We start from the raw sequence: 57,671 nt of genomic DNA on the forward strand, positions 1-57,671 counted from the left end.
TGCATGTAATTCATCTATATGACCGTATTCGTCGCGGTGATACGCAAGGGCTTGTTCCGCGTTGTGTATTACTCGGCGGTAAAGCTGCGCCAGGCTATTATATGGCTAAAAAAATTATTAAGCTAATCAACAATGTGGCTGAGGTTATTAATAAAGATCCATTAGCAGCACCGTATTTACGCGTAGCATTTTTACCAAATTATAACGTAACAGCAATGGAAGTTATTTGCCCTGCAACCGATTTGTCAGAGCAAGTGTCTACCGCAGGTAAAGAAGCATCAGGTACAGGTAACATGAAGTTCATGATGAATGGTGCATTGACGATAGGTACACTTGATGGCGCAAATATTGAAATTAGAGATGCCGTGGGTGCTGATAATTTCTTTTTGTTTGGTGCTCAAGCACATCAAATTGATGATATTAAATCACGTTATAATCCAGAGCATTTAATTTCACAAAATAGTGACTTGGCAAACGTAATGCAGCTTTTAGAAAGTGGCCATTTTAATTTATTCGAACCATGCTTATTTGATGACGTGATCAATGCGATTAAGAGCCCGAACGATCCTTGGTTGGTCGCGCATGATTTTGAAAGCTATGTTGATGCTCAAAAACAAGTAGATAAGACCTACATTGATCAAGCCTACTGGACACAAATGAGTATTTTAAATACAGCAGCCAGTGGCATGTTTTCAAGTGATAGAACCATAAGCCAATACAGTGACGACATTTGGCATTTAGAACCCCTCAACATTAGTGCAACAGACTTAACGACAACTAAAAGTCATACCACTAACAGCAAAGACTAAATGGAGAGAGTATTATGCCCAACTACGAAAATCGTTATATAAGCAGCCTAACCAGAGAAACTTACGCACTAATACTGGCTGGAGGTCGCGGTTCACGCCTGCATGAACTGACTGACTGGCGAGCAAAGCCTGCGGTTTACTTTGGTGGTAAACATCGAATAATCGACTTTCCGTTATCTAACTGTATTAACTCAGGCGTTAGGCGCGTTGGTATTGCTACACAATATAAGTCTCATTCACTTATTAGGCACGTTAACCGTGCTTGGGGGCATTTTAAAAAGGAATTGGGAGAGTCGGTTGAAATTCTACCCGCATCGCAGCGTCAAGGCGATGATTGGTATTGTGGAACCGCCGATGCTGTTTTTCAAAATATAGATATTATTCGTCATGAATTACCAAAATATGTGATGATTTTATCGGGCGATCATGTGTACCGTATGGATTACGGTGCTCTTTTAGCTAAGCACGTAGAAAATGGCGCCGACATGACTGTTTGTTGCATCGAAGTACCCGTAGAAGAAGCCGCCGATACCTTTGGTGTAATGACCGTTAATGAGGAAAATCGTGTTTGCCGTTTTGACGAAAAGCCTGCAATGCCAAGTTCAGTACCTGGTAAGCCAGGTACGTGTTTAGCTTCAATGGGCAATTACGTATTTAACACCGAATTTTTGTTCGAACAGCTCAAAAAAGATGCTGAAAATGAAGGCTCTGGTCGCGATTTTGGCCACGATATTATTCCAGCGATAATAGAAGAGCATAACGTATTTGCCTTCCCATTTAGAGATCCAAACCAAGAAGGGCAACCTTATTGGCGTGATGTAGGTACGCTAGATTCATTCTGGGAAGCTAATATGGAACTGGTAATGCCTGAGCCGCAACTTGATTTATACGATCCGACGTGGCCAATTTGGACCTATCAGGAACAACTACCGCCCGCTAAGTTTATTTTTGATGACGATGATAGGCGCGGAATGGCCTTAGACTCAACAGTTTCTGGTGGTTGTATTATTTCGGGCTCTGCTGTTAGAAAGTCTTTATTGTTTTCAAATGTACATATTCGTTCATTTTGCGAGATAGAGCAGTCAGTTATATTGCCTGGTGCAATTATAAATAGAGGCTGCAAAATTAAGCGGGCGATAATAGATAGAAGCTGTGAGATACCAGCAGGACTAGAAATTGGTTTTGATCGTAAGACAGATGAAGACAATGGCTTTAGAGTGTCTAAAAAAGGCATCGTACTCGTGACCCGTGATATGCTCACTGAGCTTGCAAAAAAGCTTGCGCGCCAAGCAAATGAAAATAAAAAGTTAGCTTAAATAAACTAGCTAACTAATTTTAAGCATGACAACAAGGCTTGCTCTTTATTGAGCAGGCTCATTAGGTTAAAGGAAGTAGTAAATTAATGCATGTATTAATGGTTGCAGCAGAGAACGACGCGTTACCAGGCGCTAAAGTAGGTGGAGTAGCTGATGTAGTGCGTGATGCACCAAAGGCGTTGGCAGAGCAAGGTGTAACTGTAGATGTTGTTATTCCTGATTACGGCTTTGCGTTTATTGAGCGTATTTATCTCGGTGAAGTAACGGTTGCTTTTAATGCACAGCCACATGTTTTAACACTTTTTAAAGTACGACAAACGCAAAGTAATGTCAGCCAAATTGTTATTAGCCACCCATTGTTTAGTGAATCAGGCACTGTTTACTGCAACGATGCACCCGGTAGGCCATTTGCCACGGATGCAACCAAGTTTGCTTTATTTAATGCCGCAGTTTGTGAGGCATTATTACAAGGGGTACTTACACGCCCTAATGCATTACATTTGCATGATTGGCACAGCGCGTGTGTCGCCGTTTTAATTAAATTTGAGCCACGTTATAGCGCACTAAATAACATACATATAGCCTACACTGTACATAACATAGCGCTGCAGGGAATAAGGCCTTTTAAGCACGATGACTCGAGTCTAGAAGCATGGTTTCCTTCGCTTAGTTATAACGGTCAACATTTATGTGATCCACGTTATCCGCATTGTTTTAACCCAATGCGCAGTGCCATTAACCTATGCGATAAAGTACATGTTGTATCACCAACCTATAGCCAAGAAGTACTTAAACCAAGTAATTATGAACATGGTTTTTTTGGCGGCGAAGGGCTTGAGCAAGATCTGCAAAATGCGGCAGAACAAGGCAAGCTGGTTGGTATTTTAAATGGCTGTGAGTATCCTAAGTTAACAAATGAAAATGCAGACCTAAATACTTTATATAAAAAAATAGAGAACACTTTATTTAGCTGGATGAGTAACCATAAGCAGCTTCAAAGTGGTTATTATATTGCGCACCAGCGACTACAGCAATTTAAAGCAGCAGCAAATAATGGCCCATTAGTAACAAGTGTAGGGCGACTTACAGAGCAAAAAGTTTTGTTGTTGTGCCAGCAGGTGAACGGTACTTTAGCGATTGATAACGTTTGCCAACTAGTTAATAAATACGGTGGTCGATTCATTGTTTTAGGTTCGGGTGACAAAGAACTTGAAAGTCTTTTTACTAAAGCAATGGCACGCAATTCTAACCTTTTATTTTTGCAAGGTTATGGTCAAGATGTTGGTGATTTAATGTATCAACTAGGTGATTTGTTCTTAATGCCAAGTTCGTTTGAGCCATGTGGTATAAGTCAAATGCTTGCAATGCGAGCGGGACAGCCTTGCTTGGTGCATAGTGTTGGCGGATTAAAAGACACCGTTCAGCATAATGAAAATGGTTTTAGTTTTAGTGGCGACACATTAGCCATGCAAACTAGTAATTTAATCACCTGTTTAGACGAAACACTCTCAATTAAAAAGCAAGAACCTCAAAAGTGGCATAAAGTAAAAAAGGGTGCTGAGCAAGCCCGTTTTTCATGGACGCAAATCGCAACTGCTTATATAACAACCTTATATAGGTAAATTATTACGTGCTTTGCAAAGTTCAGTGACAATTGTATCGCTTTAATGTTTAATGACTTAGTCTGAAATAAAAAACAAGAAGTAGGTAATGTGTCTGTATTTGTTGCAAGGCAAGCAATATTTAATCGTCGTCAAAATGTAGTAGCTTACGAGCTACTTTTTCGTGATAGCCCTAAAAATTATTTTCCTGATATTGCAGAAGGCCAAGCGACCGCTCGTCTTATTATGGAGAATCAACTTAACTTAGGTACTCGCCATATTACATCAGGTAAAAAAGCACTCATTAATATTGGTCCTGAATCATTGAAGCTCGACTTATGCGCTTTTTTGCCTTGCCAAGATGTTGTAATCGAACTACTTGAAACCATTGAGCCAAACGATGATAACTACGAACTATGCCGAGGTTTATTTCATAGTAATTATAAACTCGCACTCGATGATTTTGTGTATAAACCACAGTGGGATCGTTTTTTAAAGCTCGTCAAATTAATAAAATTTGATATAAGAATGACACCGCTTAACGAAATACAACCCATCGTTAAAAAGCTGCAAGCACATAAACAAATAAAAATATTAGCCGAAAAAATAGAAACACAAGACGACTATAAATTAGCCTTTGATATGGGGTTTGATTATTTCCAAGGTTATTTTTTTGCAAAACCCACTATGATCAAGCAAAACGATATCGATTATAATTATGGGTTAGTTGTCGCTATTTATGCTGAAATAATGAAGCCAAACCCAGATATAAAAGTTATATCTGGGTTGTTTGAGCTAGATGCCGCCCTTGCATATAAACTACTGCGTTTAATAAACAGTGGTGTTTTTCCTATACAAAGTCAAATATCGTCATTAAAGCAAGCACTTGTCTATTTAGGGCATGATCGTCTTAAAAAGTTTGTGAGCCTTATTGTTACCGCTCATACAGCAGGAAAGAAACCTGCTGAGCTAATGCAGGTTTGCGTTGTTCGTGCTCGTTTTTGTGAGCTTTTAGCAAAAAATGTAGCAAAGAGCCAAACTGGAGAGGCTTTTTTAACCGGTTTATTTTCATTGCTTGATGCAATACTTGATCAACCGATGAGCTTACTTGTTGAAAAGCTGCCTTTTCCAGATGAGATAAAAGCTGCATTATTAAATGATAAAAATAACCTTTACTATATTTTAAATGTTGTTAGAGCATACGAAACTGGAAGCTGGTGGGCGCTAGAGCAAGCTGGGCTTTTGTTGAATATAGACAATGCTATACTGCCTGCACTCTACCAGCAGTCGGTCAATTGGGCCGACAGCTATAAGAACAATATTTAACGGACACTAGCTTTAATGCGCAATTACAATATGGACTTCATTCGTGGCATAGCTGTACTGGGCTTAGTTTACATGAATAGCTATGCTTTTGGTGTTTTTGAATTAGGCTACATTGCGCACAGTAATGCCCCTGTTAGTGACTCTATTATTTATATTTTTAGTACCTTATTTGTAGACGGTCGTTTTAGAACGCTGTTTAGTTTGCTGTTTGGGGCTGGGCTTTATATTCAATGGCAACGTTATAAGTCTGATGTGCAGTTAAAAAGTAGGCTTTACTGGTTAATACTGTTTGGTTTAGCACATGGGTTTTTACTTTGGGCTGGTGATATTTTATTTGTTTATGGCATTTCAGGTTGGTTTACTCTGAAATACCTACAAAGCGATAATGCGTTACTTTTGAAGCGAGGTCTTGCATTTATTTTACTGTGTGGCATCACCACTGGGCTGGTTATGTATAGTGCACCTGTGGATATTATTTATCGCGACTCTCAAGATTTTATTTCTTTATATAGCCCACATTATTTTGATTATTTTATTTCTAACTTAGGTATGAATGCATTAATGGTATTTATAGTGCCGATAATGACCTTGTGGATGTGTGCAGGGATTATGCTCATTGGTATTTACTTGTATAAACAGGGGGTATTTAGTGAAGGCTTAAGCACAAAACAGCTAGTAACAATCGTTATTGCAACCACGATCTTGAGTGCATTTAGGCTCTATACCTCGCAATACAGTAGTGGCTTTATGTATGCCATACAAGAGTTAATAAATATGTTTGCGGCACTTGGAATGGCGACGTTGTATATTCATTTAATTGTTAAATTTTGCAATAACAGCGCACACGTTGGCAAGCTTATTCAGCAAACAGGGCGCTTAGCATTTACCTTGTATATTAGCCAAACACTCATGCAACTATTGTTATATAAAGTGCTATTTACACACTGGGTGCTCGGTTTTGATCGTATTGATTACTGGGTGCTGGCAACGGCATTAGTTGTAATGCAGCTCATATTTACCTTTATATACAGCCGCTATTTTAATCAAGGCCCGCTTGAATTTGTATGGCGTAAATTAACGAAAGCAAAAATTAATGCTTAAACACCTATAAATTCTAAATTAGGGGCGAAAAAATAGTGTGGGTGGTTTACACTACTCGCCTTAAAAATTACTACGCTATAAGTGCCATGACCGAATTAAAACGTTTAAATAAATTTATTAGTGAAACAGGATTTTGTTCACGCCGCGAAGCCGATAAATATATTGAGCAGGGTCGTGTCAGCGTTAATGGCTACTCTCCAGAAATGGGCGTAAAAGTAGCCGCTACCGATGTTGTATTAATTGATGGCAAGCCACTTAAAGCCACACCAAAGCGCGTTTATATCGCTTACAACAAACCCGTTGGTATTACGTGTACTACCGAAAGTAAAATTCAAAGTAATATTATACGAGCAGTTAACTATCCTTCGCGTATATTTCCAATAGGGCGCTTAGATAGACCGTCTGAAGGGCTTATATTTTTAACTAACGAAGGCGACATCGTTAATAAAATTTTGCGTGCGGGCAATAATCACGAAAAAGAATACGTTGTTACGGTGGATAAACCGCTTAATCGTCAGTTTGTTACAAAAATGGCCAATGGCGTGCCTATTTTAGATACCGTCACTAAAGAATGTAAAGTCACGCAAAGTGGCCCTAAAGAATTTAAAATAGTACTTACCCAAGGTTTAAACCGCCAAATACGCCGCATGTGTGAATATTTAGGTTACGAAGTGGTTACGTTAAAGCGCACTCGTATAATGAACGTAACACTAAAAGGTTTAAAGGTAGGGCAGTGGCGTCATTTGTCTGATACTGAAATGGCGCAAATAAACGACTCGATTTCTGACTCAGGTAAAACCCAAGAGCATTCGCTTGATGCTAACAAACAATCAGAAAATAATACGCCGTCGGCTCCCAAAAAACGTGACTTTCAGGGTGAAAACCCTCGCCGTTTTAATAAAGGCGAACAAAGTGGCGAGCGTAATACTGAGCGAAGTTCAAATCGCAACTCTGAGCGTAGTAATGCTAATGGCGAGCGCAAAAATGAGCGCAGTAAAGCACCTTATCAAAAGCGTTCTACCACGTATGTTGGTAAGCCAAAAAGTATTAAAGAGAACAACTCGTCTAATGCTAAATCAGACTCACAACCAAGCTCAGGCCGTATTCTCAGTTTAAAAAAATAATGTGCAGCTAAGTGGTGGTGTTATACCACTTAGCTTAATTAAGTGTGCTATTTTGAGGTGAGAAATAGTGTCGATAACAAGGCAAAAATTTCTTATTTAGTTGTTATCAGTAATTGCCCCTGCATTGCTCTACCTTCTGCATCCATGCAGTCGTATATCAGAAGTTTTTAACACAGTTAGCGCCAGGCTTAAGCCCTCAAATTGATCAAGTATTATTACGGATTGATATTAGATACTAAAATGTCTCTAAGCTGAGTCAGCGTAATTTCACTCTATTACGAATTTAAGGTTTGTCTAAATCTCTATTTTAAACCCATTAAATAGCTTATTTATGTCGTTATATTAGGCGTATATACAGTAAAGCCTAATTTATATTGTGCATTAACAAGTACACTTAGTTATATGTTGGGTAAGCTGTTAAGATGCGCCGTCTTAATAATGTAGAAAGGTTATAGAAGTAGCATGTCAAAGTTTTTCTTTATGGGTAAGCCCGATATAATGGGTAAAAATAACAGTAGCGGATTTTCGCCAAAACGTACCGCAAAGGTAGGGACAGAGTTACATCCGCTAACATTAATTGTAAACTCGGCTGAACGACAATCTGAAGTACAAGCAATATTAGCAGAGCATTCGCTGTTTGCTTCGATTGAAGTTAAAGCAGACGTACCAGAAGATATTCGCGAACTAGACTTTGCGCTTAGCAAGTCAACACCACAAGTATTTGATAAAGTACCAGAGCGTAACACACCTTGTGTATGTGGTAGCGGCAAAAAATACAAAAAGTGTTGCGGCTAATTTATTAACCACTCAATATGTGGCCTTTCTTTTTTCATCGGTATTAAATAAAAATGCCACTGACCTTGAGCCAGTGGCATTTTTTAATGTTAACCGATTAGATGTTTAACTACTTACGCGGTTCGTAATCAATTCTAAATATAACCGTGTAAAGTACTGGCACTACAATGAGGGTTAGTATGGTGGCAAAGCCTAAACCGAACATTATGGTTACCGCCATTGACTGGAAGAACACGTCAAATAGCAGCGGGATCATACCTAAAATAGTGGTTATAGCGGCCATAGCAACTGGGCGCACACGACTCACACCAGAGTCAAATACGGCTTCATAGGGCGATTTACCTTCCCTTAATTCGAGATTTATTTGATCGACCAACACAATCCCATTTTTGATCAACATACCGCTTAAGCTTAACAAACCAAGCAAACCCATAAAGCTAAATGGTGTATTCATAATCAATAACCCTGCACTTACGCCAATAATAGCAAGAGGCACGGTTGCCCAAATTACCAAAGGTTGCTTAACTGAGTTGAATAACAATACAGTTACTGCAAACATAGCTAAGTAACCCAATGGTAAAGAGCCAAATATTGCTTTTTGAGCTTTGCTTGATGACTCAAACTCGCCGCCCCATTCCAGTTGGTAACCACGTGGCAGTTCCATATTCTCTATTGGGCCGCGAATACGCGCAAATAGTTTAGCTGGGGTTTCATCGCCGAGTACATTATGATCGGCCATCACAGTAATAGTACGTTTACGGTCGCGGCGCATTATTAGGCTGTCTTCCCATTGTACAATAAACTCGTCTACTACTTGGGTTACTGGTACAAATACACCAAGTACTGGGCTGTATATTTGAAGGTCGTGAACGCTTTCTACGTTTAAGCGCTCGTTAGCTGGGGATCGTGCAATAATAGGCAGCAACTGCGTACCATCACGATATACACCTACTTGCTTACCTGACAAACTGGTGAGTAATATATCATCCAAGTCTGATTTGCTAATGCCTAAGCGGCGTGCTTTTTGTTCGTTAAACTGTGGGCGAATCATTTTGGTACGTGCGCGCCAGTCATTACGAATATTGTATGCGCCATCATCGTTACCAATCAGTTCTTCGGCTTTAGCGGCCAGTTGCCTTAAAATAACAGGATCAGGGCCCGAAAAACGGGCTTCTATTTTGGCATCGGTAGAAGGGCCTATTTCCATTGGTTTAATTTTAAGTTGTGCAGAAAGCGCATACTGATTTGAATAATCACGGACTTTTTGCATTATAGTGGCAACAGCTTCCCTGTCGGCAACACGAACAATCAATTGCCCATAAGCTGGGTATGACTTTTCTGGCGCGTAGGTAAGCATAAAGCGCGGTGCGCCTTGCCCTGTGGTACTTGTTATTTCTTCAACGAGTTCTTCTTTTTGTAAAAACGCCTCAAGCTGTTTAACTCCCTCAAGGGTTGAGCGAACATCAGAACCTTGTGCTTGCCAGTAATCTACATAAAACATAGGTGTATTAGAGGCAGGAAAGAATGACTGTTTTACAGAGCCAAAACCAACAACCGCAGTACACAGTAAAACAACCATTAATATAAGCGTGGTTTTTCTAAAGTGTAGAGAAAAATCTAATACAGCCTTATAGCCATTAAAAATAAAGCCTTTGTATGGGTCTTCATCTTCTTGGTCATTTTCGCCTTTGAATTGAGTTTCTTTAAACATCAAATTGGCAAAAAATGGCGTTAATGTAATAGCTGTTATCCAACTTAATAAAAGCGAAATAAACAGCACCCAAAATAAGCTACCGGCAAATTCACCACTGGCATCAGAGCTTAAACCTATTGGTGCAAACGCGGTTACCGCAATGACTGTTGCACCTAGTAAAGGCCACTTAGTTTGTTCAACAATATTAACTGCTGCTTTGAGTTTTGTTTGGCCACGTTTAAGGTTTATTAGTATCCCTTCGGTTACTACTATTGCGTTATCAACCAGCATCCCTAGTGCAATAATAAGTGCCCCAAGCGATATGCGCTGTAAATCGATAGCAAACAACTTCATAAATATAAACGTACCTAGTACGGTCAGTAGTAAAATACCACCAATTAAAATGCCGCTTTTTAGCCCCATAAACAAAAGCAAAACCACAATTACAATCGCAATAGCTTCAACCAAGCTGATAATAAATCCATCAACTGACTTTTCAACTTCTTTAGGTTGATTGTATACCGAACTAATATCAATGCCATGTGGTCGTTGATACTCAAGCGATGCCAAGTGTTCATCTATATGCTTGCCTATATCAACCACGTTAACACCAGAGGTAAATGACACACCTATTAATAATGCTTGTTCATTATTGTAGCGAATAATATTACTTGGTACTTCGGCATATTCTCTGTGTACCTTGGCTACATCACCTAAGTAAATTAGCTCACTTGCGCCTGTTTTTGAAATCAGTAGCGTTTCAAGCTCTTTTACATTTTTAAACTCACCCGTTGGATGAAAACGGATTGATTCATCGCCTACGCGAATTTTACCCGCGTTTGATACCGTGTTTTGCGATTGTAAAAGTTGAAATATATGACTAGGAGCTATGCCTAATTGCGCTAATTTACGAGTCGATATCTCTACCATAACCTGTGCTTGCTGCTCTCCAGCAACGGTAACTTTACTAACCCCCTTAACAAGTACCAGCTCGCGCTTTAAATAGTCTACGTAATCTTTAAGTTCATCATACGAATAGCCATCGCCTGTAACCGAATACATCACACCGTATACGTCGGCAAAATCATCTAAAATTATACTTGGGTAGACACCGGTAGGTAATGAGGGGGAGAGATCATTAATTTTACGACGCATTTCATCCCATATTTGTCGCAGTTGTTCTTTACGGTAGGTGCTTTTCATTTCTACTGTAATTTGCGATTTTCCATTTGACGAAATTGACGTTACATAATCGACATAAGGTAATTGCTGAATCGCATTTTCGATAGGGAAGGTTACTTCTTCTTCAACTTGTTGCGGTGAAGCACCTGGGTACATGGTTATAACCATGGCCTTTTTGAGTGTAAATTCAGGGTCTTCTAATTGCCCTAAATCAAAATACGATACGCTACCACCAATTAATAGCAGCAACGTAAACATCCAGCTGATTACTTTTTTTTCTATAGAGAGTTGTGCAAAGCTCATTGTTATAAGCCTCGCTCTTTATTCCACGCGCGTACCTTCATTCCTTCTTTTATTGAGTGTACACCCGCAGCCACAACTATTTGACCTTCTTTAATGCCGCTTAGTACTTCAATGCCGTCGCGATGAAGTTGACCAATTTCTACCGCTTGCTTATGAACCTGACCTGTTTGCTCGTCGTAAAGCCAAACATATGCATTGTTTTTAATGGTTTCTTGAGGATCAGAAAAAACGGATTCTATAGGTAAAATTGTGTAAGCAACTTGTGAGTTAGTTACTTTACTCAAATCAATTAGTACACTGCCTGTCATGCCAGCAAGTAAATTAAAGTCATCGGGTACAGGCAGAGAAAAAACAACTTTATAAGTAAGTGTTGCAGGGTCTGCTTGCGTATCCCATTCTTTTATCGTTAAGGTGTATTCTTTGTCGTCGTAACCGTCAAATTTAACAGTAGGTTGGTAGCTAGTGCCTTTATTAAAGCGTGCAACTATTTTTTCAGGAACTTGTATTTCAACGTCCATTAAATCGCGGGTTTCTAAACGTAATATATTTTGCTTCGCTTGAATATTTTCAAAGTTTTTAACAAATACTTTAGCGACGATGCCACTAAAAGGAGCACGTAATTCACTGTACTCAAGGTTTGTTTCAGCTATTTTGAATGCTGATTCAGCAACTTGCATATCAGCAGTTGCTTTATCGAGCTCTGATTGGCTAGTAATTCGTTTTTCAAATAATTGTTCTATTCGGTTAAGTTGAGATTTTGCAAGTTCATACCTAGCTTTTCTATCATCATATTGCAATTCAAAATCTTCAGGATCAAGCTTTGCCAATAGTTGGCCTTTCTCTACATGTTCGCCTGCTAAGACAGGAAATTTTACAAGCTCGCCATTTACTCTAAAAGCAAGGTATGACCCTTGGTTTGCAACAACTTCAGCAGGAAAGCTGCGAATGTTAATTTGAGAATCATGACCTATGTTGAATAATTTAACAGGGCGAATGGGCTCTTCTTTAACTTGTTGTTCTGGCTCAGAACAGGCTATTAAGCTAAGTAAGGTCGTTGTTAATAAACATAGACGAAAGAGTTTCATGTCTTCTCCGTTGCAATAATGGCAAAATAATTAAGTGCAGCATACGCTGCAAACATGTAAAATAAAAATCATTAAATTTTAGAAACTCAATAAATTTTACTTATAATGTTGCAGAGCGGTATATGAAGCTGAATCAATTAATAATTTTAGATGCCATAGTGCAAAGCGCAAGCTTAAGTGGGGCAGCACTAAAGCTACATAAAACGCAGCCCGCGCTTACACTTGCTATTAAAAAACTAGAAGAAAAAATAGGATTTGAGTTACTAGATAGAAGTAAGTACCGATTACAGCTTACTGAAAAAGGGCGTATTTTTCACCGCGAGGCGCAGCAACTCCTGCATGCGAACGGCGAGTTAGCACAGCTTGCTAAAGAATTAGCACTCGGGAATGAGCCCCAATTTAGAATTTGTTACGAACAACTTTGCCATATGCAAAGTTACAACGAGATCATAAGTAATACTTTTAGGTTGTTTACCAGCACGGAATTTAGCTTAACAAGCGGGAAGCGCTTTATTTCGTTAGAGCAAGTAAATAGTGGGCAAGCTGAATTAGGCATTGGCCCGTGGTTTGATTTATTTCATGCGACAGGCGATTTAGAAAGCGTACCCATAGGCAGGCTCGATATTGGCATTGTTAGCGCTAAAGGCGCACTTCCTCAAAAGCTAACCTATATCGAACTACAAACGTATCCGTGTTTAGCCATGTTTGAAAGTGATTTGAGTATCGACAGTGACAGACTATCGTACTCAAAAGGCTCCGCCATGATGAAAATTGATGATGTATCGACCTTAAAATCGTTTTTACTCTCAGGCGCAGGTTGGGCAATGATGAGCCTAGAGCACTGCGACCCTGAAATAAAAGCAGGCTTACTTCAAGAAATACACATAACTGACCGTGAGCATAAGTTTAGTGCACAAATTAGAGCCTTTAGACAACATGCAGTGCACCATGGCCCTGTAGCGCGCACTATTTGGGAGCAATTTAAAGTACTTAGTGAGGCGTATTTAAATGAACGCTGATATTGATAAAGAAACACTTATTTATACTGTTATCGCAGGCATACCAATAGGTAAAGTGGCAAGCTACGGGCAAGTTGCAGCTCTTGCGGGCTACCCGCAAAACTCACGGTTGGTTGGGCGCTTATTAAAAATGATGCCAAACGACTCGGTTATACCTTGGCACAGGGTAGTGAATAGCCAAGGTAAAATATCATTCCCTGCAGGTAGCGAAAAATATCAAGAACAACGCGAAAAGCTATTATCAGAAGGCGTACTGTTTAAAAGCGACAAAGTAAATATGCGCGAGTGCCGGTGGGAGTGATATGACTATGTATGGGCAGGTAAGTGCCAAAAGCGGACACTCATAACCTTAGTCACTTGTTATGCATTTATCCAACCGGAAACCAGGAGCTTAAGATTATTCCATCCGGATAATACACCTATAATCGTAGCGATTGTTACTACTATGGATAGTATAAACATCCATTTTTGAAGTTTATACATCACATATATGCTTTGTACTGACAAGTAGTTTGTCAACCCTGAGTCAATTATGGCTGCGGATTCCTTAACTTGCTTCAGCTGATAATTTGCATTATCAATCGTATTTTTTCCTAAATTCACTGTTTCTTTTCTAAATAGATCTATTAGTTCACCAACCTCTGAAATTGAGCGTGCTATCCAACGCCCCGATTGCTTAATTTCGTGCTCAAACCTCGAAATAATTACTATCGTTCTCTTTAGCTCCTGAATATTGTATTGGTTTCTTTGAGTTAGCTTTTTTCTTTTGTAAAGATTTTTAAAGCCATGGCCGCGCAAAATTTCAACTTTGTTTCTGTATTTTTCTATAACACTAAAAATCGTAGATGAAACAGCTATAGCTCTCACTTTATATTCAAGAAAATCACCAAATTCAGATTCATTCTTTGAGTCAAATTTGGCCACCACGTCTGATACCATATATTTATGATTGCTAGACCTTGGTCCTGAAACTAAAAAGTCTTCCCCTTCTAAAGTATCAAATCCATTAGCATCTATTCCGTATTCATTAAGCCAGCCACTATATTCAAGCAGCCAATTTCTGCGTTCATCTGGTTCTATTGGGTTCCCAGATATTTTGTAAACATCAATATATGATACTGCATCCATTGTTTGAGGCTTCCAGCTAAAGCCTTTTTTTACCCAAGCCTCAATTCCTGTTCTGACGGAGTCTTTTTTATTGTTAATAGATTTAATAGCACAATCGGTACCTGTACCCACTGCGTATCCACGATGTAGACTACTAAGAGGCCAAAACTTTTTAAATTCCACGGGCCCAAGATAAACCTGATTTTGAATCTCGCTTAATGCTTTGCTTACTGAATCATTCAACTGAAACTCAAATATGATACATGCTACAGATGGAAGTATTCTGTGAAACGATAATGAAACATTTTTAACGTCTAGAGGTAGGCTTTCATCCACTGCCACGTAAGGAAGGTAAACCCCTTGCTCCCTTGCTATATAGCCGAGATTGTGCCAACTACTTGCATGTAATTTATCTATAGATTCTTTAAGAGATGTAACAAACGTCTGTATGTTTTCATTTTTTGGGAAATATTGTTTCAATCCTTTGATCATATTATCAAAATCTTCGTGCTCAAAAGTTAAAACCAAAGTTATTTGGCTTAGTTCTATATTTGATTCTTTAGGCGAATTTCGTCTTTCAAGTTCTTTAGACGACCATTTTTTCTGTCGCTCTCTAATATCCTGTAAACTTGAAATCGTGCCTTTTCTGAATCTAGGAAGGCCTTCAACTAAATCAAGAATTTTGGTTGAAATTTTGAGTTTTAAATTATCCATTTATAAACAGCAACCTTACTTCGATTTTGATGCATAACATTTTAGTATTTATGCGACACGCTGTTTGTGTTGCATAATCGCTTGTTGGACTGAGGCGCTACCTGCTCGGTGTGTCAGAGTTGGTGTTGTTTATGCTATGGGAATTTGCTTTTTAGAGGCTCTAGCTAAATCAGCTAATTTAATCAGCTTACCTATTATAATTTAAGCTATCCCTGCGTTGCTCAGCATTTATTATGTCCCTATTAAACCTAATATTTAACCGTTAAGCAATGATATTTTTCACTCACACAGCCGCTACTAGCCTGAACAATTAAGCAGGTTAACTCATTGATTCTATTTAGCAGGCTAGCTAGCCGCTAACTCGTTCGCCATGTTGTAAGAATTGCTGTCTCCGACGCTGATATACCAATAAATCGTAAGATGCCAACCGTGATTCTGACATCACGCCTTTTCGGGTATAACGTGCAAGGTAACTGACTAATTTTTCACTGTACGTTAAACAGGCTTTGTTATAAATATTATGCTTTCTGATATTTATATAAACATGTAAAAAAGAGGAAAGTGTCCCTTTATTCTTACTAAATTAAGGACGATTCCCTGAATGACCGCTCATCGCTCGAACCAGACCATTCTAATTGGCTTTACCTGCCTAATAAACATAATTACTAATTGAAATATAATGGCAAACACACCCAGCAATAACAAATAAGTGCCAAATAGCGTGGCTAAATTGGGTGCTTTTAGCGCTGTAAAATAATGTACCTAAACTATAAAAAATACCGCCGGCAAGTAGCCAGTAAAGTGCTTTTACATCAACACTAGAGTAGAGCGGATATACAATAGCCAGTGCAAACCAACCCATGAGTAAGTAGGTGGCGAGTGATATTTTTTTATTGCCGTTTTTTACAAATACTTTGTACGCAACGCCCGCCAGTGCGACAGTCCAAATAAATGTAAGTGTTGCCCATGACCAAGCACCGGTTAATGAGATTAATAAAAAGGGAGTGTAGGTGCCGGCAATTAATAAGTATATGGCGCAGTGATCGCACTTTTTATAAAAGGCTCTTAAGCGCGGTTGAATACTGGCGTGGTACAAAGTGGATGACAAAAACAGCACAAATAGGCTACTGCCATAAATTGCAGTACTAATATACGCTTTAGTGCTGGTGGCTTGGCTAAATAAATCCCACATAACAAATGCGGCAAATACAATACCAAGTGCATGACTAATTACGTTTAGTTGTTCTTCTTTTTTAGAATAGGGCGCTTCTAACGACATGACAGATCCTACCACTATTTGAATGAATTTTAGTGTACAAGTGTACGCTGAGTTTTTCAATCTTATAATTTTTATATGAATACAATAATTTATTATTTTTCATAAAGTTGAAACATCAATTTAACCAATGCGTAATTAATAAGACGTAAAAAAGTCGTAATAGTTCGTTAGATTACTGGTAATTCCTAAAAACAATTAACCGGACGAACAGTGAAAAACATGAAAAATAAATTAACAATACGCCCTTTTCTTAAACTTACTAAATTGTCTGTTGCGATGATTTGCGTTACATCAACAAATAGTTTTGCAGATCAAACCATAAATAAAGAACTTGATGAAATAGTGGTTGTTGCTCAAAAGCGTGCGCAATCAATACAAAATGTGCCTGTAACAATAAGTGCCTACGATGGCGACTTTTTAGAAAGCTTAGGTATTGGCGAACTCGACACTTTATCTGAAATAACACCGGGGCTTGTTATTCAAGAGCAAAGCCCTAACAACCCAGGCTTTGTAATTCGTGGTATTACGTCTGATAGTGGGTCGTCTCAATCATCCCCTCGTGTGTCTATTTATTATAACGGAGCAGATGTATCACGCTCTCGTGGCTCATACTTTGAGCTTTTTGATGTAGAAGGGATTGAAGTTGTTAAAGGACCACAAGCGACACTGTTTGGAACAGCAGCTTCTGTAGGTGCTATTAGTGTAGCAACACGTAAACCAGAAAAAGATTTTTCGGCGCAATTAAAAGCATCCGTTGGTAATTACTCGGCCAAAGGTGTTAGTGGTTTTGTAACGGGTGGTAATGATTTAATGCAAGGCCGTGTTGCTTTTACTTATCGTGAACGTGATGGGTTTATAAAAAATATTGCAGGAAATAGTAACTCCCAAAATCCGGCTGGGTTTAAGCAAGATGACATGCATGCTATTGAGCGTTTTTCTTATCGTCCGTCTTTACGTATTACACCTAGTGACGATGTAACGATTGATTTGGTGTATACGTATGAAAAAAATGATGACTCGGGTACATCTTTTAAAAATGGGCTTTATGCACCAACCGGTGGTGATACAAGTCCATATAGTTTTGTTGAAATGCCAGGTAGTCCGTATGCAGAGTCTGTGTTTGGAAAAAAAGACTTAGGTGTAGAGCGCACAGTTAACGATTTAAATTTGACTGTAAATTGGGATGTAAGTAACGATTTAACAATCACCTCAATTACTGCAGGGCGTAATTTTGACTCTTTAGAAGTGTTTGATGCTGATGGTACACAAGCATGGTTTTTAGAATTTGCAGAAGCTGCAGAGGGCGACCAATTTAGCCAAGAATTACGCGCTGTTTATACGCAGAATAAGTTTACTAGTATTTTTGGTGTGAGTTACTTTGAAGAAGAGGGTAGCCAGCGTATTCCATTTAGTACAGAGGAGTCTATATTCTTAAATTGCTTAGGCGTATTGGGTTCAGGTGTTCCTTGTATTAATAATGATGGTAGCGTTAATATTTTAACGCCAGCATTAACAGGTGGTGCAATAAACGAGTTGCCATATTCATTAGAGTTTACAAACTATGGTGAAAACAAAGCGTACTCAGCGTTTGCTGATGTAACTTATGCTGCAACTGAGGCACTGGAGTTAACAGCGGGTCTTCGTTATATAAAAGAAGAAAAGCGCAGTGGTTATAGCTCTGCTGCACCCAATAGTGTTTTGACGCAAGCGCCATTGTTTACGGTTGATACGAATGGTGAAACATTCTATGGCGATGCTGATTATGATGATTGGCTGCCACGTTTTAATGCGCTTTATATAATAAACCCTACTACAAATATGTATGCGACTGTTTCAAAAGGGCGTCGTTCGGAAGTACTTGAAGTAAGTTCGGCTAACGATGAACAAGGGAGTGTCGAAGCTTCTATATCAGAAGTCCCAGCGGAAATTATTTGGAACTACGAAACCGGTATTAAAGGCAAAGCGCTTGACGGGCGTTTAGATTACTCTGTCGCTGTATTTTATCAAGATTACTCTAACTTTCAGGTTACGTTACAGGATGATGAAGGCGTTGCGTTTTCTGCAGATGCGGGCTCTGCCACTAATGTTGGCGCAGAGGCTGAAGTAAGGGCGTTAATTAATAATGAGTTTGAGGTATTTGCCAATACGGCTTACCTTGATGCTGAAATAGATGATGATAGTAATAATGGTAACCTCGCAGGCAATAAATTTAGACTACAACCAGAGTGGACGTTTAGTACGGGGCTGTTTTATTCAACAGAATTGTCGAACTCACTTAATTTAACGAGCTCTTTGATATATAGCTACCGCTCTGAAGTGTTTTTTGAGCCAGCAAATGCGCCAATATCAGGCTTAGATATTAGCCAACCAGCGCTTGGATTAGTCAGTGCGCGCTTAGGTATCGCAAATGGTGATGACTGGGCTGTTAGTGTATTTGCTAGTAACTTATTAGATAAAGAGTATTTAGTTGATGCTGGTAATACTGGAGGAGGATTTGGCAACCCAACATTTGTTGCAGGAGCACCTCGTTTTGTTGGTATTGAGTTAACTCTCGGGTTTGGCGGACAATAATACATTTAACTACTTGATATTTTAATTGAGCCACTGCAAAGTGGCTTTTTTATGTGACCACTTTAAAAAGTGTAATTTCTATATTGGATAAATATGAAACCAGATCTTAAAGCTGCTTTACTTACCGCCATTGTTTATCCTGGAGCGGGGCATTTTTCTTTAAAAAAACATCTTATAGGCGCTATTTTTGCGGGGGTATTTTCTGTTCTTTTAATTTTAACCTTTCAAGATATATTTGCGATTGCACAGTGTACTGCAAATGAAATTGTACACGGAAAAATCCCTATGTCGGTTACGGCCATTTTAAAAGCCGCGCAACAACCATCTAACGCCTGCGCTCAGCTCGCTGAATATAAGTACGTACCTTTAATGATTGTTATTTGGATATTGAGTATTGCAGATGCCTATCGTTTAGGACGTAAGGTGTTGCCCAATATAATTGACTAAAATGTATGCAAGGTGGTGTTTCTTAATTGATGGCTACCTATTTACTCTACTTAAACATTTTATTTTTACCTAATGTAAAAAAAGTGTAAAAAACAATATATCCCCGACAAAATCTTCGAACTTCGTTAAACATGCCTTTTATTCTCCTTTTCCTAATTCACGGCAGTGCTTCGTGAATTTTTTTGTTCAGTTAATGTTAATAATAAGTTGGTACTTTTAACTTACGTAAAATATAATGGGTAATTACTTTGTATTGCTTTTGCGGTTTTACTTTATTACATCAGCGAAATGACGACTGATAACTTCAATTTAAGGAAATATTATGGATAACAGTTTAATTAATCACAACAAAAGGAACTTTAAAGTGACGAGCTTATCGTTAGCTTTATTATTAGGTTATTCAACAATGGCTAATGCCGCTGTTGAGAAATTAACGGTTAGTGGTAATCAAATTCTTGCTGGTGGTGAAAATACGAGCTTTGCAGGTACCAGCTTATTCTGGAGTAACACGGGGTGGGGGGCTGAAAAATTTTATACCGCAGAAACAGTAGCACGTGCTAAGTCTGAATTTAATGCAACATTGATTCGCGCGGCAATAGGCCATGGGTCAAGTGCTGGTGGTAGCTTAAATTATGACTGGGATGGCAATATGAGCCGTCTTGATACTGTTGTAAATGCTGCTATTGCTGAGGATATGTACGTTATTATTGACTTTCATAGCCATGAAGCACATACAGATCAGGCTACTGCCATTCGATTTTTTGAAGACGTAGCTACAAAGTATGGGCAATACGATAATGTTATTTATGAGATTTATAACGAGCCGTTACAAATTTCATGGGCTAACGATATTAAGCCTTACGCCGAAACTGTAATTGATAAAATTAGAGCAATCGATCCTGATAATTTAATTGTGGTTGGTACACCAACATGGTCTCAAGACGTTGATGTGGCATCACAAGATCCGATAGATCGCGCCAATATTGCTTACACTCTGCACTTTTATGCTGGCACGCACGGACAATCATATCGAAATAAAGCGCAAACAGCACTCGACAACGGTATTGCATTGTTTGCTACAGAGTGGGGGACAGTTAATGCTGATGGCAATGGTGGTGTTAATGCTAATGAAACAGATGCATGGATGGCATTTTTTAAAACAAACAATATTAGTCACGCTAACTGGTCTATTAATGATAAAAACGAAGGGGCTTCGTTATTCACCCCTGGCGGCAGTTGGAATTCATTAACCGCTTCAGGCACTAAAGTTAAAGAGATCATTCAAGGTTGGGGTGGCAGTACCGTTGCTTTAGACTCTGATGGCGATGGCGTAAGTGACAGCCTTGATCAGTGTGATAATACTCCTGCCGATACAGTGGTTGATAGTATTGGTTGTGCGGTAACTGATGCCGATGCTGATGGTATTAGCGATAGTGTTGATCAATGTCCAAATACACCTGCAGGGGAAACCGTTAATGATGTGGGTTGTGCTGTTGAAGTAGTTGAACCACAAAGTGATGCGGATAATGATGGAGTGAATGATGATATTGATCAGTGCCCAGATACACCCGCTGGTACAAATGTTGATGCAAATGGATGTAGCGTTGTAAGTTCAACCGATTGTAATGGTATTAATACATACCCTAATTGGGTGAAAAAGGATTATTCGGCCGGTCCATTTACACACAATAACACCGACGACAAAATACAATATCAAGGCAATGCATACAGTGCAAATTGGTATACAAACAGCCTTCCAGGAAGTGATGCTTCGTGGACGCTTCTTTATACTTGTAATTAAGCGCGTTTTATAAAATATGCGAAGAAGGTAAATAATACATTTACCTTCTTTTTATACAAAATGTTAGCCCTTATAAACACTTTGATGTTGATTAACAATGCTGTAACTTGAAGTGTTAATGTTATCTACATAGCGCCAATCGGTTGTGATTTGCTCTTTAGTAATAGTCAGCAACATATAGCCACGGTGTGATAAGTCACAATAGTTTAAGTCGTTTATTAACAATGAAAGCGAGTCAGCCATCTGCTTTGCTTGTGCTGTATTAAGCGCTAAATAATGCTCCATACCCGGGGATGTAACACCAGGTGTTGCAAACTCTACTCCTACGCTTTCGCCTTTTGCATTTTTTAATGTGCCATGCCACGCATTGTGCGTATCACCTGCAACCACCACTAATTTTTTATTTAATGCGGTAACGCTTTTGTACAATGCTTCGCGCTCGCTTGGGTAACCATCCCACGCATCTAAATTATAAGGCATTAAAGTATTTACGCGTGCGAGTTGCGCGGGTGTTACCGCTTTATTTGCTAACACGGTTTTTTTAATTGCAACAAGCTCTTTTAATACCATCGGGATTTTAGTGCGATCGGATTGCGAGAATATTTCAGTAGGTAGCCACATTTTAGTCATCAATACTTGCTGGCCCAATACTTGCCATTTTGCATTTGATTTAGTTATTGCACTGGTGAGCCAGTTTAGTTGTGTGTTACCTAGTAACTGCCTTTTTGGATTATTTAAATCACTGGCAAAGCGAGCAACATCCATTTGTTTGGTCTCTAGGTTTTTATAGTCGCTGTAAGCGAGTTGTTTATCGCGTGCTATTACGCGAGTATCTAGCATGTGCAAGCTTATTAAATTACCAAAATCAAAGGTGCGGTATATTTGCGGGCTTTGTTCGCCCATTGGCGGCCTAATTGGCAGCCATTCGTAATAGGCTTGAATAGCTGCTGCACGGCGCTTAAAAAAGTCACCTTCATCAGGGGTATGATTTTCAGCACCACTTTTATAGGTATCGTTGGTAACTTCGTGATCATCCCATATTGCAATAAAAGGCGCTGCTGCGTGAAGTGCTTGTAGACCTTTGTCTGTTCTGTAAATTGCATAGCGTTTGCGGTAGTCGCTTAAAGTAATAATTTCACCGCTGTTATCGGCGGCTAATTGGCGGCCAATTTTTTCAGCATTTTCAGTGGCGTATCCACCCATTGGGTATTCGTAAATGTAATCTCCTAAATGCAGTACTACATCTAAATCCTTTTGCTTGGCGGCATCAGTGTAGGCATTAAAGTACCCAGCAGGGTAGTTTGAGCACGACACAACAGCCATTTTTATTTGTTCAACATTAGTTATTGGCAGTGTTTTAGCTCGGCCTATAGGGCTTTGTGTTTGCAAACCCATAAAACGGTAAAAGTATTCGGTATTTGGTGCAAGATCTTGCACGTCTATTTTTATAGTAAAGTCGCGGCTTTTATCTGTTTGTTCGTAACCGCTGCGTAATATATTTTTAAAATCAGGATCACTTGCCAGCTCCCATGAAACAGTCGCAATGGAAGATGGTTTAGAGGTTGTGGCTCGCGTCCAAATTATTAAAGCATTACTGAGCGGATCACCACTGGCAACACCATGCTTAAACTCAATTGCTGATAATGGTCTGTCAGCTAGTGTTTGAGCGCAGCCTGTTATAGCGCTGGAAATAGCAACGGTAAATACACTGGCTACTGATGTTTTTAAAAAACCACGACGAGATAAGATAGACATACTGCACTTTTCAATTATTTATAGTAATGGAACTTTAACGTTTAGATATGACGTTTTTATAAACGCTAAATGTATTTACTGTGACTTTTATTAACGTGGGTAAATTGATCTTAATTATTAACCAAATATTGGTCAAAAAATAAAATTAAGTGGTTAGATTAATAGAGTGTGAATTTTTGAAATTAATTAAATTTATAAAAATCTATTTAATTACAATGCTTTAATTTTTATTTTCATGTTGGCACAACCCTTGATTATATAACTTCGTCTAATCAAACAATATACAAACAAGGAATACCATTATGAAACATTCAATTAAAATCGCTATGGCAAGTTTATTAGTATTAGGTTCTGCGCAAGTACACGCAACAGAAGTGGACCTAGATGTTACTGATATATTAGCTCAAAGTGTAACAAGCTACGTTAAGCAAACAACATTCGAACTTGAAAAGTCATTAAAAGAAACGCTTTATTTTGATGCTAAAACTGTTTTAGTTGGAATATTAGATGAGGCTGTTTTAACCGAGAATACTGCGTCTAAAAATACTGACGCGAGTGTTAAAAACGTTAAATAAACCATTTAAAGGATTAAAACGATGAGCAGTGAATTTGGGTTATTTGCTTTAATGTTAGCGCCAGTAGCCAGTATGATAAGTGCATATTACTCAGTCCAAGTACTAAAAAGCATGGGGAGCTGGTTTAATATTTAACCAATGGTGAAGTAGGTAATTAATTCGATTCATGCAAAGCTGATCGACTTAGCAAAAGCGCACGTAAGTAAAGGCAGAGTATTTGAAATAAGTAGACTTTATGAAACGTGCGATTTTTCCATTACCCATTTTTATGTTACCTGAAGGTTATACGCGATTACGCATATTTGAGCCTCGCTATTTAAATATGGTTAAAAACGCATTAAAAAATAATACAGGGTTTGTGCTTTGTACATTTGAGCACGACACGCCATTTAATATAAGCGCGCAAGGTTGCCTTGTTGATATTATTGATTTTGACCAAGACGACAACGATGTATTATTAATCGATGTGTTTGCTTCTCAAAGTGTTCAAATAAATGATGTTTATCAAGACGAGGACGAACTGCGACATGGTTTGGTGTCTTCTTGTAATACGCCTTATTGGTACAAGGACATTAACAACTCAATTGGCGAACATGACTTATTACATGATGCGCTTTTAAACGTCTTTGAAAGTAATTCGGAACTTCGTTTACTGTACAAAAAAACTCATTTTGACAAGTTGCCTTGGATTGCAGCACGTTGGCTTGAGCTCCTACCTATTTCTATCGAGAAAAAACAGCAACTTGCGTTTGAAACGAACTTTGATAACTTACTGAATTTCCTCCATACTGTGATTAATAACGAATTTGCCTAAATTTTATGATCCTAAATTAATTATTGCCCGTATCACTTAATACAAAAGCAATAACGGGATAAATTATTATGGTAAGTCAACAACAGTCACCACGTTGTGAACCTAATACAGGTAAGTACACTGCCATGCCAGAAACGCCGAGTAAAGAGCTCATGCAAGCGCTTATAGATGTTGCGCAATCACGCGACAAAAAAGCGTTTTCCTATTTATTTGAATATTTTGCGCCAAAAATTAAACGCTTTGGAATTAAGCAGTTTGGTGTTGAAGCTCAAGCAATGGAGCTTGTTCAAGAGACGTTAACGTCTGTTTGGCGTAAAGCACATTTGTATCACAGTGATAAAGGTGCAGCGACTACGTGGGTTTATACCGTTATGCGTAATGCTTCATTCGATATGCTTCGTAAAATGAAAAGTAACAAAGAAGAAAACATCAGTGAAGATATTTGGCCGTTATTAAACGAATCACAAGATACACATCACGAATACAGTGATCATTTAGAAGATAAGCAAATTAAGCGCTATTTAGACAAGCTACCAATCGCTCAACGTGAAGTGGTAAGAGGCGTTTATTTTCAAGATATGTCGCAAGAGCAACTTGCACATCAACTTAACATTCCAGTAGGCACGGTAAAATCACGGTTACGTTTGGCCTTGCAAAAATTACGTAATGAAATGGGAGATCAGCATGATTAAACATCACCCGAGTGAAACTTTACTGACACAGTATTGCGATGCATCACTTGCTACATCACTGAGTTTAGCCGTTTCTATACATGTAGATATGTGCCCTGTGTGCCAAGCTAAAGTCGCTAAAATTGAAGCAAGTAATGCAGACGCGTTATTTAGTGAAGAGCCAGTCCAATTTGAGACAGTTCAAACAGAGCAATCTGAGTTATTTGAAGACTTTGAATTGAATGTTCTTGATATGATCACATCTGATGATTCTATCGACGAAGTTTATGAGGTAGAGCCTGTTTCTATTAAAGTAAATGAACATAACTACCAGCTTCCGCGTGCTTTAACGCGTATTTCTCATAGTAAATTTACACAAGTTGGTAAGTTAGCGCGATCTCGAGTTTCGCTTGATGATGGTGCGCTACGTTCTAGCCTGTTACACATTGATGCGGGTGGTGAAATACCAGAGCATACGCATACTGGATTTGAAGTTACTTTACTCCTAGATGGTGAGTTTAGTGACGAAGATGGTAGTTACGTACCAGGCGACTTCATATGGCAAGATGGTAGTCATCAGCATACACCTTTAACGAAAGACGGGTGTTTGTGCTTTACAGTTGTCAGTAGTGCGCTACATTTTAATAAGGGCTTCAGCAAGTTACTAAATCCAATAGGTAATTTGATTTACTAAGAGAATATATGCACACAGATATAATAAAAATAGGTATAAGCGCCTGCTTAGCAGGCGAAAAAGTTAGATTTGATACGGGTCATAAAAAATCAAATTTTTGTATGGATGAGCTAGGTAAACACGTTGAATACACACGGTTTTGTCCGGAAGTAGCTGTTGGTTTACCGATACCTCGCCCAACTATTCGCCAAGTTAAAGTGGGCGATACTATTAAAGTATGTCGCCCAGATGGCACTGGCGAAGTAGGTCAACAACTTACCGAATATGGTAAAAAAGTTGCAACAGAACAAGCTAAAGAGTTGAGTGGATTTGTATTTTGCGCGAAAAGTCCAAGTTGCGGTATGGAACGCATTAAAATATACAATGAAGCAGGCACGGGTAATACCTCAGAAGGCGTTGGTTTTTTTGCTGAGCAAATAATGAAGCACAACCCATTATTGCCATGTGAAGAAAACGGGCGTTTAAACGATATGCATTTACGTGAAAACTTTGTAATGAGAATTTACGTATTTAAAAACTGGCAAAAGTTAGTACAAGAGCCGCTTACGGTTCACAAGCTTACTCAATTTCACTCTCAGTATAAGTATTTGTTGATGGCTCACAATTATCAAGCTTATCGTGATTTGGGTAACCTGCTTGGAACGTTTGTAGGTGACGATATAAATGCAGTTGCTGATGAATATATTTTAGGTTTGATGACAGGTCTTAAAAAGCCAGCTTCTCGCAGAAATAATTGCAACACGCTAATGCACTTACAAGGTTACTTTAAAACTGATTTATCGAAGGTTGAAAAACAAGAACTTCGTGATGCGATAGATGAATACCGCGAAGGATTGGTGCCATTGTATGTACCACTTACCTTGTTAAAACATCATTTGAAAGTTCATCCGAATGAGTACCTTGAAAAACAAGTGTTTTTTAACCCATACCCTCACGATTTAAAACTACGATTTGGTATTTAATGGATACATTATTTTGGTTTAGGCGCGATTTGCGCCTTTTTTCTAACGAAGCGTTAATTCAAGCGCTAAACAATGGCGCTAAACACGCCATTTTTTTTGTGTCTGAAAAGCAGTGGCAACAACACCAAACAGCGCCTATTCAGATTGACTTACTCAAGCGCCGAGTTACTTATCTTCAATCCCAACTTGCTGATTACGGTATTACTTTACATATTATTGAAGCGCCTAGCTTTTGTGATTGTACGCGCGAGCTCATTAACTTTTGTAAAGCAAACGATGTAAAACACGTAATTGCTAATACAGAATATGAGCTTAATGAAGTAAACCGCGATAAAGCAATTTTGCATGAATGCGATGAGCGTACAATTACTTTTACTTTGTACGAAGGTGATTTAATTGCGCCTGCAGGCTCAGTTAAAAATCAAAGTAATGAAATGTATAAAGTGTTTACTCCATTTAAACGTGCATGGTTAAAGCAGTATCAAGATACACACTTTAGTTTGCCACAATGGCCTTTAACTTCTGACCCTATTGAGTTTGACGAGAGTGATTTACTAAAAAATGATGGGTGCTCAGATAAGTGGCCGGTTGACGACGAAACACTCTCTACCGTAGTTGATAATTTTATATGCGACAAACTTACAAGTTACGACGACCAGCGTGATATTCCCAGTGTAAAAGGCACATCGGGTTTAAGCCCGTATTTAGCACTAGGTATTGTAAGCACAAAGCAACTGCTTATTAATATTCAGCAGCGTTATCCTGATATTTTAACTACGTCAAAAAGTAAAACGTTTACGTGGATTAACGAGCTTGTTTGGCGCGAATTTTACAGGCATTTAATTGCTGAATTTCCGAAGCTTTCGCGCGGCGATAACTTTAACGAAAAGTATAATGCTGTAGTGTGGCGTAAAAGCGAAAGCGATTTTAAAGCATGGTGCGAAGGGCGTACAGGTTACCCATTAGTGGATGCAGCAATGCTACAACTTAAGCAAACCGGTTGGATGCATAATCGTTTACGAATGGTTGTTGCAAGCTTTTTAACTAAACATTTATTAATAGACTGGCGTGAAGGTGAACGCTTTTTTATGCAGCACTTAATTGATGGCGATTTAGCCTCAAATAATGGTGGTTGGCAGTGGGCTGCAAGTACGGGCTGTGATGCTCAGCCTTATTTTAGAGTTTTTAATCCTATCAGACAAAGCGAGCGCTTTGATCCAACGGGCAAGTTTATCCGTAAGTATTTGCCAGAGCTTGAAAACGTGCCAGATAAACACATTCATTTTCCACACACTTATTTAGCCGCAACAGGCAAAGATAAGGAATGTTACTGGCCAGCAATAGTTGATCATAAAGCGGCACGAGAACGTGCACTTGCTGCATTTAAGGTGTGATATGGATAACCAGTTACCAGTAGATAAATTTGTTGAAATATACCAACAGCTTGATAGCACTAATCTTGATTTATTGAGTGATATTTACTGTGACAACATACAGTTTATAGACCCGATGCATGAAATTAATGGCATTGTAGAATTGCGCAGGTACTTTGCTAACTTATACAGCAATGTTAAGCATTGTCAGTTTGATATTAGTGATTCGTTTAATAGCGGTAACAATGCTTTTATTTATTGGACTATGCATTATGCACATCCAAAGCTCTCATCAGGTAAAACTATTTCGGTAGAAGGTCATAGCAAGCTTATTTTTAAAGATGGCAAAATTATCAAGCACAGAGACTACTTTAATGTGGGCGAGTTGTTATACAAACACATTCCTTTACTTGGTAGCGTTATAAAGCTAATTGATAAAAGGACAGGTTAATTATGATCACACTTATAACGGGTGCTACATCAGGTATTGGAGAGCAGCTAGCAATTAAATATGCGCAGCTAGGAGACACTGTTATAGCTTGCGGACGTAATAGTGAAAAGCTCGCCGAGCTTGCTAAATACGACAATATTCAAGCTTGTAAATTTGATGCAACTAACCTGCAAGATATAAAAGAGTCTACTATTGGCTTTCCTCATTTTGAGCGAGTTATCTTAAACGCCGGTAACTGTGAATATATAGATGATGCGCGAAATTTTGATAGTGCATTATTTGCGCGTGTAATAAACGTCAATTTACTTTCTATGGGGTATTGCCTTGAGGCGTTACTCCCTAAAATAAATCCAGGCGGCCAGCTTGTTTTAGTTAGCTCAAGTGTTACTTATCTTGCGCTACCTCGTTCAGAAGCTTATGGTGCATCAAAAGCGGGTGTAAGTTACTTAGCAAAAAGCTTAGCTGTTGATTTAAATGATGTTGATGTGACTTTAGTTCATCCAGGTTTTGTAAAAACCCCGCTCACTAGTAAAAATGATTTCCCGATGCCTATGGCCGTTACTGCTGAAAAAGCCGCTGACTACATGATTAAGGGTATTCAAAAACGCCGCAAAGACGTTCATTTCCCTTATCGTTTTACACTTATATTAAAAGCATTACGTATTTTACCACTCCCACTTTGGCTTAAAATCGCAAAAGGATTAGCCCGTTGAAAAAAATAGCAATAATAGGAACTGGTGTATCTGGTTTAACATGTGGGCATTTGCTTCACAAACATTATGATGTAACCATTTTTGAAAAGAATGATTACATAGGTGGTCACACTGCAACAGTTGATGTTGATGTAAGCGGCATCAAATACGCAATAGACACAGGCTTTATTGTGTTTAATGACCGAACTTACCCATACTTTGAAAAACTGCTAAAGCGTATTGGTGTCAATAAACAAAAAACAGAAATGAGCTTTAGTGTTCACAACGAAGCCACTGGTTTTGAATATAATGGCCATACATTTACAAGTTTGTTTGCACAGCGCCGTAATATTTTCAGACCAAAATTTTGGCGTTTATTGTACGACATTGTTAGGTTTAACAAACTGTGCAAAGCAATGCATGAAAAAGGTGATTACCAGTCTGATCAATCATTAGGGCAATTGCTTAACGATAACCAGTTTAATGACTTTTTTAAATACCATTATATTCTTCCTATGGGCGCGGCTATTTGGTCTACCAGTATTAAAGAAATGGAAAACGTAGGCGTTGAGTTTTTTGTTAAGTTTTTCTTTAATCATGGGCTTTTAGATGTAACCAATAGACCACAGTGGTATGTAGTACCAGGAGGCTCTCGTCAGTACATTAAGCCGCTGATCAGAGGCTTTGCCGATAAAATTAACCTCAATACAAATATTAAATCTGTTACGCGTCAAAATGATGAAGTAACAATAGAGTTTGCCAATGGTGAGCAAAGTAAATTTGATAAAGTAATATTTGCTTGTCATTCAGATCAGGCGCTTGCACTACTTGGTGATGCTACGGAGCAAGAAAAGTCAGTATTGGGTGCAATAGCTTACACTGAGAACTCAGTGGTGCTGCACACCGATACAAACCTTTTACCAGATAGAAAAGCGGCATGGGCAAGCTGGAACTACCTACTTAATAACAACACTGATAAAGCAGCTGTTGTTACTTACCAAATGAATATTTTGCAAGGTATACAATCGGATACACAGTTTTGTGTAACGCTTAATCATCTTGAAGGAATAAGCCAAAGTAAAATTTTGCGCGAGTTTACCTATCATCACCCTGTATTTAACCAAGAATCTATTGCGGCTCAAAAACTTAAACACAGTATTGATGGGAACAATAATAGTTATTTTTGTGGCGCTTATTGGTACAATGGTTTTCATGAAGATGGCGTACACAGTGGTGTAGATGTGGCTAAACAGCTTGGGGTCGAATTTGACTAGTGCAGTTTATTTAGGCGATGTAAAACATCGCCGTTTTGCTGTTAAAGAACATCGTTTTAGCTATCCTTTGTATATGATGTGGGTCGATCTAAACAATCCTCAGCAATTAAATGGTGTACATAAAAACTTAGGTACATCAGGCTTAAAAGCCTTAAAGTTTAACGAGGCAGATTACCTACAAAGTTTATCAGCTTTTGACCAATCTCCCATTATTGAACGTGCTCATAAGCAACTTTCTTCATTAGGTATAAAGGAAACATTTACTCATGTTTATATGCTTGGGCAACTACGCTGTTTAGGGGTTTATTTTAGCCCTGTTAATTTTTACTTTTTTGGTAATAGCGATAATAGCTTTACGTATATGATTGCTGAAGTAAGTAATACACCGTGGAATGAACGCCATTACTATTTAGTCTCCCTAGAAAAAAAAGTGAACTTTAAGAAGGTTTTTTCCGTATCACCTTTTATGAATTTAGATATGAACTATCATTGGCATATTCGACAGTCGTCTGATAAAACATTGATACATATTGAAAATAAACGAGATGAAGTATTATTATTTGATGCAACACTTCGTTTGAAACGTGCAGAGCTTACTAATCAAGAAGTCAGTAAGTTACTAAAACGTTTTCCGGCCATGACGTGGTCGATCTTTAAAGGTATTTACCATCAAGCGCTAAAGTTATTCATAAAGCGAGTGCCTTTTTTAGGTCACTCAGGTAGGCCATAAAACATATACAGATAGTTAGAACAATAAATAGGTATTTTAATGGATAAAGTGTCGAGCTTAAATTGTGAACAAAGCACGAGTTGGTTAACTAACATATATAAAAAATTAGTAACTAAAGCCTTTTCGTCAATTAAAACTGGTCAAATAGTTTTGATTGAGGGAAACGAAAGAACTATTTTTGGGGATTCATCTTCAGAACTAAAAGCAACTGTTACAGTAAATGATAAAGCAATGTATAAAGCATTTGCTCTGTCAGGCAGCGTTGGCGCAGGCGAATCGTATATTCTTGGGCATTGGTCTTGCGATAACTTAACCTCATTTATAGAAATATTTGCTATAAATGAAAAGCAACTTGATGAGTTTGAAAAAAAATTCGCATTTTTTAGCAATGTCGCACACCGGTTCAATCATATAAAAAATAAAAATTCTGAATCAGGATCTAAAAAGAATATTGTTGCTCATTACGACTTAGGTAATGATTTGTACGAATCATTTTTAAGTAAAGAAATGCTTTACTCAAGTGCTGTATATCCTACAAAAGAAGCGACACTTGAAGAGGCTCAACTATACAAGCTTAAACGCATTTGTGAGCAAGTTGAGCTTCAAAAAAATGACTCAGTTATTGAGATTGGTACAGGGTGGGGGGCTTTTGCTATATATGCAGCCACGCATTATGATTGCCATGTTACAACAACAACTATATCTGACGAACAACACGATTACGTAGCAAATAAAATTATTGAGCTTGGTCTTGAAAATAAAATAACGTTACTCAAGCTCGATTACAGACTATTAAAAGGCAAGTACGACAAGCTTGTTTCTATTGAGATGATAGAAGCGGTGGGCCATGAGTACTTACCTAGCTTTTTCACCCAATGTGGTGAACTGTTGAAAGATGATGGTGCTATGCTCATACAAGCTATAACTATTGGCGATCAGCGTTATAAGCACTACTTAAAAAATTCTGACTTTATCCAACAGTATATTTTTCCGGGCGGATGTTTGCCATCACTTAACGAAATGAGTGAGCAGATTAAAAATAATACCGACATGGTAATTCATACTGTTAATGATATTGGCGCTCACTACGCACGAACATTAGCTGATTGGCGAACCCGTTTTATAAAAAGCTGGCCAGATTTGGACCGTTCAAAATTTGATGAACGCTTTTATCGCTTGTGGTTATTTTACTTTGCTTATTGCGAAGGTGCGTTTAGAGCTAGAGCTACAAGCACAGTGCATTTAATGGCACGTAAACCGAGGTTTATGAGCGATAACGATGATATTGCGCTCGGTTATTAATTTTGTTTTATTTCAAGCAGTGTGGTTTTTATCATTGCTGCTTGAGGCTGATTCGCTATTTTTTAGCGGATTAATTATTGTTTTAATGTTTTGTTTGTCAAAGCAGAAAAAACAAGACACCTTATTACTAATTAAAGCCCTACCTCTAGCAATGTTGTTAGAGTTTATAGCGGTAAAGTTAGGCTTGTTGGAATTTAAAGTTTATCCCTTTCCTCTATGGCTCGCCTTTTTATGGGTTGCATTATTACTTTCTTTAAACACCTCAATGATCTTTTTAGGTAGGTTAAAACTTTGGCAGGCCTTTTTAGTATGCATAGCTTTTGCGCCAGCAAGTTATTGGGCTGGGGCGCGCTTTGAAGTAATAAGTTTAGGCTTACCTTTATGGCAGTTTTGGCTCGTGTACGGTGCGCTTTGGTCTACTGTGTTTACTGCTATTCTTTTTATAAACCAAAAAATTAAGTTATTCATCAACCGCTGATCGCCCACAATTCCCATTTCGTAACATTACTCATTGACTCGAGGGAGCTTATTTTGAAACTTATACTAAAGGCAGTTACTTTTTATTTGCTTACAACTTCAATTGTTTTAGCTGACACACAGTTTAATAAAGTAGGCGAAGCACGAATGGAGTATTTATTTTGGGATGTATATGACGCGGTTTTATTTACCCCTTCAGGTAATTACAGCGCAGGAACGCATCCTATTAAATTTAAACTTACCTATTTACGTGACTTTGAAGCTAAAGAAATCGTAAAAGCAACAAATGAGCAGTGGGAGCATATTGGAAAAAAAGAGCTAGCTGATAAATATGACAGTGAATTATTGTCTATTTGGCCTGATATTAGAAAAGGCGATTCGCTAACGCTGATCACTAATGAGCAGGGAATGAGTGTTTTTTATCATAATGATGAACAAATTGGTGAAATAAACGAACTTCAATTTTCGAGTGACTTTTTAGCAATTTGGCTTGATGAAAAAACTTCTGAGCCAAAACTACGAAAGCAATTATTAGGGAATTAATATGAATATATTAAACACGTTAAAAACAGCATTGATCTGCTTATCAGCTCTACTTTTAATTAGCTGTTCAGCGCCAAATGTTGAACATTATAAAAATACATCGCCAAACTTTGACTTTAAAACATTTTTTAGTGGAAATTTAAAAGCCTATGGTGTTGTACAAGACTTTAAGGGTGAATTGACCCGCAAGCTTGTCGTAGATATGAATGCAACGTGGGATGGTAACCAGGGTGTTATTGAGGAAGATTTTGTTTACGATGATGGTGAAACACAAAAACGTATTTGGAAAGTAACGCTTAATAACGATAACAGCCTAACGGGCACTGCTGATGATGTTATTGGTGTAGCTAAAGGGAAAAGTAATGGCAGTGTATTTCATTGGAACTATAATGTTGAACTTGCATATGATGACAGCACTTTAAACGTTAATTTTGACGATTGGATGTACTTGGTTACACAAACGCGCTTGATAAACCGCACATCTATTGTTAAGTTTGGTGTCGAGGTTGGGGAAGTGACCTTAGTTATCGAAAAAATATAGTTTATTATGTTGCCTAAGTTGCACCAAAATTGTACTTAAATTAAGTTGTTGTTAACTCAACATGCTGTATTTTACCGAGAATTATTTAAATTTTATGTGTTTTTGAAGATTTTAAACAAAAAATGCAATTTGCTGTTGCTAACTGTTTAAAAATGCATAAAGATAGGATTTGCGAAGGCAAAATAATAACGAATAGGAATCTAACAATGAATAAAGCTCAATTAGTTGAAAAAATTGCTACTGATGCAGAAATCTCTAAAGCTGCCGCTACTCGTGCTCTTGACGCGTTTACCGGTGCTGTAACTTCTTCTTTAAAAGAAGGTGATTCAGTAGCGTTAGTTGGTTTTGGTACTTTCTCAGTAAAAGAACGTGCGGCACGTACTGGTCGTAACCCGCAAACGGGTGCTGAGATCCAAATCGCAGCAGCAACTATCCCAAGCTTTAAAGCAGGTAAAGGTCTTAAAGACCAAGTAAACCCTTAATAGGTTTAACAAATTAAATAAAAAAAGGGCTAATTAGCCCTTTTTTTTTATCTATTAAAAAGCCAAATTTCAATGGCTTAATTATAGGTAAGTTATGCTTTTAAGGCTTTATCGCCTCTTCCTATGCCTACAGCACCTGAGCGCACAACTTCAATAATGTCAGTTTCATGTCGCAACGTATCTAAAAATGATTCTATCTTATCTGTGCTACTAACAAGTTGTAGGCTGTAACTTTGACGTCCCATATCTAAAATAGCGCCTTGGAAAACATCGACCACACGGGTTACTGCAGCACGGGTTGATTCATCTTGCGCGAATACTTTAACTAATAAAAGCTCGCGTTCGATGTGACTCATCTCGGTTAAATCTATAATCTTTAATACATCAACAAGTTTATTAACTTGCTTTGTTATTTGCTCAACAACACGGTCATCACCCATGGTGGTAATAGTGATACGCGATAATGATTGATCATCAGTTGTACCTACAGTCAGGCTATCAATATTGTATGCACGTTGTGAAAAAAGCCCAACAATACGTGACAGAGCACCGGGTTCATTTTCTAATAATATAGATAAAATACGACGCATTATGCTTTTACTCCTTTACGTAACCACATCTCATCAATGCCACCTAATTTAATTTGCATTGGATATACATGCTCTTTTTCGTCGACAAGAATATCTAAAAAGACTAAGCGGTCGTTTATGCTCATCGCCCTGTCAATTGCAGGTTGTAGTTCATCAAGCGTATTTACTTGAATACCTACATGTCCGTAGCTTTCAACTAACTTAACAAAATCAGGGAGGGAATCCATGTAAGATGATGAATGGCGTCCGCCGTAAACCATATCTTGCCATTGACGTACCATACCTAAAGAGCGGTTATTAAGTGATACAACTTTTACCGCAAGGTTGTACTGTAAACAGGTAGATAGTTCTTGGATATTCATTTGAATAGAGCCATCACCTGTAATACATACAGATTCTTTATCCGGAAAGGCTAGCTTTACACCCATTGCAGCAGGTAAACCAAAGCCCATAGTGCCTAGGCCGCCTGAATTTATCCACTGACGAGGATGTTTAAATGGGTAGTATTGCGCTGCAAACATTTGGTGCTGACCAACGTCAGAACTTACGTAAGCATCGCCATTAGTGGCTTTATAAACAGCTTCTATAACGGCTTGTGGTTTAATTTTTTCGCCATCAGTGTTGTAGCTTAAACATTTTTGTTCGCGCCAGCTGATAATTTGACGCCACCAATCTTCTTGTGCGCTGCGGTCGATTTTAATTGGGCTTTTATCGATACCTGCTTGTAGTTGCTCCAGCACCGTTGCTAAGCAACCCACAACGGGAATATGTGCTTTGATTGTTTTAGAAATAGAGGTTGGGTCTACATCTACATGTACAATTGTGGCATTAGGGCAAAACTTTTGAACATTATTAGTTACCCTGTCATCAAATCGGGCACCTAATGCCAAAATAACATCGGCGTTAGCCATTGCTTTGTTTGCTTCTAGTGTACCGTGCATGCCTAACATACCGACAAAGTTAGGGTGCACACCTGAAATACCACCCAATCCCATTAGTGTGTTTGTAATTGGCGCATTTAACGATTCAACTAAGTGTGTTAATTGCTCTGACGTGTTTGAAATAACAATGCCGCCACCCGAATAAATAACAAGCTTTTTAGCTTCTAAAATGGCAGTAACAGCTTTTCGAATTTGCTTAGAGTGACCTTTAGTATTAGGACTGTAGGTTCTAAGTTCTGTTGTTTGAGGAAATTCGTATTCAAACTTAATCGCAGGGTTTAGCATGTCTTTAGGGAGTTCAACTACAACTGGGCCTGGACGACCTGTACTGGCTATATAAAAGGCTTTAGCGAGTATTGCAGGGATGTCTTTAGCACTTCTACAATTAAAGCTGTGTTTAACTATAGGGCGAGAACAGCCAACAATATCAGTTTCTTGGAATGCATCGTCACCAATTAAATTTGTAGGTACTTGGCCTGATAATACAACCATAGGAATTGAATCCATGTAGGCCGTTGCAATACCTGTAATACAGTTTGTAGCGCCAGGGCCTGAGGTTGCAAGCACAACACCCACGTCACCAGTTGCTCGTGCATAGCCGTCGGCCATATGCGTAGCAGCTTGCTCGTGACGCACGAGTATGTGTTCAATATCATCTTGTTGAAAAAGTGCATCGTATAAATCTAATACTGAACCACCGGGGTAGCCAAATATGTATTTAACCTTTAAATCTTTTAATGCCTGAACAACTAGTTCAGAACCATTATATTCTTGTTTGCTCATCCTCATTCCTCTGTGCGCTTTTTATGCATAAAAAAACCCCCGCGTAGTGCGAGGGTTTTTAAAAAGCAGTATCACCTTTTAATACATCCCCGCTGGGCTTATAACTAAGACCAGTACGAGTACGACTAAAAGATTAATGTGTGTGTTCATAGTTTTTACTCTACTTAGCAAAACACTGCTTTTAAATTAAAAATTCTGTATAGGTTTATTTTTAAGGGTTTTGAGCCTTTATGTCAACCTTGAAAGCGGTTTTTTGCATTTTAAATTCGTTTTGTGGCTTTTTTTAATTTAAATCTGCAGAAACTCTGTGTTTAACTGAGTTTACTAGCAGAAATTATGCACTTTAGGTTGTGGGTTCGATTTTAGATATAAAAATAGTGAGAGACCATTAACTTTTATTGCATATGTTAACTATATGTTTTTATCGCCTGTTTAAATTCCTATTATTAGGTATGATTACTACATAATTATGTTTGAGGAAAACACAGTGAAAAAAGTGATGTTAATTGCGCTTTTAACTACGCTATTAAGCCCAATAGTGGCAGCTAATAATATAAGTCCGCATGATGTTGGTATAACTAACGAAGAACGTATTTTATATTGGCTTAAAAAAAGAGACCAAATATCCTCAAGTGAGTTAGATAGTTCATTTAAGTCATATATGAGTAATAAAGAAGCTGCCAGTCACTCAATTAAAAATGGCTTTAGGCAATTTAAATCCTCCTCTAACGTTTTTTCAAACACAAATAAACAGCAGGTTGCTTTTTCAACGTCACTAGTGCCAGATCAAAGTGTTAATGATGTAAAAGTGTTAGCTATCTTAATTGATTTTCCTGATCTAAAACATGACGACAATCAGCTTGTAGAGCAAGACACCGACATGTTTTACGCTGAATATTCAACTGAGCACTATCAGCAAATGCTTTTTAATACTCAAGGTTATACGGGCCCTGATGGACAAAGCTTAAAAACGGCTGCTGATTATTATAAAGTGGCTTCGGGGAACAGCTTAAACTTTAACGGACAGGTATATGGCTGGGTAACCGCTGATAGCAATGCAAAAATATATGGTGAGCGCCAAGGCAGTACACGGGATATAAATGCACCCGCTTTAATTAAAGAGGCTGTGGAGAAGGCGGTTGCAAAGTTTAATATTAATTTAGCGGATTATGATTTAACCGATTTAGATGATATTGATGGCGACGGTATTGTTAATGAACCTAATGGCATCATTGACCATGTAATGATTTTTCATTCAAGTATTGGTGAGGAAGCAGGTGGCGGTTACCTAAGCACCGATGCTATTTGGTCGCACCGCTACTATGTGTTTGATGAAAATAGCGGGCCGAGCGAGATTGCAGGCAGCAATATTAAGCTCTTTGGTTATACCATTAACCCTATTGATGCAGGGATTGGTGTGGTAGTGCATGAGTTTGGACATGACTTAGGATTATTGGATGAATACGACTTGCAATCTAACACGGTAGGTGAGCCCGTCGCGTCTTGGTCAGTTATGTCGACAGGAAGTTGGGCTGGTTCGCCAAGAGGCTCAGAGCCGGTTATGTTTAGTCCTTATGCGCTTGAGTATTTACAAAAACGATACCGGGGTAACTGGGTTAACCAGCTTACACTTGATATGGATGAGATAGAGGCTAACTCACAGCAAACATTAATTAATACTGCGAGTACTTCACAACTGCAAAATCAAATAAAAATAACACTGCCACCAAGGCTCGAAAAATTTAGGGCTCCAGTAGAAGGTGATTTTCAATACTATTCAAATACGGGCGACAATATTAGCAACAGCTTAGCGAATACAATAGCGCTACCAAGCACAACTGAGACACTTACTTTAAGCTTTATTGCTTATTACAGTATTGAGCGCGATTACGATTTAGTTCAAGTAAAAGTAGATGGCGAGCCAATCGCGAGTAATTATACGCAAGCGCTTAATCCATACTACGGTGATATTGGTCCGTATATCTCAGGTGATTCATTTCTTAATAGTGATGCTAAGCAACCTAACGGCTATTTGACCCATAAGTTTGATTTATCAGCTTATGCTGGGCAAACAATTGATTTAAAAATTGAATACATAACAGATGCGAACACACATTATTATGGTTTTGTTGTTGATGATATGCGCATTGAGCAAAGTGATACTTTAATTTGGCAAAATAATGCACAAGATCAAGTTAACACTGAGTTTAATGGCTTTGAAAAAATTGGTAATTACACATATGCATCACCATCACATTACTATTTACAATTGCGTTCATACACAGACGTTGACAGTAGCTTACAAGCAGAGCAGTACTCACCGGGGTTATTATTGTGGTACAGCAATGAATCTCAAGCAGATAATAACACTACCGAGCATCCAGGCAGTGGTTTTGCATTAGTGGTAGATGCCGATCAGCGCTCAATAAATAAAGGCAGTACGCAAACTCCGGCTGCTTCAGCAATTCAAATACGTGATGCTGCTTTTAGTCTATACCAACAAAGGGCAGGGTTAGGTGATGATGATTTATCAGCTATCACCCAGTTCACTGATAAAAACGATTATAGCTTTTCAGCGCAAAAACCATCGGGTGTTATGCTTCCACAGGTTGGTTTTGGGTTTAATATTATAAATCAGTCAGCTGATAGTGAAGACATAGAAGTAGAGCTTAATTACGATGTTACTAAGGGTATTAATTTTACCAAAACAGGTTTAACCGTTAATTTTAATGTAGAAGGTTTTGCACTCACGCCTTCGGATACATTTACGTGGAATTTTGATGATGGTAGCTCAAGCATAGAGTTAACCCCTACTCATGAATACCAAGACTATGGCACTTATAGCGTTGAGTTTATGGCAGATAATGGTACTTCAGATCAAGTAGCTGTAGTTCAAGTTACACTAGCTGAACCATTATCTGTAAATGAAATTGAATATGAAATAAACCAAGGAACTTTAACAGCTGAGGCTTCGCTTACAGGTGGGGTCGCACCGTATACTTATAATTGGCAGCTAGGGGATGGAAGTATTTTAACGACGCAATCGCTTACTTATAATTATTTATACTCTGGTGATTACCAAGTAACGCTTACAGTGACAGATAACGAAGGCACTGAGCAAACTAAAGCGATTGATGTAACTGCAACTGTTCCGCTTAGCATAAACGCAAACGCTACAATTAGTGATTTAAGCGCACAATTTAATGCCCAAGTAACCGGCGGCTTTAATAGTTATACTTACAGTTGGGATTTTGGTGATGGCAGTGCGTTATCAAATTTACAAAACCCAATACATACTTATCAAACTGACGGGACATATAACGTAACGTTGAATGTTACTGATATTCAAACCAATGATACTTTTACTAAAGAGTTATCTGCTACTGTACAAAAACAACAAAGTAGTTCGGGTTCAAGTGGCGGATCACTGGCGGGTTTATTAGGATTACTACTGTTAAGTTTATTTAGGTTTAATACTAATACCAATCCGCAAAATAGATCACTTAATTAAGCGAATTGGTATAACCTGCATAAATACTCTAGGTTAGTATAAACGTAGTTAGCAAACATAAAAAAGCCCGCTAAATTAGCGGGCTTTTTAAATTAATAACAAATATTAATTATAAACGGTCAATTACTGATTGAGTGAAATCAGTTGTACCGTGGCTGCCACCTAAATCGCGAGTTGTACGGTCGCCTGATTTAATTACATCAGCAACAGCACTACGAATACGCTCTGCTGTATCGCCCATATTTAAATGCTCAAGCATTTGAATAGATGCTAAAATTACAGATGTTGGGTTAGCTAGATTTTTGCCTGCAATATCAGGCGCGCTACCATGTACAGCTTCAAAAATTGCTGCGTCTTCACCAATGTTAGCACCAGGTGCCATACCTAAACCGCCAACTAAACCAGCACAAAGGTCAGATAAAATATCACCAAATAAGTTAGTCGTAACAATTACGTCAAACTCTTCAGGTGTCATTACCAGCTTCATACATGTTGCATCAACAATCATTTCATTTGATTCAATTTGTGGGTAACGCTCTGCTACTTCACGTGCTACTTTTAAAAACAAACCAGATGTTGATTTTAAAATGTTAGCTTTATGAACGGCAGTTACTTTTTTACGACCTTCGCGTACCGCTAGCTCGTATGCAAAAGTTACGATTTTTTCTGCGCCTTCACGCGTAATTATCGATTTTGCTTGTGCTTCATTTCCGTCTTCACTTACTACTTGGCCAGCACCTGAGTACATACCTTGGGTGTTTTCACGAATAGTAATGATATCAATATCGTCGTAACGCGCTTTAGTACCAACAAATGATTTAACTGGGCGTACGTTAGCGTATAAACCAAATTGCTTACGAAGCGTTACGTTAATAGACGTAAAACCTTCACCTACAGGCGTAGTTAAAGGACCTTTTAATGTGATTTTGTTTCTAGCAATGGTATCAACCGTTTCTTGCGGAAGTAACTCACCTGTTTTTTCAAGTGCTGCAAGGCCTGCATCAACAAATTCATAATCAAAGTCGCAACCTGCGGCTTTTAATATTTCAAGTGCTGAGTCGATAATGCTCGGACCGATGCCGTCGCCTTTGATCACTGTGATGGTTTGTTTGGCCATTGACTTTTCCTTTAAAGATTTTGATTTGCACATAAATTATTACTCTGAGAGAGTAACAGCTTGTTAGGTCATTTATGTGAATGGGATTGAAAATTGTAAGGGCGCATTTATACCAACTTATCGCCCATTTTGCCAGTTTATACTACAAATACTGGGTATAAATTGTATTTATAATGGAAATAAAAAGACTAAATAACCTGAACACAGATATAAGATATTTACTAACATATTGAACCATAATGATATTTAAAATTATTTTTCTAGCCAGAGATTTTCAATGAAAAAAGGCGAATTTGCGCGTCATTAGCTTGCTTATTGCAAGTAGATTAAACGCAGTTAGCGTCAGGTTTAATCCCTCAAATTGATTAAGTATTATTACGGATTGGTATTAAATAGTATTAGATAAGGCAAGCTCTTGGAGCTGTTCATTAAATAAGTGATGGTTTTCCCATTTTTGAGTAGTTAATTGCTGATCTAATATTTGCTGTTGCCAAGTGCTTAGCTTTAGCTGCGGTTTAAATACGGTTTGTGTAAGCGCCTTTATTGCTACCCATAGTTTACTGCGTTCGTTGAGCTGCTTTTTTGGAAGATGTTCAGCTTCCAATAATGCGATTGCCCAAGGGTTATCACTTAATAGTAATGTAAGTTGTGCTTTTAGCTGCTCAGTGTCTAATGAACTAACACCAAAAAAGGCACTAATAGGCGTATTCAATGTGGTGTTAGGTGTTTCATCAATCATTATTTTTCTAGATATATGTGTACTGCATTGTGTTAATAAAAAATAAGCATAGCCATAGAGAGGAAGTGCGATATGTTCAAATTGAATCATTTTATTTTTACTAACCAATAGAGCAATAATTTCTACTATGCACTCTAGTCGCGTTAAAACAAATTGTTGTAAAGGGTGAGGAGTTACCTTAACCAGTTGCTCAAATATAACTCGCTGAATAATTGCAGGGGCGTTAAAATAACCAACCATAGATAGACTATGTTTCAAATTTTTAGCCGCTTGATGTTCATTATTATAAGGTTTTACAGCCTCACATAGATTTTCTATTACATTAGGATAAGGCGCCATAATTTGGCTTAACGCTTTGTAGCTGTATTCATGCTGCAACTTAAGACGACTAATTAACTCTATCAAAGCTAGCGACCCATTATTTAGTATATTGGCAGTGGAAGTTATATGCTCACTGTCCCATACACTAATTTGGATACGTGAATCATTTGATTGCCACTGGATAGCGTTGCTGTTTAGCAATGCCTTGACTCTATACCACGCTATTTTATTTTTATTCTCGGCGTTTATTAGTATATGACGCTGCTGATTGTCGCTGGCCAAATACACCATTAATTGATCATTATATATAACTCGGCTACCCGGTAATAATGGGCCTATATGTGCGATTAAAAATTTTATTAGCTGTTGCGCAAATAGGTTAGGTGTACGTATATATAAATCGCCAAGAGCTTTAAAAAGACTAATATGTTGTTTAGAAGGGCTATAAGTAATGTTCATTGCAATTATATTAGCGATAGCAACAAGCGTAATGCCACCATCATAAAGCATTATTTTTGGTGTAGTGACTAATGCTTGCTTGTACTTACTTAGTTTTGCAAGAACTTGCGTTATTGGTTTTGCTGAATCACCATCAGTTAAGATTATTTTAGCGGTGAGCTGGTGGCGTAGTTGCCATATTTTTTTATCACTATCACTAAACTTTAACTGTTTGGAAAGCTTGTTTAGTTGCTCACCCACACATAAGTGATCAACAAGTGCAGCACAGATATATAATTCACTAAGCTGATTATTGTATTGCTGGCTTTTACACAAAGCAGCGGTTAAAACACATTGATTGATAACCAAATTAACAGAGTAACTATATTTAGGGTTAAATACAGCACACCTAGCTTGTAAAGCTACAGGATATTGCTCATATAATTCTCTGTATTGCTCAGAAAGTTTACATACTGCAGGGTAGACTGTCTGCCATTGTTTTTTTACATTATATAAAGTTAAAAATAGTTTTGTATTTTCAAGTAATTGGTTTAGTTTGACAGAAATAGGCTCATTCATTATGCCTTCACCTAGTTTTAATCCTGATATTTTTTATAAGCACTAGGCCCCCACAAAATAAGTTGACCATTTTTAAATAACAGTCCGGTACATTCATCTATGGTTGTTATGCCATCGGACGTTTTATGTTGCGTGCGATAAAAAATGATTTGAAGTACTTCATCACTATTGCGTTTTGCAAAAGTAAGATCTGGGCTGCCTAAGTAGTCAAGTACACTATTAATAGTAGTAGGCTGCTCTAGTGAAAGCTTTTCGATATAACGTTTATTAAATGCTTCGCGGTCTTGCCAAATCATCGCTTGGGGGTCATCTTTATAAAAAGTGATCACCAATGTTGCTATTAGCGCATATAGCCCTAAACCTAGAATTAAATACCTAAAAAACTTTTTCAACATTATTTACTCTGGTCACAGAATCTAATAATAGTATACGTATTGTAATTAGCACACGCTATAAACATGCGACTAACTAAGCCTTAATTGCTTTAAACTAAAACCCAAGTTTATATCCGTGCGTAAACTAACCAGTTGTTTTGAGATTACATACATTTCCATATTTGCTTCTAGCTTTTTATGAATACTTGGGCTTAGTAATTTATCTTCTAGCGCTTGCTCAACAGTATTATAATTATTAATAAGTTGTTGAGCCGACTTTATCCCTATGCCTTTTACGCCTGGAATATCATTGGTTTTATCACCAGCGAGTGCCCAAAAGTCTACTAACCTACTTTGTTGAACTCCAAAACGTTCTTTTATACTGTGCTCATCAAGGTATTGCTTTTTAAAGTAATCATAAATAGTTATGTATTGACCTAAATGAGGTAAGAAACCTTTGTCAGTAGATACAATTGTGTTGCTTACATTATTCGTTGCAGCTTTGCACGCAAGGGTGGTAATAATGTCGTCAGCTTCGTCATTAATAGGTTCAAATACTACAATACCTGTTTCTTCAATGGCTGTTTTGAAATGTATTAATGCATCTTTCAAAATTTGTGGCATTGGCGAGCGTGAATGTTTGTAATTTTTATAGAAATGGTAACGCCAACTTCTGTCTCCATCAAACACAGCAATAGCATGGGTGGCGTTGGTAGTGTTTAGTAGTTTTTTGCATGCATGAGCTACTCTAGCACAACATGCTTCGATCATTTGATCATCACTGTGGTGTTTTTGGTTTACGTCAACCGCGTAAATGCGCCTAATTAGATTAAGCGCATCTATAAGAAGTAAATGTGGTTTCAAATTATAAAACTCATGCTTTTATTTCATAACATGGAGTGTACTTACTACCAGGGAGCTTCATACGTCCTTGGTCAACAAATGCCTGAAGCAGTTTATCCATATCTTTCATCAAAGCGGGTTCACCGCTTAAAATATAACGGCCATTTTGTTTAATCGCTTTTATACCTTCGTCTTTTACATTGCCGGCAACAATTCCTGAAAATGCTCGTCGTAAATTAGCTGCTAATAACTGTTTTGGTTGATTAAGGTGTAAATCAAGACCAGCCATATTTTCATGGGTTGGTGCAAAAGGTTGCTGAAAATCGTTATCAATCTTTAGCGTCCAGTTAAAGTAATACGCATCACCTTCGCTTTTACGATAATTGCGTACATCAGTCATTGCTGACTTTAATGTTTGTCCAACTAATTTAGGGTCATCAATAATTACTTCAAATTTGTTGAGCGCTTCTTTACCTAATGTCATTTCAACAAATTCGCACAGTTCTTTAAAATAAGCTTCGCTTTCTTTTGGGCCCGTTAAAATCACAGGCATGCATTGTTTGGCGTTGTCAGGATGTAACAATATACCTAATAAATACAAAAGCTCTTCTGCGGTGCCAGCTCCACCAGGAAAAATAATTATAGCGTGAGCGGTGCGTATAAATGCCTCTAAACGCTTTTCTATATCAGGTAAAATTACCAGCTCATTTACAATTGGGTTCGGTGGTTCAGCAGCAATAATACTTGGTTCAGTCAAGCCTAAGTAACGATTATCTTTAATGCGTTGTTTCGCGTGGCCAATGGTGGCTCCTTTCATAGGGCCTTTCATTGCGCCAGGTCCACAGCCTGTGCAAATATTTAAACCGCGTAAGCCTAATTCGTATCCCACTTGCTTAGTATATTTGTATTCAACTTCATTAATAGAATGTCCGCCCCAACAAACTACCATGCTAGGTTCGCTATTTACGCGCAATGCATCGGCATTTCTTAGCATGTCAAACACCATATGAGTAATGGCTTTTTGTTCTTTAAGATTTTTTTCGTATTTTTGACATATAAATAAAATATCGCGGATAACAGAGAAAATATGTTCGTGAATACCGGTGATGATCTCACCATCTACAAAAGCAGTTAAGGGTGGATTTTCAAGCTCAATTTTAATCCCGCGTTCACGGCTCAATAGGCGTATATCAAAATCTTGATATTTATCATAAATTTCGTTGCTGGCGTCCGTATGACTCCCCACGTTTAGCACAGCAAGTGCACAATTTCTAAATAGTTTATAGCGCTCGCTAGTGGATGATTGCTCTAATAAATCAACTTCTAGTTGTGACAATAAATCTAAAACCCCAGTTGGGTTTAATTGTATTAGCATCGGCGTTCTCCTTGCTATTCTTTTATGTAAATTACCACTTCGTGATATCTTTTATTTAAAATAAAAAATATGACATTATTTACTTATACAAAGACGATCCCGACCTGTATTTTTCGCTTCATAAAGAGCATCATCTGCTCGGTCAAAAGCGATTATAGGTGTATCGCCTTTCTTTAACTGAGTAACACCTAGAGAAATAGTTATTTCAATTTGTTTATCTTTAAATTTAAAAGGAATACTTTTAATTATCTTCCTCAGTTTATCAAGAGGGGCCGTAGCATTTATAAGCGAAGTACTAGGCATAAGTAAAACAAACTCTTCACCGCCATAACGGGCAATAAAATCTGATTTTCTAACCGATTTTTGTAGTGCTTTGGCTATAACTTGTAGTGTTATATCCCCAGCAGTATGACCAAATCTATCATTAATGGATTTAAAATGGTCAACATCAATCACCGCAAGAGTGACATCCGATGACTGAACATTAAATAGGTGTATTTCATGGTTGTAACGTTCATCAAATGCAGCACGATTAGGCAGTTTTGTTAAACTATCCAATAGACTTTTGAAACGTTGTTCATTTAAGCGTTTTTTATATTTTGTTAGTTTGCTTTCAAGGCTACCAATACGACCATTAATTTCATCAAAGCTAGAAACCAGCATTTCTCTGTCAGTGCGTTCAAGTTTTTCTTTTGCAATAAAGTCTTCACTAAGCGATTTTAATTCGTTATCAACCAACTCTTTTAAAGATGATATAGAAGTTGCATTTTGAGTTTGCACATTAAGATTTTTAATCTTACTTTCAATGCTTTTATTTAAAACATCAAACTCAACTTCCATCGATTTTGAGTGTTTACTTGTTGATACAATTGAATGATGTAAATCTTCAAGTGTTTGGTTTAAAGAAGATAAAAAGCTTTGTGCCGATTTACGCTCTTTATTAATATTCTTTACAATAACACTAATTATATTAATAGAAGCCTTTAACAGTGCATCTAACGTGTCGCTTTCTGTAATACAATTTTTTATGTATTTAATTTCTTCAGTTGCTTCGTCTTCCAACACTAATTCGTTAGCTAATTTTAGTAATTTTTGTGCAAGCTCAGGTGTTGCAGTACATTCATCGTCAGACGCAGCTTCTAGTTTGAGACTTAATGTTTGATGATAAAAAGAAATTAGTTGGTCAAGTAAAGGTATAAAATCATGGGTAGAGTGCACTTGATTAATTTCGTGATCTAACAAATGGCGAAGTGTTCTACGTGTATCCTCTGGTAATCCTTTTGTTTTTTGCAGTTGTTTACCAGCATTCTGTACGCTGCTATACAAATCTCGTTGTTGGGAGAGTTGTACTGATTCTTGGTTTTTTAATAAAACAATTGTTTCACTTATCAATGGCGATAGATCTTCAAAGCTGACACCTTTAATGAGTGCAGCCCTGAACTTAGCAAGCCTATTGTCTAATTCAGTATCAAGCCCTTTACAACTCAATGATAATTTAGCTGAGAAATCAGAAAGAGTGTCCACCTGATATTTACGAGCGTCTTCAACAGCCATTCGGGCGTCAATTGCTTGTTTTAGTTTCTTATCTGTAGCGTTAGATTTATCAGACACCTAAGCTTACCGCCATCGTATTAGTTATATTATCTTCAGTTTACAACAAATTTTTGTTATGTGTAGTTATCTAACTAAAAACTTAGTAATTTTAGTAAGCTAATGCGTATAAACTCATGTACAAGACTCTTTATCGTATTTAATTCACATTTAAATCCGAGCTTGTTAATCTAGCTAGTAATTAAGTTTCTATTAAGAGTTTTTATGAAAAAGTTATTAGCTTTATCGATTGTAGCTGCATGTTCTACTTCAGCTTTTGCTGATGTAAATTACGAATTAAAAATATCTGAACCACAGCATCATTTGGGTAATGTAAGTGTTGAATTTCCAAAATCAGCACAATCTCATATCGATGTAAAACTTCCTGCTTGGCGTACAGGCCGATACGAAATTTTAAACTTAGCCAATGGCGTACGTTACTTCAATGCAAAAGATGAAGATGGCAAAGAGTTAACGTGGGAAAAAGTTGACCATAGTACATGGCGTGTACATCTTAATAAGCCAACAGAAGTTAATGTTGATTATCAAGTGTATGCAAATGAACTAGGCAAACGCGCCCGTCATATTGACGACAGCCATGCATTTATTGATGCATCAGGTTTTTTTATGTTTAGCGAGTCGTTTCGTCAAGAGCCAGTAACAGTCAATTTAGATATACCTAAAAAATGGCGTTCTGTATCAGGTATGGATAATTTAGAAGGTAAAAATTCATTCAAAGCAGCTAACTACGATGTGCTTGTTGATTCGCCAATCGAAACAGGTATAAATCAATTACACACATTTGAAGTAGATGACCGCGAATATGACTTAGTTGTATGGGGCGATGGTAACTACGATGTAGATTTAATGCTTACAGATCTGAAAAAGCTAGTAGCGACAGGTAATGTAATTTGGGATGGCTATCCGTATGAGCGTTATGTATTTATGGTACATGCAACGTCGGGAGCGGGTGGTGCAACTGAGCATTTAAACTCTACTATTATACAACGCCCACGCGATCGATTTGGTAGCCGAGAAGATTACTTAGGTTTTATAAGCACAGCCGCACACGAATTTATTCATACATGGAATGTAAAAGCATACCGCCCACAGGGTTTAGTGCCGTACGATTACACGAATATGAATTACTCTAAACTACTTTGGATCGCAGAAGGTTCAACAAGTTACTTTGAAGATCATTTATTAGTGCGCTCAGGCATTCAAACAACAGATGAATTTTTTAAAGTAATGAGTAAAACAATTAATCGTCATTTACAAACACCGGGCCGTGAAGTGCAAAGCGCAAGCGAAACAAGTTTTGATAAATGGATTAATCAAGGTGGTGATCATGCACGTAACTACAGCACCAATATATATTCAGAAGGTTCGTTACTTTCACTCGCTTTAGATATCGACTTACTAGAAAAAAGCCAAGGTACAATAAGCTACCGCGATGTGCACAAAGCACTTTATAACAATCATAAAATGCCAGCAGGGTTTACAGACGTAGATGTGCTTAACATTTTAAAAGATTTAACAGGGCGTGATTACTCAAGCTGGTGGCAAGAAAATGTAGAATCGCCTGCAAGTATCAACTTTGATGAGTTACTTGCTAAAGTGGGCTTAAAATATGAACGACCAGAAAAAGCAAAAGCGCTTGCGAGTATTGACGCCACCGCTAAAAATACCGGTGAGTTACTAACACTAAGTTACGTTCGTCGTGGCGGAAGTGCATGGGAAGCGGGTTTAACTACCAATGATAAAATTGTTGCTATAAATAAGCATCATGTGGGTAAAGATTTAAAAACGAGCCTAGAAACATTTAAAGCAGGCGAGAAAGTAATCGTTGACTATATTCGTCGCGATGCTCTTGATAGCTTAACATTAGTATTATCAGAAGATTTTGATAAACCTAAAAAAGTAGTTGCTAATAAAGACGCTACGCTTGAACAAAAAGCGCTATTTAAAGCGTGGATCGGTGTAGAACACCCTGCAGATGTAAAAAAAGACTAAAAGTGATTTATACCAACCTGCATAAATACTTGAACAATTTAACGAATTAAATTTCACTATAACGTCGTTAAAAATTTTTTATTTAGAACAACTAGATACAAAAATTTTTGCCTAGTTCTAGCGTGATTTTCTTAACGTTAAATAGACTTCATATATAAGCAGATTGGTATTAAATTTAGTTTAAATACATTAATTTAAAGTAAGGGAGTGTGTGCTCCCTTTACTTTGTCATTTATCATTCTTAGTAATGGCTCAATTATTTAATAAGTAAATCGGTTACTATCGAACAAACAATAAAAAGGATTCTATAATGCGTTTAAAACCTCTTGTAGCTACATTAGTCGCCACATTTTCTTTATCACTTTCAAGTAGTGCCATAGCCGATGAAGGCATGTGGCAACCACACCAACTTCCAGAGTTAGAATCAATTTTAAAAGCCAAAGGGCTTGAAATTGATGTTGAATCTATTTCTAAATTAACCGAATTCCCAATGAATGCGGTAATTAGCCTAGGCGGTTGTACAGCATCGTTTGTATCGCCAAAAGGCTTAGTGGTTACAAATCATCACTGTGTTTATGGCTCTGTTCAGTACAATTCAACGCCTGAGAACAATATTTTAGAAAATGGCTTTTTAGCTAAAAGTCCTGCTGAGGATTTACCCGCAGCGCCGGGGTCACGCGTATACGTCACACAAACAGTTACTAATGTGACTGACAAAGTTAATAAAGGTATCGAAAAACTAAGCGCTAAAGCACGCTACGACGCAATAGTAAAAAACGAAAAAGCGCTAGTAGCCCAGTGTGAAGCCGACGAAAGCTATCGTTGTAACGTGTATTCGTTTCATGGTGGTTTAGAGTTTTACCTAATTAAGTCACTTGAAATTAAAGACGTACGTTTATCTTACGCACCGGCAATGGGAGTAGGTAAATACGGTGGCGATATAGATAACTGGATGTGGCCGCGCCACACAGGCGACTTTGGTTTTTACCGCGCTTATGTAGGCAAAGATGGAAAACCAGCAGAGTACAGTGAAGATAACGTACCTTACGTACCTGACTCTTACCTAAAAGTAAGTGCCAAAGGCGTGCAAGAAGGCGACTTTGTAATGGTTACAGGCTACCCAGGGCGTACTAACCGCTACCGCATTGCAACAGAGGTAGATAACGTATTTAACGACAGCTACCCTAAAGCACGCGTTCATAACTCAAAATACGTGTCGCTTATTGAAGAAAACTCAGAAGACGGCAGTAAAGCGCGTATTGCTTACGAAAGCACCATTGCAGGTTATAACAACTATATTAAAAATTTTGGTTCGATGATCGAAAGCTTCAAAAAAGGCACTATGCTTGAGCGCAAAAAACAGTTTGAGCAAGAGTTAACACAATGGATCAATAGTGATGGTGAGCGTAAAGAACAATACGGAAGCATATTAGGTGAGCTATCTGAGCTAATTGCGCAATCACAAGAGCACAGTGAACGCGACCGTATGTTAGGTTATGTACATCGCTCACAGATGATCAGTACAGCACGACGTTTATACCGCCTAGCTTACGAAAAACAAAAGCCAAATAGCGAACGTGAATCTGGTTATCAAGAACGTGACTTACCTCGCATTAAAGCAGGGCTTGAGCGCATGACGCGCCGTTATGATAGCAAAGTAGACAAAGCTATTTTACTGCACTTTTTAGAGCTGTATGCAGCACTTCCAAAAGAAGAGCGCTTTAGCGAGGTTGATAACGTATTTAAAGTACAAAATGGGTTTGATAAAGCAACCCAAAGCGCGTTACTTGATAGCATGTATGAACAGTCAAGACTCGATAATGCCACTGTTCGCAATTCATTATTTGAGCAATCGTTTAGCCAACTAAATCAAAGCCAAGACCCATTTGTGCAGTACGCTAAAGCAATCTTTAAAGTAATGAAAGCACAGGAAGATAAATCAAAAGCACTTGCAGGTAAATTACAAGCAGCTCGCCCAGAGCTAATGAGCGCAATCATTGCGTTTAACAAAGCTAAAAACAAACCTGTATACGCCGATGCCAACAGCACACTACGAGTAACCTATGGCACCGTAGGCGGCTACTCACCTCAAGATGGCTTGGTAGCAACACCGTTTACATCGCTTGAAGGATTACTCGCTAAAAACACCGATGTTGAACCATTTAATGCACCCAAAAAGTTACAAGAGCAAATTAAAGCCAAGCTTTATGGTGATTACACCGGTGGCATGAATACAGTACCCGTTAACTTTTTATCAAATGTAGACACTACCGGTGGTAACTCAGGCTCGCCAACGCTTAACGGTAAAGCAGAGCTTGTAGGCTTACTGTTCGACGGTGTTTACGAAAGTATTATTGGTGACTGGGATTACAACCCTGAGCTTAATCGCTCAATCCATGTTGATTCACGCTACATGCTGTGGGTAATGGATAAAGTAGATAATGCACAAAACTTGTTAGACGAAATGACAATCGTAAAATAAGTAATTAGTGAGATAAGAGAAGGGCGCTTACCGTAAAAGGAAGCGCCTTTCTTGTTGGTGTTTGATTCGCTTATTTATGACTGCAAAGTGCTAGCTGCTGTACTTCAAGGCGTGAATCGATACTCTGTTGGGTGACGCCTTCGGCTTAACCAACCTACATTTTGACGTAGGTCTGATAAGTGGCGAAGCCACGGCATCCGACACAGTAAAATACCTTGTCAATTATTATCAATATTTTATGTTGTCGAGTCGCTGGAGAGTGCTAACAGCAGACATTGGTAACGCCTCGTTATACGCCGAATGCACCTATCTAAAAGCTTTAATTGCCTCATTAAGCTGCACATCTTTTCCGGTTTCAATATTGGTCACATTAAGAAATACAAATTCATGATCTACAGGCAATCCAATGTTTTCGTAATTTTCTCCATGAGAGTTGAGATACCTTTCATTTGATAATGTTATCCCCCAACCATTAGGCAAAGCCTTTGTTAACGCATCGCTAAAAGCTCCGTTGCTTCTTTCACCAATAAAAGTAACATTGCCTCTTGCTTGTAAACCTAAAAGAAATACTTCAGCCGCACTAGGTGTTTTTTGACTAGTTAGAACAACAATGCTTCCTGTGTAATTATTAATTTTTGATGGGGCGACAACAATTTTTTGAAGTTCACTGTAACCTGTCGATGTTTTAAACTGTTTCCCCCCCAAGGCTAATTCTGAATCTATTAAGTAAGATAAAATAGAAAATGCCACTAAGTCACTTCCACCCATACTAAAACGTAAGTCAATAATTAAACCATTGCTTTGTTTGATGATAGGCGTAAATATCTCCATAACCTCTTTTGTTGCTTTTACGTCATTATTTGAGAAATCATCAAAGTTACTTATCTTTAAATAGGCAATATTTTGAGGCGTTTTTGCTAAGGTAAAATTATCGTGATATTGAAGAGTGGAATAGTTTTTATCAATGTAATTCTTAATGTTTTCCTGAGACTTTTCAATTAATGCGGTATGTAATTCCCAGTAAGTTGAGTATTCAGGGTAATTTACTGAGTGCGCTTTTAATTCATCCCAAAATGACCACTTTCTTGGTGAGTAATGTGAAAACCTATCAAGTTCTTGATTAAGTAATATGGCATGACCGTCGCGTAATTCTTTAAGAAAGTCATCTATGATACTAAATAGCTCATCTTGCGTAGTTTTTGAGGTTATTCTTTTTTGCCAAAGTTTTCTCTGCTCAAACCAACTAATATTTTTATCTTTTGAAAATGCATAGTGCTCTTCAAAATTATTCATTAGAACGTCAAGAACAATACTGGCATTAAATTCATAGTTTTTGTCTTTTATACTAACAATTTTTTTGGATTGACATTGAGCGGGTAAACTATCTAATTTCGTTAGTTTTAACGGAAATAAACCACCAAAGTTAAGTAAGCGAGTATATTTATTCACTTTTTGTGTTTCTTCGATGAACGAGATTTGTTCAAACTCATCGGTGATAAAGTGGTTTTCCAAACAATGCTTAGTTGTTAAATCAAAAGCTGTTGTTTTATTGTCCACAGTATAAAAAACGTAGCCATAACCTTGGGTTTTCCAAGTTGTCTCTGCGGAGTTCGCAGAATTAATGGTACAAAGTACGGTGAGTAGAAATAACAAAATCCCTTTATGCAAAGTTTACTCCTAATAGTGAATCACAGCCAAACTAGGCTAAGCGGAAAATTACTGTTGGCTAAATTAAGTGAGGCTCACCATTTTAAAAATTTGCAATTAATAGCTAAATTTTACTAGTCGTCCACCTCAGGGCGTGTTGTTAGTTATCAAAGTCGAATGACTTAGTAATCATCGGCTGAAAACGCCAACCCCAGATACAAGTATCTTTAGCTCTGAAAGTCACTGAGCCTGTTAACTTTTGATTGTCTTTATCTTTTAATACCACAACATAATTAACTAAACCGTATGGCTCAGTTTCATGTAATTGAACATTAGCATCAATAATTTCAGGGTTTTTGAATTTACTTAGATCAGCGAACTTGTTTAGTTGTTCGTAAGCAGCCTCTAAACTTGATAAAGGCGTTTTTTCTGCAATATCTGAGCATAAAAGCTCATGGGGTTTTTTAAACTGTTTTTTAGTCAAATATAAATTAACAAACTCATGAGCTTTCGCTTTTGTATTATTAATTGATGACTCAAAGAAGGCTTTCGCATCAAACCCTTCTGCATTTGATTGGAAGCTAAATAAAAACGTTAATAGCAATATACGTGATAATTTCACAATTCTATCCTTGATAGCTAACGAGCCTGTAGATTAACTCGTTCTTTTATTTATTTTTATTGATAAATAGACCATAGCCGAGTTCCTATTTTGGTTCAATTGATTACTGTATTTTTACGCAGAATATAAAGAAGTGTTCGATATTGTTTTAATTGGCGTTTTGGACGGGATTACGGGTGCTTTAGTGGCTTTATTTTAGATTAAAAAGGCTTCCCCTTTTCAATGCATCGTGTTTTGCAGCTTTTCTATATTATGAACGATGCAATAAAGTTGCCATTGCGTATTAACTTTCGTTTGACCTCGTAAGATCAATTTATTCATGCCTTTGTTGACGGTAATATTGCCGAACACGGGTTAAATACAGCCTAATCGTTTGCAAACACAATAAACTAGAAAACACAATAAACTAGACATCCATCCTAAATTTGCACTTTCTAAGGTGCACAGTTTTATTTTTTAATTAGAGTGGCTGTCTGGTTTAGTTAAAAATACCGATGTTGACCCATTTAATGCACCTAAAAAGTTACAGGAGCAAATTAAAGCCAAGCTTTATGGTGATTACACGGGTGGCATGAATACAGTACCCGTTAACTTTTTATCAAATGTAGACACTACCGGTGGTAACTCAGGTTCGCCAACGCTTAACGGTAAAGCAGAGCTTGTAGGCTTACTGTTCGACGGTGTTTACGAAAGTATTATTGGTGACTGGGATTACAACCCTGAGCTTAATCGCTCAATCCATGTTGATTCACGCTACATGCTGTGGGTAATGGATAAAGTAGATAATGCACAAAACTTGTTAGACGAAATGACAATCGTAAAATAAGTAATTAGTGAGATAAGAAAAGAGGCGCTTACCGTATCGGAAGCGCCTTTTTTGTTGGTGTTTGATTTGCTTATTTATGACTGCAAAGTGCTAGCTGCTGACCTTCAAGGCGTGAATCTGAAGCTTTGTTGGGTGGCGCCTTTGGCTTAATTAACTTACATTTTGACGTAGGTCGGATAAGTGGCGAAGCCACGCCATCCGACACAGTAAAATACCTTGCCAATTATTATCAATATTTTATGTTGTCGGCTGGTTGGAGAGTGCCAGAAGCAGACGTTTAACAACTTTCTAAAAATTTGTTTTATGAAGTGCAGCAATTTCCCATCCAGAAAATTCAAGACCATCATCAACTAAAAAGCTGCTTGGCTCGAATTCCATTGGGTTAACACCTGACATTATAAGTTTTTGTATTTTATCTTTTTGTTCACTCGTTAACGTCTTCCACCATAAAGGGGAAGTAAAAGTATTTTCTGCTACTGCGAAAAAGAACCTAATTAGTGCGCTAAAAATTTTACTTTCATCTATGGCCAATAGTGAATTAATGAAGCCTAAAACTTTTTTTGATTCTTTTACCCAACTAAAAACTACATACCCTTTCCCGTCACTAGAAAATGAATTGAAAATCAGTTGCTGAGCATCAACACTTAAATCTCCTAAATCTTGAATAAAGTTGCCAGAAAAATCACTTATTGGTGCAACAATTGATGAAACAGCCACAGGCATAGGTTCTGACGATTCGATAATCAGATGAGATAAATTACCAGTTGTGTTACCAAGAAGTTGATCATCAAGTTGATGCTTTAGCTCGGAAAGCTCCTTGATAGCAGCATTAATACCCAGCTGTTGAACAGCTGCAAACTTCTGCAGGAACATTTGCTCTAATGGTTGCCTACCTCTATCACCACCTTTAATAAACTCAGATGTATTAAGCATGCCCTCTTTAGCATACAGCTCTTTTGCAACTGAACGGTACATCAGAGCTAAACATTGCTCTTCATCTCCAACAAACACCCTGTCTTCTATACAAGCAAAAAGCGTCTTATCATGAGTAGAACAAAACCCTTTAAACGTCGAAGCTTGATTAATTCCGATTTTCTCTGGGATTAATTTACCTTTATTTATCATTATATTTGGTAAGTTTATTTTTAAGCCCAATACATGGTTACTTTCATCTGCAATTTCTTTCAAGCTACCGCTTTTCGATATGGTATGAGCGTTAATAATTTTTTTACTACATTCATGTTTTAAATCAGGCGAAACGTAACATAATTTTCTTGATGAGTTTTTCTTTGTATGCCCAATTGCTTCACCTTTACTAATAGGAGCTTCATTTTCACGACCATAATGGCAATGTTTAAACTTCTTACCAGAATTACACCAACACTTTTCATTTCGTCCTATTTTCATGTATTCCCACTCACTTCCTGTCTGCTTGCAAAATATGTGATGATTGAACCAAATCTCTTACAATTTTAAAATGCGTAAATCGTACATATTTCTGCCGATATCACGCTCATTTTCTACTTTCTACAGTTTAAACAAATTACCTAAGATATTGCTATCAAATGCTATTTAACCAATCAATTAACGACGATATTAAGCAAATCTCAATGTCCGGTTATCGCTCTTATCCGCCTTTAACTTAAATCAAATCACCTCACCACCCTTTAATATATTTCATGTGCATTTTATAGCCAAGAAGTGCTAGCTTAGTGGTAAATTAATTGAAGGAAATAATTATGAAATTAGAGTCATTAGCATTGCACCACGGTTACGAATCTGAGGCTACGACCAAATCGGCAGCCGTGCCTATTTATCACACTTCTTCTTATACATTTGATAACACACAGCATGGCGCTGATTTATTCGATTTAAAAGTACCTGGAAATATTTACACCCGCATAATGAACCCAACCAATGCTGTACTTGAACAACGTATTGCCGCGATGGAAGGGGGTATTGGTGGGCTGGCTGTTGCCTCTGGGATGGCTGCTATTACGTATGCTATTCAATGTTTGTGTGAAGTCGGTACTAACATTGTAAGCACCAGCCAAGTATATGGTGGCACATATAACTTATTTGCTCATACACTACCTAGGCAAGGTATTGAAGCACGTATGATTAAAGCTGATGACTTTACCGCGTTCGAGAATGCAATTGACAACAACACCCGCGCTGTTTTTTGTGAATCTATTGGTAATCCTGCAGGTAATATTGTTGATATTGAACGTTTAGCACGTATTGCACACAGTAAAGGTGTGCCGCTTATTG

47 protein-coding genes and 3 pseudogenes (2 of these 50 running past the window's edge) are annotated in these 57,671 nt (G+C 37.8%); 32 read left to right on the top strand and 18 right to left on the bottom strand.

Going from position 1 to position 57,671, the window contains the following annotated elements:
* The 7 genes from D172_RS19515 to D172_RS19545 all read left to right on the top strand — a co-directional run.
* A protein-coding gene (locus D172_RS19515) for a glycogen/starch/alpha-glucan phosphorylase (protein ID WP_007376351.1) crosses the window boundary here: on the top strand, positions 1 to 809 show its final stretch. 1,729 nt of this gene lie to the left of the window's left edge; only the last 809 of its 2,538 coding nucleotides appear in the window; the start codon falls outside the window, past its left edge; its stop codon occupies positions 807 to 809.
* A gap of 14 nt (positions 810 to 823) precedes the next feature.
* Positions 824 to 2,125, top strand: a complete 1,302-nt coding sequence (glgC, locus tag D172_RS19520; protein ID WP_007376350.1) for a glucose-1-phosphate adenylyltransferase — start codon at positions 824 to 826, stop codon at positions 2,123 to 2,125.
* Positions 2,126 to 2,211: 86 nt separating this feature from the next.
* Positions 2,212 to 3,747, top strand: a complete 1,536-nt coding sequence (locus D172_RS19525) for a glycogen synthase (RefSeq protein ID WP_007376349.1) — start codon at positions 2,212 to 2,214, stop codon at positions 3,745 to 3,747.
* 90 nt (positions 3,748 to 3,837) lie between these two features.
* The gene (locus D172_RS19530; RefSeq protein ID WP_007376348.1) at positions 3,838 to 5,052 is read left to right on the top strand and encodes an EAL and HDOD domain-containing protein; all 1,215 of its coding nucleotides are present in this window, start codon (positions 3,838 to 3,840) and stop codon (positions 5,050 to 5,052) included.
* A 30-nt stretch (positions 5,053 to 5,082) separates the two neighbouring features.
* Positions 5,083 to 6,153 carry a DUF418 domain-containing protein gene (locus D172_RS19535; protein ID WP_007376347.1) on the top strand — a complete coding sequence of 357 codons (1,071 nt, stop codon included), beginning with the start codon at positions 5,083 to 5,085 and terminating at the stop codon, positions 6,151 to 6,153.
* A gap of 86 nt (positions 6,154 to 6,239) precedes the next feature.
* A complete protein-coding gene (rluF, locus tag D172_RS19540) occupies positions 6,240 to 7,277 on the top strand; it encodes a 23S rRNA pseudouridine(2604) synthase RluF (protein WP_033023345.1) in 1,038 nt (345 codons plus the stop codon).
* A gap of 462 nt (positions 7,278 to 7,739) precedes the next feature.
* Positions 7,740 to 8,072 (top strand): PBPRA1643 family SWIM/SEC-C metal-binding motif protein, encoded by a 333-nt coding sequence (locus D172_RS19545; RefSeq protein ID WP_007376345.1) that lies wholly within the window; start codon positions 7,740 to 7,742, stop codon positions 8,070 to 8,072.
* A 109-nt stretch (positions 8,073 to 8,181) separates the two neighbouring features.
* Here the strand turns inward: D172_RS19545 and D172_RS19550 are convergent, their stop codons facing one another.
* A complete protein-coding gene (locus D172_RS19550; protein ID WP_007376343.1) occupies positions 8,182 to 11,250 on the bottom strand; it encodes an efflux RND transporter permease subunit in 3,069 nt (1,022 codons plus the stop codon).
* A gap of 2 nt (positions 11,251 to 11,252) precedes the next feature.
* The gene (locus tag D172_RS19555) at positions 11,253 to 12,335 is read right to left on the bottom strand and encodes an efflux RND transporter periplasmic adaptor subunit (RefSeq protein WP_007376342.1); all 1,083 of its coding nucleotides are present in this window, start codon (positions 12,333 to 12,335) and stop codon (positions 11,253 to 11,255) included.
* Positions 12,336 to 12,457: 122 nt separating this feature from the next.
* Between D172_RS19555 and D172_RS19560 the strand changes: the two genes are divergently transcribed.
* Entirely contained in the window at positions 12,458 to 13,354 is an 897-nt protein-coding gene (locus D172_RS19560) for a LysR family transcriptional regulator (protein ID WP_007376341.1), read from the top strand.
* Entirely contained in the window at positions 13,344 to 13,655 is a 312-nt protein-coding gene (locus tag D172_RS19565) for an MGMT family protein (protein ID WP_007376340.1), read from the top strand. Before D172_RS19560 ends, D172_RS19565 begins: the two co-directional genes overlap by 11 nt.
* A gap of 59 nt (positions 13,656 to 13,714) precedes the next feature.
* Here D172_RS19565 and D172_RS19570 read toward each other — a convergent pair whose 3' ends face one another.
* The 3 genes and pseudogenes from D172_RS19570 to trhA form a co-directional block, all read right to left on the bottom strand.
* The gene (locus tag D172_RS19570) at positions 13,715 to 15,175 is read right to left on the bottom strand and encodes a hypothetical protein (RefSeq protein WP_007376339.1); all 1,461 of its coding nucleotides are present in this window, start codon (positions 15,173 to 15,175) and stop codon (positions 13,715 to 13,717) included.
* Between the two features lie 418 nt (positions 15,176 to 15,593).
* A pseudogene (locus D172_RS21970) lies at positions 15,594 to 15,692 on the bottom strand (transposase); the annotation flags it as partial.
* Between the two features lie 132 nt (positions 15,693 to 15,824).
* A complete protein-coding gene (gene trhA / locus D172_RS19575; RefSeq protein ID WP_007376338.1) occupies positions 15,825 to 16,454 on the bottom strand; it encodes a PAQR family membrane homeostasis protein TrhA in 630 nt (209 codons plus the stop codon).
* A gap of 219 nt (positions 16,455 to 16,673) precedes the next feature.
* Here trhA and D172_RS19580 point away from each other — a divergent pair, with 219 nt between their 5' ends.
* The 3 genes from D172_RS19580 (at position 16,674) to D172_RS19590 (ending at position 21,273) form a co-directional block, all read left to right on the top strand.
* On the top strand, positions 16,674 to 19,025 hold the full coding sequence (locus D172_RS19580; RefSeq protein WP_007376337.1) for a TonB-dependent receptor: 2,352 nt from the start codon (positions 16,674 to 16,676) through the stop codon (positions 19,023 to 19,025).
* A gap of 93 nt (positions 19,026 to 19,118) precedes the next feature.
* Positions 19,119 to 19,472 (top strand): hypothetical protein, encoded by a 354-nt coding sequence (locus D172_RS19585; protein ID WP_007376336.1) that lies wholly within the window; start codon positions 19,119 to 19,121, stop codon positions 19,470 to 19,472.
* Between the two features lie 322 nt (positions 19,473 to 19,794).
* Positions 19,795 to 21,273: a cellulase family glycosylhydrolase gene (locus D172_RS19590; RefSeq protein ID WP_007376335.1), complete on the top strand. Its 1,479-nt coding sequence runs from the start codon at positions 19,795 to 19,797 to the stop codon at positions 21,271 to 21,273.
* A gap of 63 nt (positions 21,274 to 21,336) precedes the next feature.
* Here D172_RS19590 and D172_RS19595 read toward each other — a convergent pair whose 3' ends face one another.
* Positions 21,337 to 23,028 (bottom strand): alkaline phosphatase D family protein, encoded by a 1,692-nt coding sequence (locus D172_RS19595; RefSeq protein ID WP_007376334.1) that lies wholly within the window; start codon positions 23,026 to 23,028, stop codon positions 21,337 to 21,339.
* Between the two features lie 302 nt (positions 23,029 to 23,330).
* On the opposite strand from D172_RS19595, the gene D172_RS19600 reads away from it, so the two are divergent.
* The 15 genes from D172_RS19600 to D172_RS19670 all read left to right on the top strand — a co-directional run bounded on the left by D172_RS19600 (position 23,331) and on the right by D172_RS19670 (position 34,609).
* Positions 23,331 to 23,603 (top strand): hypothetical protein, encoded by a 273-nt coding sequence (locus D172_RS19600; protein WP_007376333.1) that lies wholly within the window; start codon positions 23,331 to 23,333, stop codon positions 23,601 to 23,603.
* A gap of 235 nt (positions 23,604 to 23,838) precedes the next feature.
* Positions 23,839 to 24,417: an LON peptidase substrate-binding domain-containing protein gene (locus D172_RS19605; RefSeq protein ID WP_007376331.1), complete on the top strand. Its 579-nt coding sequence runs from the start codon at positions 23,839 to 23,841 to the stop codon at positions 24,415 to 24,417.
* Positions 24,418 to 24,485: 68 nt separating this feature from the next.
* A complete protein-coding gene (locus D172_RS19610) occupies positions 24,486 to 25,109 on the top strand; it encodes a sigma-70 family RNA polymerase sigma factor (protein ID WP_002962457.1) in 624 nt (207 codons plus the stop codon).
* The gene (locus D172_RS19615; RefSeq protein WP_007376330.1) at positions 25,102 to 25,782 is read left to right on the top strand and encodes a ChrR family anti-sigma-E factor; all 681 of its coding nucleotides are present in this window, start codon (positions 25,102 to 25,104) and stop codon (positions 25,780 to 25,782) included. Before D172_RS19610 ends, D172_RS19615 begins: the two co-directional genes overlap by 8 nt.
* Positions 25,783 to 25,790: 8 nt before the next feature.
* Positions 25,791 to 26,744: a YbgA family protein gene (locus D172_RS19620; RefSeq protein ID WP_007376329.1), complete on the top strand. Its 954-nt coding sequence runs from the start codon at positions 25,791 to 25,793 to the stop codon at positions 26,742 to 26,744.
* Positions 26,744 to 28,138, top strand: coding sequence for a deoxyribodipyrimidine photo-lyase (gene phrB / locus D172_RS19625; protein ID WP_007376328.1), 1,395 nt, complete (start codon positions 26,744 to 26,746; stop codon positions 28,136 to 28,138). Before D172_RS19620 ends, phrB begins: the two co-directional genes overlap by 1 nt.
* A 1-nt stretch (position 28,139) precedes the next feature.
* Positions 28,140 to 28,568, top strand: a complete 429-nt coding sequence (locus D172_RS19630; RefSeq protein WP_007376327.1) for a nuclear transport factor 2 family protein — start codon at positions 28,140 to 28,142, stop codon at positions 28,566 to 28,568.
* A gap of 2 nt (positions 28,569 to 28,570) precedes the next feature.
* The gene (locus D172_RS19635) at positions 28,571 to 29,281 is read left to right on the top strand and encodes an SDR family NAD(P)-dependent oxidoreductase (RefSeq protein ID WP_007376326.1); all 711 of its coding nucleotides are present in this window, start codon (positions 28,571 to 28,573) and stop codon (positions 29,279 to 29,281) included.
* Positions 29,278 to 30,534 (top strand): NAD(P)/FAD-dependent oxidoreductase, encoded by a 1,257-nt coding sequence (locus D172_RS19640; RefSeq protein ID WP_007376325.1) that lies wholly within the window; start codon positions 29,278 to 29,280, stop codon positions 30,532 to 30,534. The genes D172_RS19635 and D172_RS19640 overlap by 4 nt, the downstream gene beginning before the upstream one ends.
* On the top strand, positions 30,527 to 31,264 hold the full coding sequence (locus tag D172_RS19645; protein WP_007376324.1) for a DUF1365 domain-containing protein: 738 nt from the start codon (positions 30,527 to 30,529) through the stop codon (positions 31,262 to 31,264). Before D172_RS19640 ends, D172_RS19645 begins: the two co-directional genes overlap by 8 nt.
* Positions 31,265 to 31,303: 39 nt before the next feature.
* Positions 31,304 to 32,566 carry an SAM-dependent methyltransferase gene (locus D172_RS19650; protein ID WP_007376323.1) on the top strand — a complete coding sequence of 421 codons (1,263 nt, stop codon included), beginning with the start codon at positions 31,304 to 31,306 and terminating at the stop codon, positions 32,564 to 32,566.
* Entirely contained in the window at positions 32,544 to 33,044 is a 501-nt protein-coding gene (locus D172_RS19655) for a DUF2878 domain-containing protein (protein ID WP_007376322.1), read from the top strand. Before D172_RS19650 ends, D172_RS19655 begins: the two co-directional genes overlap by 23 nt.
* Before the next feature lie 53 nt (positions 33,045 to 33,097).
* Positions 33,098 to 33,586: a chalcone isomerase family protein gene (locus D172_RS19660; RefSeq protein ID WP_007376321.1), complete on the top strand. Its 489-nt coding sequence runs from the start codon at positions 33,098 to 33,100 to the stop codon at positions 33,584 to 33,586.
* Position 33,587: 1 nt separating this feature from the next.
* The gene (locus D172_RS19665) at positions 33,588 to 34,127 is read left to right on the top strand and encodes a DUF3833 domain-containing protein (protein ID WP_007376320.1); all 540 of its coding nucleotides are present in this window, start codon (positions 33,588 to 33,590) and stop codon (positions 34,125 to 34,127) included.
* Between the two features lie 206 nt (positions 34,128 to 34,333).
* Complete coding sequence (locus D172_RS19670) at positions 34,334 to 34,609, top strand: HU family DNA-binding protein (RefSeq protein WP_002962474.1); 276 nt, start codon at positions 34,334 to 34,336, stop codon at positions 34,607 to 34,609.
* Between the two features lie 92 nt (positions 34,610 to 34,701).
* Here the strand turns inward: D172_RS19670 and ilvN are convergent, their stop codons facing one another.
* Together ilvN and D172_RS19680 are read right to left on the bottom strand one after the other, a co-directional pair.
* Entirely contained in the window at positions 34,702 to 35,199 is a 498-nt protein-coding gene (gene ilvN / locus D172_RS19675) for an acetolactate synthase small subunit (RefSeq protein ID WP_007376319.1), read from the bottom strand.
* Positions 35,199 to 36,923 carry an acetolactate synthase 3 large subunit gene (locus tag D172_RS19680; RefSeq protein ID WP_007376318.1) on the bottom strand — a complete coding sequence of 575 codons (1,725 nt, stop codon included), beginning with the start codon at positions 36,921 to 36,923 and terminating at the stop codon, positions 35,199 to 35,201. Before D172_RS19680 ends, ilvN begins: the two co-directional genes overlap by 1 nt.
* Positions 36,924 to 37,410: 487 nt before the next feature.
* Here D172_RS19680 and D172_RS19685 point away from each other — a divergent pair, with 487 nt between their 5' ends.
* The gene (locus D172_RS19685) at positions 37,411 to 40,434 is read left to right on the top strand and encodes an immune inhibitor A domain-containing protein (protein ID WP_007376317.1); all 3,024 of its coding nucleotides are present in this window, start codon (positions 37,411 to 37,413) and stop codon (positions 40,432 to 40,434) included.
* Positions 40,435 to 40,543: 109 nt separating this feature from the next.
* Here D172_RS19685 and D172_RS19690 read toward each other — a convergent pair whose 3' ends face one another.
* The 6 genes from D172_RS19690 to D172_RS19715 all read right to left on the bottom strand — a co-directional run bounded on the left by D172_RS19690 (position 40,544) and on the right by D172_RS19715 (position 47,831).
* A complete protein-coding gene (locus D172_RS19690) occupies positions 40,544 to 41,551 on the bottom strand; it encodes an isocitrate dehydrogenase (protein WP_007376316.1) in 1,008 nt (335 codons plus the stop codon).
* A gap of 388 nt (positions 41,552 to 41,939) precedes the next feature.
* The gene (locus D172_RS19695; RefSeq protein ID WP_007376314.1) at positions 41,940 to 43,628 is read right to left on the bottom strand and encodes a hypothetical protein; all 1,689 of its coding nucleotides are present in this window, start codon (positions 43,626 to 43,628) and stop codon (positions 41,940 to 41,942) included.
* Between the two features lie 17 nt (positions 43,629 to 43,645).
* Entirely contained in the window at positions 43,646 to 44,023 is a 378-nt protein-coding gene (locus D172_RS19700; protein WP_007376313.1) for a DUF3192 domain-containing protein, read from the bottom strand.
* A gap of 69 nt (positions 44,024 to 44,092) precedes the next feature.
* The gene (gene xni, locus D172_RS19705) at positions 44,093 to 44,866 is read right to left on the bottom strand and encodes a flap endonuclease Xni (RefSeq protein WP_007376312.1); all 774 of its coding nucleotides are present in this window, start codon (positions 44,864 to 44,866) and stop codon (positions 44,093 to 44,095) included.
* A gap of 10 nt (positions 44,867 to 44,876) precedes the next feature.
* On the bottom strand, positions 44,877 to 46,220 hold the full coding sequence (ppnN, locus tag D172_RS19710) for a nucleotide 5'-monophosphate nucleosidase PpnN (RefSeq protein ID WP_007376311.1): 1,344 nt from the start codon (positions 46,218 to 46,220) through the stop codon (positions 44,877 to 44,879).
* 75 nt (positions 46,221 to 46,295) lie between these two features.
* A complete protein-coding gene (locus tag D172_RS19715) occupies positions 46,296 to 47,831 on the bottom strand; it encodes a GGDEF domain-containing protein (RefSeq protein WP_007376310.1) in 1,536 nt (511 codons plus the stop codon).
* 204 nt (positions 47,832 to 48,035) lie between these two features.
* Here D172_RS19715 and D172_RS19720 point away from each other — a divergent pair, with 204 nt between their 5' ends.
* Positions 48,036 to 49,823, top strand: a complete 1,788-nt coding sequence (locus D172_RS19720; protein WP_007376309.1) for a M61 family metallopeptidase — start codon at positions 48,036 to 48,038, stop codon at positions 49,821 to 49,823.
* A 310-nt stretch (positions 49,824 to 50,133) separates the two neighbouring features.
* Positions 50,134 to 52,305: a S46 family peptidase gene (locus D172_RS19725; RefSeq protein ID WP_007376308.1), complete on the top strand. Its 2,172-nt coding sequence runs from the start codon at positions 50,134 to 50,136 to the stop codon at positions 52,303 to 52,305.
* 306 nt (positions 52,306 to 52,611) lie between these two features.
* Here the strand turns inward: D172_RS19725 and D172_RS19730 are convergent, their stop codons facing one another.
* The 3 genes and pseudogenes from D172_RS19730 to D172_RS21405 all read right to left on the bottom strand — a co-directional run.
* On the bottom strand, positions 52,612 to 53,973 hold the full coding sequence (locus tag D172_RS19730) for a S41 family peptidase (protein ID WP_007376307.1): 1,362 nt from the start codon (positions 53,971 to 53,973) through the stop codon (positions 52,612 to 52,614).
* A 139-nt stretch (positions 53,974 to 54,112) separates the two neighbouring features.
* A complete protein-coding gene (locus D172_RS19735; RefSeq protein WP_007376306.1) occupies positions 54,113 to 54,574 on the bottom strand; it encodes a hypothetical protein in 462 nt (153 codons plus the stop codon).
* Positions 54,575 to 54,793: 219 nt separating this feature from the next.
* A pseudogene (locus D172_RS21405) lies at positions 54,794 to 54,949 on the bottom strand (transposase); the annotation flags it as partial.
* A gap of 103 nt (positions 54,950 to 55,052) precedes the next feature.
* On the opposite strand from D172_RS21405, the pseudogene D172_RS19740 reads away from it, so the two are divergent.
* Positions 55,053 to 55,400, top strand: a pseudogene (locus D172_RS19740) (S46 family peptidase); the annotation flags it as partial.
* Between the two features lie 288 nt (positions 55,401 to 55,688).
* Here the strand turns inward: D172_RS19740 and D172_RS19745 are convergent.
* Positions 55,689 to 56,807 carry an SEC-C domain-containing protein gene (locus D172_RS19745; RefSeq protein ID WP_033023338.1) on the bottom strand — a complete coding sequence of 373 codons (1,119 nt, stop codon included), beginning with the start codon at positions 56,805 to 56,807 and terminating at the stop codon, positions 55,689 to 55,691.
* 332 nt (positions 56,808 to 57,139) lie between these two features.
* Here D172_RS19745 and D172_RS19750 point away from each other — a divergent pair, with 332 nt between their 5' ends.
* On the top strand, positions 57,140 to 57,671 hold the beginning of the coding sequence (locus D172_RS19750; RefSeq protein ID WP_007376302.1) for an O-acetylhomoserine aminocarboxypropyltransferase/cysteine synthase family protein. The gene runs 740 nt beyond the window's last position; only the first 532 of its 1,272 coding nucleotides appear in the window; the start codon lies at positions 57,140 to 57,142; its stop codon lies beyond the right edge, outside the window.

The sequence above is a fragment of the Pseudoalteromonas sp. Bsw20308 genome, assembly GCF_000310105.2.
GTDB classification, from domain to species: domain Bacteria; phylum Pseudomonadota; class Gammaproteobacteria; order Enterobacterales; family Alteromonadaceae; genus Pseudoalteromonas; species Pseudoalteromonas fuliginea.

Coding starts and splice junctions, on each gene's coding strand:
- D172_RS19695 (WP_007376314.1), bottom strand. CDS start 43,628: ATGAATGAGCCTATTTCTGTCAAACTAAACCAATTACTTGAAAATACA.
- D172_RS19565 (WP_007376340.1), top strand. CDS start 13,344: ATGAACGCTGATATTGATAAAGAAACACTTATTTATACTGTTATCGCA.
- D172_RS19725 (WP_007376308.1), top strand. CDS start 50,134: ATGCGTTTAAAACCTCTTGTAGCTACATTAGTCGCCACATTTTCTTTA.
- rluF (WP_033023345.1), top strand. CDS start 6,240: ATGACCGAATTAAAACGTTTAAATAAATTTATTAGTGAAACAGGATTT.
- glgC (WP_007376350.1), top strand. CDS start 824: ATGCCCAACTACGAAAATCGTTATATAAGCAGCCTAACCAGAGAAACT.
- D172_RS19525 (WP_007376349.1), top strand. CDS start 2,212: ATGCATGTATTAATGGTTGCAGCAGAGAACGACGCGTTACCAGGCGCT.
- D172_RS19630 (WP_007376327.1), top strand. CDS start 28,140: ATGGATAACCAGTTACCAGTAGATAAATTTGTTGAAATATACCAACAG.
- D172_RS19545 (WP_007376345.1), top strand. CDS start 7,740: ATGTCAAAGTTTTTCTTTATGGGTAAGCCCGATATAATGGGTAAAAAT.
- D172_RS19555 (WP_007376342.1), bottom strand. CDS start 12,335: ATGAAACTCTTTCGTCTATGTTTATTAACAACGACCTTACTTAGCTTA.
- trhA (WP_007376338.1), bottom strand. CDS start 16,454: ATGTCGTTAGAAGCGCCCTATTCTAAAAAAGAAGAACAACTAAACGTA.
- D172_RS19570 (WP_007376339.1), bottom strand. CDS start 15,175: ATGGATAATTTAAAACTCAAAATTTCAACCAAAATTCTTGATTTAGTT.
- D172_RS19620 (WP_007376329.1), top strand. CDS start 25,791: ATGCACACAGATATAATAAAAATAGGTATAAGCGCCTGCTTAGCAGGC.
- D172_RS19585 (WP_007376336.1), top strand. CDS start 19,119: ATGAAACCAGATCTTAAAGCTGCTTTACTTACCGCCATTGTTTATCCT.
- phrB (WP_007376328.1), top strand. CDS start 26,744: ATGGATACATTATTTTGGTTTAGGCGCGATTTGCGCCTTTTTTCTAAC.
- D172_RS19670 (WP_002962474.1), top strand. CDS start 34,334: ATGAATAAAGCTCAATTAGTTGAAAAAATTGCTACTGATGCAGAAATC.
- D172_RS19720 (WP_007376309.1), top strand. CDS start 48,036: ATGAAAAAGTTATTAGCTTTATCGATTGTAGCTGCATGTTCTACTTCA.
- D172_RS19745 (WP_033023338.1), bottom strand. CDS start 56,807: ATGAAAATAGGACGAAATGAAAAGTGTTGGTGTAATTCTGGTAAGAAG.
- D172_RS19560 (WP_007376341.1), top strand. CDS start 12,458: ATGAAGCTGAATCAATTAATAATTTTAGATGCCATAGTGCAAAGCGCA.
- ilvN (WP_007376319.1), bottom strand. CDS start 35,199: ATGCGTCGTATTTTATCTATATTATTAGAAAATGAACCCGGTGCTCTG.
- D172_RS19535 (WP_007376347.1), top strand. CDS start 5,083: ATGGACTTCATTCGTGGCATAGCTGTACTGGGCTTAGTTTACATGAAT.
- D172_RS19650 (WP_007376323.1), top strand. CDS start 31,304: ATGGATAAAGTGTCGAGCTTAAATTGTGAACAAAGCACGAGTTGGTTA.
- D172_RS19655 (WP_007376322.1), top strand. CDS start 32,544: ATGATATTGCGCTCGGTTATTAATTTTGTTTTATTTCAAGCAGTGTGG.
- D172_RS19700 (WP_007376313.1), bottom strand. CDS start 44,023: ATGTTGAAAAAGTTTTTTAGGTATTTAATTCTAGGTTTAGGGCTATAT.
- D172_RS19690 (WP_007376316.1), bottom strand. CDS start 41,551: ATGGCCAAACAAACCATCACAGTGATCAAAGGCGACGGCATCGGTCCG.
- D172_RS19665 (WP_007376320.1), top strand. CDS start 33,588: ATGAATATATTAAACACGTTAAAAACAGCATTGATCTGCTTATCAGCT.
- D172_RS19635 (WP_007376326.1), top strand. CDS start 28,571: ATGATCACACTTATAACGGGTGCTACATCAGGTATTGGAGAGCAGCTA.
- D172_RS19610 (WP_002962457.1), top strand. CDS start 24,486: ATGGTAAGTCAACAACAGTCACCACGTTGTGAACCTAATACAGGTAAG.
- ppnN (WP_007376311.1), bottom strand. CDS start 46,220: ATGCTAATACAATTAAACCCAACTGGGGTTTTAGATTTATTGTCACAA.
- D172_RS19615 (WP_007376330.1), top strand. CDS start 25,102: ATGATTAAACATCACCCGAGTGAAACTTTACTGACACAGTATTGCGAT.
- D172_RS19580 (WP_007376337.1), top strand. CDS start 16,674: ATGAAAAATAAATTAACAATACGCCCTTTTCTTAAACTTACTAAATTG.
- D172_RS19550 (WP_007376343.1), bottom strand. CDS start 11,250: ATGAGCTTTGCACAACTCTCTATAGAAAAAAAAGTAATCAGCTGGATG.
- D172_RS19600 (WP_007376333.1), top strand. CDS start 23,331: ATGAAACATTCAATTAAAATCGCTATGGCAAGTTTATTAGTATTAGGT.
- D172_RS19680 (WP_007376318.1), bottom strand. CDS start 36,923: ATGAGCAAACAAGAATATAATGGTTCTGAACTAGTTGTTCAGGCATTA.
- D172_RS19595 (WP_007376334.1), bottom strand. CDS start 23,028: ATGTCTATCTTATCTCGTCGTGGTTTTTTAAAAACATCAGTAGCCAGT.
- D172_RS19590 (WP_007376335.1), top strand. CDS start 19,795: ATGGATAACAGTTTAATTAATCACAACAAAAGGAACTTTAAAGTGACG.
- D172_RS19605 (WP_007376331.1), top strand. CDS start 23,839: ATGAAACGTGCGATTTTTCCATTACCCATTTTTATGTTACCTGAAGGT.